The sequence below is a fragment of the Micromonospora zingiberis genome, assembly GCF_004331455.1.
Lineage (GTDB): Bacteria > Actinomycetota > Actinomycetes > Mycobacteriales > Micromonosporaceae > Micromonospora > Micromonospora zingiberis.
This window is the reverse complement of the sequence record NZ_SJJR01000020.1, coordinates 57,672-111,196: the sequence shown is the minus strand read 5'-3', so window position 1 is coordinate 111,196 and position 53,525 is coordinate 57,672. Positions and strand designations below refer to the sequence as shown.

General features: G+C 71.0%; 50 protein-coding genes and 1 riboswitch (1 of these 51 only partly in view). Of the genes, 38 read left to right on the top strand and 12 right to left on the bottom strand.

Annotated features, from left to right (window positions below; translation table 11 throughout):
* Positions 1–1,146 (bottom strand): terpene synthase family protein (locus tag E0H26_RS23710; protein ID WP_240742332.1); only part of this gene is annotated, 1,146 nt, incomplete at its 3' end.
* Positions 1,147–1,320: 174 nt separating this feature from the next.
* Between E0H26_RS23710 and E0H26_RS23705 the strand changes: the two genes are divergently transcribed.
* Positions 1,321–1,950: a UbiX family flavin prenyltransferase gene (locus E0H26_RS23705; RefSeq protein ID WP_131307371.1), complete on the top strand. Its 630-nt coding sequence runs from the start codon at positions 1,321–1,323 to the stop codon at positions 1,948–1,950.
* A 29-nt stretch (positions 1,951–1,979) separates the two neighbouring features.
* Here the strand turns inward: E0H26_RS23705 and E0H26_RS23700 are convergent, their stop codons facing one another.
* A complete protein-coding gene (locus E0H26_RS23700) occupies positions 1,980–2,246 on the bottom strand; it encodes a BldC family transcriptional regulator (RefSeq protein WP_119578754.1) in 267 nt (88 codons plus the stop codon).
* 269 nt (positions 2,247–2,515) lie between these two features.
* On the opposite strand from E0H26_RS23700, the gene E0H26_RS23695 reads away from it, so the two are divergent.
* Positions 2,516–2,974 (top strand): Lrp/AsnC family transcriptional regulator, encoded by a 459-nt coding sequence (locus E0H26_RS23695; protein ID WP_131307369.1) that lies wholly within the window; start codon positions 2,516–2,518, stop codon positions 2,972–2,974.
* 34 nt (positions 2,975–3,008) lie between these two features.
* Positions 3,009–4,100, top strand: coding sequence for an L-cysteine desulfhydrase Cds1 (gene cds1, locus E0H26_RS23690; protein WP_131307367.1), 1,092 nt, complete (start codon positions 3,009–3,011; stop codon positions 4,098–4,100).
* A gap of 79 nt (positions 4,101–4,179) precedes the next feature.
* Here the strand turns inward: cds1 and E0H26_RS23685 are convergent, their stop codons facing one another.
* From E0H26_RS23685 to E0H26_RS23670, 4 genes are all read right to left on the bottom strand, one after another.
* Positions 4,180–4,809 (bottom strand): putative glycolipid-binding domain-containing protein, encoded by a 630-nt coding sequence (locus E0H26_RS23685; protein ID WP_206025328.1) that lies wholly within the window; start codon positions 4,807–4,809, stop codon positions 4,180–4,182.
* Between the two features lie 184 nt (positions 4,810–4,993).
* A complete protein-coding gene (locus E0H26_RS23680; RefSeq protein WP_420812867.1) occupies positions 4,994–6,682 on the bottom strand; it encodes a DEAD/DEAH box helicase in 1,689 nt (562 codons plus the stop codon).
* Between the two features lie 223 nt (positions 6,683–6,905).
* The gene (locus E0H26_RS30120) at positions 6,906–7,487 is read right to left on the bottom strand and encodes a hypothetical protein (protein ID WP_131307363.1); all 582 of its coding nucleotides are present in this window, start codon (positions 7,485–7,487) and stop codon (positions 6,906–6,908) included.
* 934 nt (positions 7,488–8,421) lie between these two features.
* The gene (locus E0H26_RS23670; RefSeq protein WP_131307361.1) at positions 8,422–9,975 is read right to left on the bottom strand and encodes a C40 family peptidase; all 1,554 of its coding nucleotides are present in this window, start codon (positions 9,973–9,975) and stop codon (positions 8,422–8,424) included.
* 255 nt (positions 9,976–10,230) lie between these two features.
* Here E0H26_RS23670 and mqnE point away from each other — a divergent pair, with 255 nt between their 5' ends.
* From mqnE to E0H26_RS23630, 8 genes are all read left to right on the top strand, one after another.
* Positions 10,231–11,400 (top strand): aminofutalosine synthase MqnE, encoded by a 1,170-nt coding sequence (mqnE, locus tag E0H26_RS23665; RefSeq protein ID WP_131307359.1) that lies wholly within the window; start codon positions 10,231–10,233, stop codon positions 11,398–11,400.
* A gap of 286 nt (positions 11,401–11,686) precedes the next feature.
* Positions 11,687–12,076: a hypothetical protein gene (locus tag E0H26_RS23660; RefSeq protein WP_131307357.1), complete on the top strand. Its 390-nt coding sequence runs from the start codon at positions 11,687–11,689 to the stop codon at positions 12,074–12,076.
* A 76-nt stretch (positions 12,077–12,152) separates the two neighbouring features.
* Positions 12,153–12,575 (top strand): hypothetical protein, encoded by a 423-nt coding sequence (locus E0H26_RS23655; RefSeq protein WP_131307355.1) that lies wholly within the window; start codon positions 12,153–12,155, stop codon positions 12,573–12,575.
* An 80-nt stretch (positions 12,576–12,655) separates the two neighbouring features.
* Positions 12,656–12,982: a DUF4229 domain-containing protein gene (locus E0H26_RS23650; RefSeq protein ID WP_131307395.1), complete on the top strand. Its 327-nt coding sequence runs from the start codon at positions 12,656–12,658 to the stop codon at positions 12,980–12,982.
* A gap of 164 nt (positions 12,983–13,146) precedes the next feature.
* Positions 13,147–15,033: a M14 family metallopeptidase gene (locus E0H26_RS23645; protein ID WP_131307353.1), complete on the top strand. Its 1,887-nt coding sequence runs from the start codon at positions 13,147–13,149 to the stop codon at positions 15,031–15,033.
* A gap of 193 nt (positions 15,034–15,226) precedes the next feature.
* Positions 15,227–15,287: riboswitch (cobalamin riboswitch) on the top strand.
* A gap of 110 nt (positions 15,288–15,397) precedes the next feature.
* Positions 15,398–16,324 carry an ABC transporter substrate-binding protein gene (locus tag E0H26_RS23640; RefSeq protein WP_131307351.1) on the top strand — a complete coding sequence of 309 codons (927 nt, stop codon included), beginning with the start codon at positions 15,398–15,400 and terminating at the stop codon, positions 16,322–16,324.
* 32 nt (positions 16,325–16,356) lie between these two features.
* Positions 16,357–17,463, top strand: a complete 1,107-nt coding sequence (locus tag E0H26_RS23635) for a FecCD family ABC transporter permease (protein ID WP_131307349.1) — start codon at positions 16,357–16,359, stop codon at positions 17,461–17,463.
* 92 nt (positions 17,464–17,555) lie between these two features.
* Positions 17,556–18,329, top strand: coding sequence for an ABC transporter ATP-binding protein (locus tag E0H26_RS23630; RefSeq protein WP_206025334.1), 774 nt, complete (start codon positions 17,556–17,558; stop codon positions 18,327–18,329).
* Between the two features lie 85 nt (positions 18,330–18,414).
* Here E0H26_RS23630 and E0H26_RS23625 read toward each other — a convergent pair whose 3' ends face one another.
* From E0H26_RS23625 to E0H26_RS23610, 4 genes are all read right to left on the bottom strand, one after another.
* The gene (locus E0H26_RS23625) at positions 18,415–19,179 is read right to left on the bottom strand and encodes a VOC family protein (RefSeq protein ID WP_131307347.1); all 765 of its coding nucleotides are present in this window, start codon (positions 19,177–19,179) and stop codon (positions 18,415–18,417) included.
* Between the two features lie 99 nt (positions 19,180–19,278).
* Positions 19,279–20,016: an ABC transporter permease gene (locus E0H26_RS23620; RefSeq protein WP_131307345.1), complete on the bottom strand. Its 738-nt coding sequence runs from the start codon at positions 20,014–20,016 to the stop codon at positions 19,279–19,281.
* Between the two features lie 12 nt (positions 20,017–20,028).
* A complete protein-coding gene (locus E0H26_RS23615; protein ID WP_131307343.1) occupies positions 20,029–20,913 on the bottom strand; it encodes an ABC transporter ATP-binding protein in 885 nt (294 codons plus the stop codon).
* A gap of 66 nt (positions 20,914–20,979) precedes the next feature.
* On the bottom strand, positions 20,980–23,073 hold the full coding sequence (locus E0H26_RS23610; RefSeq protein WP_131307341.1) for a HelD family protein: 2,094 nt from the start codon (positions 23,071–23,073) through the stop codon (positions 20,980–20,982).
* A 174-nt stretch (positions 23,074–23,247) separates the two neighbouring features.
* Between E0H26_RS23610 and E0H26_RS23605 the strand changes: the two genes are divergently transcribed.
* From E0H26_RS23605 to E0H26_RS23595, 3 genes are read left to right on the top strand one after another with little or no spacing between them, the layout of a single operon-like run.
* Positions 23,248–23,829 (top strand): ArsR/SmtB family transcription factor, encoded by a 582-nt coding sequence (locus E0H26_RS23605; RefSeq protein ID WP_131307339.1) that lies wholly within the window; start codon positions 23,248–23,250, stop codon positions 23,827–23,829.
* A gap of 43 nt (positions 23,830–23,872) precedes the next feature.
* Positions 23,873–25,198: an MFS transporter gene (locus E0H26_RS23600; RefSeq protein ID WP_131307337.1), complete on the top strand. Its 1,326-nt coding sequence runs from the start codon at positions 23,873–23,875 to the stop codon at positions 25,196–25,198.
* 33 nt (positions 25,199–25,231) lie between these two features.
* A complete protein-coding gene (locus tag E0H26_RS23595; RefSeq protein WP_131307335.1) occupies positions 25,232–26,083 on the top strand; it encodes a menaquinone biosynthetic enzyme MqnA/MqnD family protein in 852 nt (283 codons plus the stop codon).
* Positions 26,084–26,394: 311 nt separating this feature from the next.
* Here the strand turns inward: E0H26_RS23595 and E0H26_RS23590 are convergent, their stop codons facing one another.
* Both E0H26_RS23590 and E0H26_RS23585 read right to left on the bottom strand, forming a co-directional pair.
* Positions 26,395–27,339, bottom strand: a complete 945-nt coding sequence (locus tag E0H26_RS23590; RefSeq protein WP_131307333.1) for a serine hydrolase — start codon at positions 27,337–27,339, stop codon at positions 26,395–26,397.
* Positions 27,339–28,316: a serine hydrolase gene (locus tag E0H26_RS23585; protein WP_131307331.1), complete on the bottom strand. Its 978-nt coding sequence runs from the start codon at positions 28,314–28,316 to the stop codon at positions 27,339–27,341. Before E0H26_RS23585 ends, E0H26_RS23590 begins: the two co-directional genes overlap by 1 nt.
* Before the next feature lie 364 nt (positions 28,317–28,680).
* On the opposite strand from E0H26_RS23585, the gene paaA reads away from it, so the two are divergent.
* The 24 genes from paaA to nuoL form a co-directional block, all read left to right on the top strand.
* On the top strand, positions 28,681–29,736 hold the full coding sequence (gene paaA, locus E0H26_RS23580; protein ID WP_131307329.1) for a 1,2-phenylacetyl-CoA epoxidase subunit PaaA: 1,056 nt from the start codon (positions 28,681–28,683) through the stop codon (positions 29,734–29,736).
* The gene (gene paaB, locus E0H26_RS23575) at positions 29,733–30,044 is read left to right on the top strand and encodes a 1,2-phenylacetyl-CoA epoxidase subunit PaaB (protein WP_206025326.1); all 312 of its coding nucleotides are present in this window, start codon (positions 29,733–29,735) and stop codon (positions 30,042–30,044) included. Before paaA ends, paaB begins: the two co-directional genes overlap by 4 nt.
* An 80-nt stretch (positions 30,045–30,124) precedes the next feature.
* Positions 30,125–30,886, top strand: coding sequence for a 1,2-phenylacetyl-CoA epoxidase subunit PaaC (gene paaC / locus E0H26_RS23570; RefSeq protein ID WP_131307327.1), 762 nt, complete (start codon positions 30,125–30,127; stop codon positions 30,884–30,886).
* Positions 30,887–30,917: 31 nt separating this feature from the next.
* Complete coding sequence (gene paaD / locus E0H26_RS23565) at positions 30,918–31,394, top strand: 1,2-phenylacetyl-CoA epoxidase subunit PaaD (RefSeq protein ID WP_131307390.1); 477 nt, start codon at positions 30,918–30,920, stop codon at positions 31,392–31,394.
* Positions 31,391–32,533, top strand: a complete 1,143-nt coding sequence (gene paaE, locus E0H26_RS23560; protein WP_131307325.1) for a 1,2-phenylacetyl-CoA epoxidase subunit PaaE — start codon at positions 31,391–31,393, stop codon at positions 32,531–32,533. The genes paaD and paaE overlap by 4 nt, the downstream gene beginning before the upstream one ends.
* 219 nt (positions 32,534–32,752) lie before the next feature.
* Positions 32,753–34,579: an FG-GAP-like repeat-containing protein gene (locus tag E0H26_RS23555; protein ID WP_131307323.1), complete on the top strand. Its 1,827-nt coding sequence runs from the start codon at positions 32,753–32,755 to the stop codon at positions 34,577–34,579.
* Positions 34,580–34,833: 254 nt separating this feature from the next.
* Positions 34,834–35,634 (top strand): SGNH/GDSL hydrolase family protein, encoded by an 801-nt coding sequence (locus E0H26_RS23550; RefSeq protein WP_131307321.1) that lies wholly within the window; start codon positions 34,834–34,836, stop codon positions 35,632–35,634.
* A 115-nt stretch (positions 35,635–35,749) separates the two neighbouring features.
* Entirely contained in the window at positions 35,750–36,940 is a 1,191-nt protein-coding gene (gene mqnC / locus E0H26_RS23545) for a cyclic dehypoxanthinyl futalosine synthase (RefSeq protein WP_131307319.1), read from the top strand.
* A 290-nt stretch (positions 36,941–37,230) separates the two neighbouring features.
* Complete coding sequence (locus tag E0H26_RS23540) at positions 37,231–38,415, top strand: COG1361 family protein (RefSeq protein WP_131307317.1); 1,185 nt, start codon at positions 37,231–37,233, stop codon at positions 38,413–38,415.
* Between the two features lie 174 nt (positions 38,416–38,589).
* The gene (locus E0H26_RS23535; protein ID WP_131307315.1) at positions 38,590–39,300 is read left to right on the top strand and encodes a demethylmenaquinone methyltransferase; all 711 of its coding nucleotides are present in this window, start codon (positions 38,590–38,592) and stop codon (positions 39,298–39,300) included.
* An 88-nt stretch (positions 39,301–39,388) separates the two neighbouring features.
* Positions 39,389–39,604 carry a hypothetical protein gene (locus E0H26_RS23530; protein WP_131307313.1) on the top strand — a complete coding sequence of 72 codons (216 nt, stop codon included), beginning with the start codon at positions 39,389–39,391 and terminating at the stop codon, positions 39,602–39,604.
* A gap of 199 nt (positions 39,605–39,803) precedes the next feature.
* Positions 39,804–41,078: a geranylgeranyl reductase family protein gene (locus E0H26_RS23525; protein WP_131307311.1), complete on the top strand. Its 1,275-nt coding sequence runs from the start codon at positions 39,804–39,806 to the stop codon at positions 41,076–41,078.
* A gap of 98 nt (positions 41,079–41,176) precedes the next feature.
* Positions 41,177–41,542 carry an NADH-quinone oxidoreductase subunit A gene (locus E0H26_RS23520; protein WP_131307309.1) on the top strand — a complete coding sequence of 122 codons (366 nt, stop codon included), beginning with the start codon at positions 41,177–41,179 and terminating at the stop codon, positions 41,540–41,542.
* Between the two features lie 13 nt (positions 41,543–41,555).
* Positions 41,556–42,233: a NuoB/complex I 20 kDa subunit family protein gene (locus E0H26_RS23515; RefSeq protein WP_131307307.1), complete on the top strand. Its 678-nt coding sequence runs from the start codon at positions 41,556–41,558 to the stop codon at positions 42,231–42,233.
* Complete coding sequence (locus tag E0H26_RS23510; protein ID WP_131307305.1) at positions 42,230–42,961, top strand: NADH-quinone oxidoreductase subunit C; 732 nt, start codon at positions 42,230–42,232, stop codon at positions 42,959–42,961. The genes E0H26_RS23515 and E0H26_RS23510 overlap by 4 nt, the downstream gene beginning before the upstream one ends.
* Complete coding sequence (locus E0H26_RS23505) at positions 42,958–44,283, top strand: NADH-quinone oxidoreductase subunit D (protein WP_131307303.1); 1,326 nt, start codon at positions 42,958–42,960, stop codon at positions 44,281–44,283. Before E0H26_RS23510 ends, E0H26_RS23505 begins: the two co-directional genes overlap by 4 nt.
* Positions 44,280–45,314, top strand: coding sequence for an NADH-quinone oxidoreductase subunit NuoE (gene nuoE / locus E0H26_RS23500; protein ID WP_131307301.1), 1,035 nt, complete (start codon positions 44,280–44,282; stop codon positions 45,312–45,314). Before E0H26_RS23505 ends, nuoE begins: the two co-directional genes overlap by 4 nt.
* Positions 45,311–46,627 (top strand): NADH-quinone oxidoreductase subunit NuoF, encoded by a 1,317-nt coding sequence (nuoF, locus tag E0H26_RS23495; RefSeq protein ID WP_131307299.1) that lies wholly within the window; start codon positions 45,311–45,313, stop codon positions 46,625–46,627. The genes nuoE and nuoF overlap by 4 nt, the downstream gene beginning before the upstream one ends.
* Positions 46,627–49,122, top strand: a complete 2,496-nt coding sequence (locus E0H26_RS23490) for an NADH-quinone oxidoreductase subunit G (protein WP_131307297.1) — start codon at positions 46,627–46,629, stop codon at positions 49,120–49,122. The genes nuoF and E0H26_RS23490 overlap by 1 nt, the downstream gene beginning before the upstream one ends.
* Positions 49,119–50,465, top strand: a complete 1,347-nt coding sequence (gene nuoH / locus E0H26_RS23485; protein ID WP_131307294.1) for an NADH-quinone oxidoreductase subunit NuoH — start codon at positions 49,119–49,121, stop codon at positions 50,463–50,465. The genes E0H26_RS23490 and nuoH overlap by 4 nt, the downstream gene beginning before the upstream one ends.
* A 1-nt stretch (position 50,466) precedes the next feature.
* On the top strand, positions 50,467–51,108 hold the full coding sequence (gene nuoI / locus E0H26_RS23480) for an NADH-quinone oxidoreductase subunit NuoI (protein WP_131307292.1): 642 nt from the start codon (positions 50,467–50,469) through the stop codon (positions 51,106–51,108).
* Positions 51,105–51,872 carry an NADH-quinone oxidoreductase subunit J gene (locus E0H26_RS23475; protein WP_131307290.1) on the top strand — a complete coding sequence of 256 codons (768 nt, stop codon included), beginning with the start codon at positions 51,105–51,107 and terminating at the stop codon, positions 51,870–51,872. The genes nuoI and E0H26_RS23475 overlap by 4 nt, the downstream gene beginning before the upstream one ends.
* Positions 51,869–52,186 (top strand): NADH-quinone oxidoreductase subunit NuoK, encoded by a 318-nt coding sequence (gene nuoK, locus E0H26_RS23470; RefSeq protein ID WP_131307288.1) that lies wholly within the window; start codon positions 51,869–51,871, stop codon positions 52,184–52,186. The genes E0H26_RS23475 and nuoK overlap by 4 nt, the downstream gene beginning before the upstream one ends.
* Positions 52,187–52,198: 12 nt before the next feature.
* A protein-coding gene (gene nuoL, locus E0H26_RS23465) for an NADH-quinone oxidoreductase subunit L (RefSeq protein WP_131307286.1) crosses the window boundary here: on the top strand, positions 52,199–53,525 show its 5' portion. 629 nt of this gene lie beyond the right edge of the window; the window shows 1,327 of its 1,956 coding nt (coding positions 1–1,327); the start codon lies at positions 52,199–52,201; its stop codon lies beyond the right edge, outside the window.

Here is a 53,525-nt window from a genome sequence, read left to right as displayed (position 1 = left end):
CAGCAGCCGCCGCGCATCTACGCCGCCGCCAAAACCAGCCCGAGGTCGTGAAAGCGTTGTTCGGCAAGCCAGAGGTCCGCTACGCCGCTGGCTGACCATCACATGTTTGGCCTTCGGGTCAATAACAAGGGCACCCTCCTTACCCGCGTAGCGGGCGCTCTCCAACGTCCAGTCGATGGTGCCGCGCACGGCGCGAGCTATCCCGTCGAGATGAGCGACGACGGCGGCGTCCAGTGCCGGGCCGAACGACGGCACCGCCGCGTGCAGGGTGACGAACCGGCGCATCGACTCGTGCCAGCGGCGGGTCACCAACTCGACCGCGTCGTCCACCGGCACCCGGCGTTCGGCGGCAACCGCCAGGACGAGGTTGTGCCCGCCGGAGCTGGCCGCGTCCCGGTCCAGCGAGGCGAGGTCGTTGTACCAGGAGAGCAGGTCGTTGCCGAGGTCGCGCAGTTCGCGCAGCAGCGGGTGGTGGTAGACCGCGTCGGGCAACGGCCGGCCGGTGACGAACTCCACCAGCGGATAGCAGACGTCCGCCGCCGAGGTGGCCCGGCGCAGCGCGACGTACTCGGCGACGCCGGGTGCGTGACCGCTCGACTTGTTCGCCGCCTCCTGCCACGTCCCGTCGAGATGCCGGGCGACCGCGTCGGCGAAGCGCAGCCGCCACCGGGCCGGCATCCGGCGACGGGGCTCCCGCCAGGCACTCACCAGGAGACGCCGCAGCGGGCCGCGCAGCCCGGCATGGCGCTGCCGGTGATCACCCTGCAACAGCATCACCGCGCCGTTGCGCAGCCCGCGGATGTCGGCCAGGTCGAGCCGGCCCGGCCGGTCGCAGGCGTCGTCGACCAGGAAGAACCAGGTGAACAGCGCGGACAGTACGCGCAGGTCGGCCTCGGTGGCGTCCGGGTGGAGCCGTCCCGCGTAACGGGCGAAGCCGGCGTCGGTCAGCCGGGGGCGTGCCGGCCCGTCGAGCGGCAACCCGGCCTGCGGCAGCCAGCCGACCAGCCACCGCGCAGTGGCGTCGGCGTACGGCGACTGCCGGGACGGAACCGGACAGGCATCGCGCAGCGCCGGCAGGATTCGATCAGCACGCAACGCCGGCGGGCGCCGGTCAGCGGGCAGGGCCGGCAGGGTCTGGTCGGTCATCCCGGATCCTCTCCCGCATGCCCACCGCGTTCGGCCTCGGGCAGCATGACAGGTGGTGGAGGCCGCCGCGTTCCGACCGGACATCGGTGTCGTAACGACAGTTGTGCGGAAGATCGGATGACGGGGTCCCGGGGTGCCTGACCGGTGGCGCTGGCGACCAGGCAGGCTTGGGGGATGCGTGAACCATGGGTGGTCGGGGTGTCCGGGGCGTCCGGTACGCCGTACGCGGCTGCCGTCGTACGTGGGCTGCTCGACGCCGGAGAGTCGGTCGACCTGATCGTCTCCCGGGCCGCCCGGCTGACCGTGCTCGACGAGACCGGACGCCCGTTCCGGGACGCACACTGGGCCGAGGACCTGTCCGCCTGGCTCGGCCGCGACCTTGACGGCACGGACGTGCGGCACTGGCCCGCCGGTGACCTGGCGGCTGGGCCCAGCAGCGGTTCCTACCCGGTGCGTGGCATGGTCGTGGTGCCCGCGAGCACGGCGGCCTGCGCCGGCATCGCGATCGGGCTGTCGAAGGACCTGTTGCAGCGGGCCGCCGAGGTGAACCTCAAGGAGCGCCGCCCGGTGGTCGTGGTGCCGCGCGAGACGCCGGTGACCCGCAGCCACCTGGAACACCTCATCGCGTTGCACGATGCCGGCGCCGTGGTGCTGCCGGCGAGTCCCGGCTTCTACGGCGCGGGAGCAGCCGCGTCTGCGGCGCAGTTGGTGGATTTCGTGGCGGGCAAGGTGCTCGACGCGCTCGGCGTGCCGCACACCCTGTTCCACCGGTGGGTCGGGAAGTTGAACGCGGACCGGACCTGACGAGCCGGTCCGCGTTCGATCCGCACCATTCAGTACATGCCGGCGTTGGCCGGGCCCGGTCCGGTCGAGGCGGTCGGGCCCGCATTACGCGGTCTGCCCATCTCGTCTGCCTCTTCCAGCATGCCCTCCCCTTCAAGCAGGGCCCGCACCTCGGATTCCCGAAACCGGCGATGCCCGCCTGGAGTCCGGATGCTGCCGATCCGGCCCGCCGCCGCCCAGCGCGTCACGGTCTTCGGGTCAACCCGAAACAGCGCGGCGACCTCACCCGGTGTCAGCAGGCGATCTCCAGTGTCCACAGCCCCCTCCTCGCGTCGACGAAGCCCCCGGCTGAACACACTGCCCCCGGCCGGTGCGAGCCCAGAGCCGTCATGAGGGACGTATGGCAATTACAGCACCGGCGACCTGGCGTGTCCGCCAAACGCGAAAAATGCACTGAGTGGGAAGTTAGTAAATGGTACCGGCCAACCACCCCTCGGACCCTTGGTATGGGAACTGTCGCGCTCGGTAATGTCCTACGGGTGCCGGCGTCCGAGTGTCACTCGGCGCCGACTAGGGTCTACAGTCCGTGGACGCCATCGACCTCGCCCTCGTGGACCTGCTGCGCGGCAACGCCCGCCTGTCGTACGCCGAACTCGCCCGTCAGGTCGGCCTCTCCGCTCCGGCGGTGCACGAACGCGTCGGCAAGCTGGAATCCGGCGGCGTGATCCGGGCCTACCGGGCCGAGGTCGAGCCGGAAACGGTCGGCTTGGGCGTCACCGCCCTGATCAGCATCGTGGAGGACTCCGGCGCGGACACCGACGACGTGCTGGAGGCGTTTCGCGCCATGCCCGAGATCGAGTCCTGCTACTTCATGGCCGGCGTCGAGTCCTTCCTACTCAAGGCTCGGGTGGGCACCATCGCCGAACTGGAGCAGTTGATCGTGCGGCTGAACCGTACGCCCGGCGTGGCCTCCACCCGTACCAGCATCGCCCTGTCGACCAAGTGGGAGAACCGCCCGCAGCCGGTCGGGCCGTCGTCCTCCTGACCGCCGCCCGGTCCCGCTTGCTAGGTTTCCGAACGTGACTCATCTCGACCGGTGTGACGAGGCGAGCCGGCGGTGGGTGACCGAGGCGATCGCCGCCGTCGAGGCGGACGCGAACCGGTCCGCCGACACCCACCTGCTGCCGTTTCCGCTGCCCCGGCCGTGGGGCATCGACCTCTACCTCAAGGACGAGTCGGTCCACCCGACCGGGTCGCTCAAGCATCGCCTGGCCCGCTCGCTGTTCCTCTACGGCCTCTGCAACGGTTGGATCGGGCCGGACACCACCATCGTGGAGGCGTCGTCCGGCTCCACGGCCGTCTCCGAGGCGTACTTCGCCCGGATGCTGGGCCTGCCCTTCATCGCGGTGATGCCCGCCTCCACCTCGCCCGAGAAGATCGCCCAGATCGAGTTCCAGGACGGCCGGTGCCACCTGGTCGAGGATCCGGCCCAGGTGGTCATCGAGGCACGCTGGCTCGCCGAGGATTCCGGCGGGCACTTCATGGACCAGTTCACCTACGCCGAGCGGGCCACCGACTGGCGGGGCAACAACAACATCGCCGAGTCGATCTACGCGCAACTCGCCCTGGAACGCCATCCCGTGCCCGCCTGGGTGGTGGTCGGTGCCGGCACCGGCGGCACCAGCGCGACCATCGGCCGGTACGCCCGCTATCGGCGGCTGCCCACCAAGCTCTGCGTGGTCGACCCGGAGAACTCCGCGTTCTATCCCGCCTGGCAGGCGGCAGACTGGTCGGTACGCACCCGGCGAGGCTCCCGAATCGAAGGGATCGGCCGCCCCACCGTCGAGGCGTCCTTCCTGCCCTCGGTGGTGGACCGGATGGTGCAGGTGCCCGACGCCGCCTCGCTGGCCGCCATGCGATCCGGCTCGGCGGTGCTGGGCCGGCGGGTGGGCGGCTCGACCGGCACCAACCTGTGGGGCGCCTTCGGGCTGATCGCCGAGCTGCTGGCCGCCGGCCGGACGGGCTCGGTGGTCACCCTGATCTGCGACGCGGGCGACCGGTACGCCGACACGTACTACGCCGACGAGTGGGTGGCGGCGCAGGGTCTCGACCTGGCCCCCCACCTGGCCACGATCGAACGCTTCCTGGCCGACGGCTGCTGGCCCGCCTGAACGCGGCGGCGGGCAGACGCCGGAGGGCTCGGGTCGGCAGCACGGCTCGCGATCCAGCGGGTCGGCCCGTCGGTCGGGTTCAGCGGGCTGTGGCGCGGTCCGCGAGACCGGGATAGTGCCGGACGAAGCCCTCCGGGTCCACGTCGATCTCGGCGCTGAAGCTGCCGCTGGCGTACCGGAACCGGTTCGGGCCCAACGCCGTGTAGACCTGCTCGGCGGGCAGCACCGTCAGGCTCGGCACCAGCACCCACGCCACGCTGATCGGGAAGCTGGTGTCGGCGGGCTGGTCGGCCAGCCGGAGCCGGCGCACCGGCAGCGTGTTGAACAGCGGCGAACCGCCCAGGTCCACGTCGAGGGCGTCGGCCAGGCGGTCCGGATCCTCGACGCCGGGCAGCCCGGCAGGGGCACGTCCGGCGGCGGCCAGAGCGCCGTCCAGGTCACCCTGCTCGGCGGCGGTCACCCGCCACCGGGCAGCGGCCCGTTCCAGGCGTACGCTGCGCCGCCATCCCGCTCCCTCGACCTCGACCTCAAGCCGGGCGCTCACCCACTGCGGATCCGTCAGCAACTGGTAGCGGCAGGTGTAGGGAATCGGGTCGGCGGCCACTTGGGTGCCGTGCGCCGCCAGGCCGTGGCTGTCGTCGGCGAGGGCGTGTTCGGCGCCGGCGGTGTCGATCCGGGTCCACAGCAGCGACTTCGGCAAGGCGGGCATGGACCGGACGTTACGCCACCCGCTGCCGCCCGGCAGTCCCTTGCGCTCGAACGCCAGGGCACCCCGCGCGCGGCCGGCCGCCCCATCTGGCGATTGCGTTCGATCCTGGATCGAGTGGCCTCAGGATCACGACGAGACCACTCGATCCGGGTTCGAGCATGTTGGTGACCGACGGAGGCGTCGGTCAGTGGGTACGCGCCCGGGGGCGCCCGCCCGGTCCGCGCCAGTCCTCTCGCGGCCGGTCCTGCGGGCCCCGACCGTCCGAACGGGGCCGGTCGCCGTTGCGGCGTTCGCCGCGCGCCGGCTCGCCGTAGCGCCGCTCGCCGCGGCCGTGACCGCCGTAGCTACGCTCGCCTCGGGCCGGCTCGCCGTAGCGGCCATCATCGTGAGCCTCGCCGCCATGCCGGCGTTCCCCACGGGAACCCTCGCCATAGCGGGCCCCGCCCCCGCCATCGCCGCCGTGCCGGGCTTCGCCACGGGATCCCTCGCCATAGCGGGCCCCGCCCCGGCCATCGCCGCCGTAGCGGCGCTCCCGGGACTCGTCGCCGTAGCGGCGTTCGGTGGTGGGCCGGTCGCCGAAGCGGCGTGGGCCGCCGGGCCGGCTGGCGCGGCGCGGTTCCGCCGGCTCGTCGCGGACCGGCACGCCACTCGGCTCCCGCGCCCCGGTCAGCTCGGTCAGCGTGGGGTCGCCGACGCGTACCCGCGTCTCCGCCGGCTGCACGCCGGCCTTCTCCAGCATCGCCAGCGTGGTGCGTCGCTGCTTGGGCAGCACCAGGGTCGCCACCGCACCGGTCTCGCCAGCGCGGGCGGTGCGGCCGGCGCGGTGCAGGTAGTCCTTCGGGTCCTTCGGCGGGTCGACGTGCAGCACCAGGGAAACCCCGTCGACGTGGATGCCCCGGGCCGCCACGTCGGTGGCGACCAGGACGTTCGTCCGTCCCTCGCGGAACTCGGCCAGGGTGCGGGTACGCATCCGCTGGGTCTTGCCGCCGTGCAGCCCACCGGCTCGGACGCCGACCGCCGCGAGTTGGGCGACGAGCCGGTCCACTCCGAGCTGGGTGCGGGCGAAGACGATGGTCCGGCCGGCTCGCGCCGCGATCGCCGCGGTCACCGGGAACTTGTCACGCGGCGGGATGAGCAGCAGGTGGTGGTCCATGGTGGACACCGCTGCAGTCGGCGGCGCGGTGGAGTGGGTGACCGGGTCGGTCATGAACCGCCGCACCAGCGCGTCCACGTCGCCGTCCAGAGTGGCCGAGAAGAGCAGGCGCTGTGCGTCCGCTGGCGTCTTCGACAGCAGTTCGGTGACCTCGGGCAGGAAGCCCATGTCGGCCATCTGGTCCGCCTCGTCGAGCACGGTGATCTCGACGTCGTCGAGCCGGCAGACGCCGCGTTCGATCAGGTCGGCGAGCCGGCCGGGCGTCGCCACCATGACCTCCACGCCGCGCCGCAGGGCGTCGATCTGCCGGTCGTAGGGCACCCCGCCCACGGCGGTCTTCAGGAACACGCCGACCGCTCGGCCCAACGGCAGTAGCGCGTCGTTGACCTGCATGGCCAACTCGCGGGTGGGTACCAGGATGAGGGCCCGCGGGCGCGACGGCCGGGCCCGCTCGCCGGCGGCCATCCGGGCCAGCAGCGGCAGCCCGAAGGCGAGGGTCTTGCCGGAGCCGGTCTGCCCACGGCCGAGCACGTCCCGTCCGGCGAGGGCGTCGGGCACGGTGGCGCGCTGGATCTCGAACGGGGCGGTGATGCCCTGCCGGGCGAGCGCCCGAACCAGCGGCTCGGGTAGGCCCAGCGTCTCGAAGCTGATCGAATCGTCGGAGCTGGCGGTGCCGGCCGGCTGCGAGGCCGGGTGGACGTCGGGGGCGGACAGGGGCATGCCGAGGTCAGCGGAGGTGGTCAACAAAAGCCTTTCGAGCGGGGCGCACATTTGCGATGTCCCGCTGCGGCACGACGCCGCCGGATCTTCGGCAAGAACGCCCAGAGGCGCGCGGTAGCACGCCGGGTCAGTAATTACCGACAAGTGTACGGCGGCCGGCGTACCACCACCGGTGTCGGCGGGGGGTAGTGGGCGGACTCACCCACCGGTCCACTGGCCGCGGTCACTCCAGCAGGCCGCCGGTCAGGCCGCTCAGCGCATTGTTCGCCACCAGTACGACCAGCACACTGACCGCCACGAGCAGGCCCAGGGCGACCGCCATCACGATCACTACCCGGGCGGTGCTGGAGCGTTCGGGGGTGGTGTCCGTCCAGCCCTGAGCCAGGATGTGCCCGGTCAACGACCCCGAGTTCTCCGGCTCTCCGGTGGGGAAGGCAACCGTGGCAGAACCGGCACCGCCGGCGTAGTACGCGCTCAGGTCGGATCCGCCGGGACGCTGCGCGGCCTGGGCGTCGGCGGTGCCTCGCCAGTGGCCCGGCTGCGCCGGTGGCTCGGCCGTTGCCGGGGGTGCCGCCGGCGGGTTCGTGCCGGTTTCGGCCGAGGCCGGGAGCAGACCTGGGCGCGTGGACTGCCGGGGCGCGGCTCCGGGCGTGGCGGGGGCGCTCTCGTCCCGGCGTCCGGTGGGACTGGTCGGTGGTGGCCAGACCGGCAGCGCCGGAGCCGGTACGACCGGCTCGGCGCCCGGGGTCCGGGCGTCCAGGCCTGACGTCCCCGGTGCCGCTGCGGCGGCGCGCCCGGCCGCCACCGGACCCGATCTTGACGGGGCGGCTGTCGAGATAGCGGGAGGGGGCGGGAACGGCGGCGCGGGCATCGGTCCCGGCGGGGGCGGGGGTGCCGGGATCGGCGGGCCCGGCGGAGGCGTCGGCGGACCCGGCAGCGGCGGCGAGGGCCGAGGGGTGGGCGGCGGCGCGGGCACCGGTCCCGGTGGGGTCGGCGTCGGCACGGGTGGAGTCGGCGTCGGCGCAGGTGGGGTCGGTGTCGGCCCCGGTGGGGTCGGTGTCGGCACGGGTGGGGTGGGTGCCGGCACGGGTGGGGTGGGTGCCGGGACGGGTGGAGTCGGTGCCGGGGGCACCGGAGGTGCCGGCGTCGGCGTCGGTGGGACCGGCGGCACTGGCGCGGGCGGCGGTGGCGCGGGTTCCGGCTCGGGCGTCGGTGGCGTTGGCGGCTGCGCCGGCTCGGGCGGCTGGGCAGGCTCGGACGGCTCCGGGTTGACCGGGGTCGACCGGTAGACCCCGGCGGCCTTACCGCCGGTGCCGGCGGCCTGCGCCTCGTCGGCGCTCACCGGGCTCATTCCCGGCACCCGGACGCTGGCCCGCGCCGGTCCTGGCACTCGGGGGACGCCCGCCCGACCCACCGCCGGGTGGCTGGCCGTGCTCGCGCGTACCGCCGAGGCCGGGTCGGTCGGGTGGCGAGGCCCGGCGGCGACGTCGCCGTCCGGTGCCGGCTCGGTGGCGGAGGCGGCGGGAGCCGATCCAGGGTCGGCCAACGCCGGAACCACGTGCTCGCTCATCCTCGCCTCCGCGCCACGCTCGCACCCGGATCATCACCACGCCCGGGAGTGCCTGAATGACACCGTGCCACATTCCGGCGGTGTGGCACAGCCGGAGTGCCCACAGTGTCCGGAGTGCAGCCGTACGGTGCCGGCCGGGCGTCGATCGGTGGGGCGCAACTCAGCCGGTTCAGATGCCGCCGACGGCGGACGGCGTGGCCGAGACGCTTTCTTCTTCCGGAGCGAGGCTGCTTGCCGCCGTGGTCGGGCTGATGTCGCTGTCGTCGGTGCCCGGCGAGGTCGCCTCGGTCGGGCTCGGCGTCGGTGTGGTGCTGCCCGGTGGCGTGGCCGAGGGCGAGGAGGTGCGCGACGGCGTGGGTGACGGGGTCGGTGACGTCGAGGGCGTGGTCGTCGGGGTCGGCCTCGGTGTGGTCGGCGCCGGGGTCGGCCGGGGCGTCGTCGGCGTCGGCTTCGGAGTGGGCGTCGGCTTCGGGGTGGGCGTCGGCTTCGGCGTCGGGGTGGGCGTGACCGCCGGAGCCGGCACCGCGCCGACCACCCGCGTCGCGGCGTAGAGCCGGGACCAGCGGACCGTCGAGATCTTCACCACGTCACCGCTGGTCGGCGCATGGATCATCTTGCCGTCGCCGACGTACATCCCCATGTGGTGGATGGTCCGCCAACTGCTGCCGGAGGCAAAGAAGACCAGGTCGCCCGGGAGTAGGGCGGACCGCGACACGGTGCGCGACCGGGTCGCGTAGTACTGGTCGCGGGCCACCCGGGGCAGCTTGTAGTAGCCCGCCGACCGGTACGCCGACCAGACCAGACCCGAGCAGTCGAACGAGTTCGGACCGGTGGCCCCCCAGACGTACGGGTCGCCCAGTTGGCGGCGGGCGTACGCGAGCGCGGCCAGCGCGGTCGGATGCGCGACCAGCCCGGCCGCCGACTGGTCGGCGTAGTCGGCGCCCAACTGCTGCTCGGCGCGTTCCTGCTGACGGGCCAGTTCGACCAGTTGGGTGGCGTTCTCCTCGCGCAGCCGGAGCAGCTTGGCCTCTTCGTCGCGCAGTGCCTTCTGCGTGGCGGTGTACTGCTCCTGGGCGCCGCGCAGCCGGGACTCGGCCGCCGTGTGCGCCTGCGTGGCCACCTGCTCGTCGGACTGGGCACGGGTCAGTTCGCCGGCCGCCGGTGCGGTGGCGTGCTCGGCCCGCTCACCCCGGTTGGCTCGCCGGAGCAGGTCCAGGTCACGCAGGTCGGAAGCGAAGTCGATGGGCGGCAGCGCCGCGTCCACCTTGATCGCCTGGGCGGCGGCCTCGTCGGCGCGCTGCTGCGCCTGCTGGAGCGCGGCCCGGGCGAACTCCAGATCGCGCTCGGCGCTCAGGAGCTGGGTCTCGGCCTCGGTGCGCTGCTGCTCAAGTTCGAGGAGTTGGGTGCCCAGTTCCCCGATCCGTGCCTCGGTGGCGTTGATTTGCAGCTCAAGGGCGCTGGCACCGGGCGAGGTCGGCGGGGGAATCACCCCGGGCGTGGGGTTGGCCGGAGCGCCGCCGGGCAGTTGCAGCGGACCGGTGACCACCGGGCGGGAACCGGTGTCGGGCACCGTGACCGGCACGCCCGGCTCGGCGTACGCCGGGGCGGCGAGGACCGTACTGGCGACGGCGCTGAGCAGTGCGGACCAGAGCATCGGCCGTAGCACCGGCGAGACCACCGGGTTCCGTCGTCGCTGCCGTCGCCCGTGCCCGCTGTCGACCATTGCGCTCCTCGTCCGGGGGTGCTGCTGCACCGCGCCGTGGTGGGGACGCGGCGGATCGGGACGCTACCAGGGTGTGTCGTGCCCCACCCTGTCTTACCTCACCGGGCCCAGTGGTGTCGATGTCTGGGCGGGTAACAGGAGGCTGAGAGTCGTCGGCCGGCAGACCACGGTGTGAGCTGCCACGGCGCCCGACGTAGGCTCTGGAGTGCGACCGGGCTCAGGTCGCGACCGCAGTGGGAGGGGACGGGGCTTTCGATGGACGCCGGACTCAAGCGTGAGCTCGAAGCGAAGGTGTACGCGGGGGAGCGACTGACCCGGGAGGACGGGATCGCCCTCTACGCCAGCGACGACCTGACCTGGCTGGGCCGGCTCGCCCATCACAAGCGCACCGAACTCAACGGTGAGCGGGTCATGTTCAACGTCAACCGGCACCTCAACCTGACCAACGTGTGCAGCGCGAGCTGCGCGTACTGCTCGTTCCAGCGCAAGCCGGGTGAGAAGGACGCGTACACGATGCGCATCGACGAGGCGGTCCGCAAGGCCAAGGAGATGGAGGACGAGCAGCTCACCGAGCTGCACATCGTCAACGGCCTGCACCCGACCCTGCCCTGGCGCTACTACCCGAAGGTGCTGCGGGAGCTGAAGGCGGCGCTGCCGAAGGTCAACCTCAAGGCGTTCACCGCCACCGAGGTGCAGTGGTTCGAGAAGATCAGCGGGCTGAGCGCCGACCAGATCCTGGACGAGCTGATGGACGCCGGCCTGGAGTCGCTGACCGGCGGCGGCGCGGAGATCTTCGACTGGGAGATCCGGCAGCACATCGTCGACCACGCCTGTCACTGGGAGGACTGGTCGCGCATCCACCGACTGGCCCACAGCAAGGGCATGAAGACGCCGTCGACCATGCTCTACGGGCACATCGAGGAGCCCCGGCACCGGGTCGACCACGTGCTGCGGCTGCGCGAGTTGCAGGACGAGACCGGCGGCTTCCAGGTCTTCATCCCACTGCGCTACCAGCACGACTTCGTGGACTCGGCGGACGGCAAGATCCGTAACCGAATCCAGGCGCAGACCACGATGGCCTCACCGGCCGAGTCGCTCAAGACCTTTGCCGTCTCCCGGCTGCTGTTCGACAACGTCCCGCACGTCAAGTGCTTCTGGGTGATGCACGGGCTCTCGGTGGCCCAGCTCTCGCTCAACTTCGGCGTCGACGACCTGGACGGCTCCGTCGTGGAATACAAGATCACCCACGACGCCGACTCGTACGGCACGCCGAACACCATGCACCGGGACGACCTGCTGCACCTGATCTGGGACGCCGGCTTCCGCCCGGTCGAGCGCAACACCCGCTACGAGGTGGTCCGCGAGTACGACGCCGCGCCGACGCTGGCCGAGCGCCGCGCCGAGCCGCAGCAGGTCTGGGCCTGACCTGACGCCGCCGATCCGGCCGGGGCGACGCCTGCCCCGGCCGCATCGTCCAGGTGCGGTCAGGTCCGCCTGATCGGCCGTTCAGCGCCCTCGCCCGGCCGTTGATCGAGGGTGGCTACGCCCGGACCGCCCGGACCGACCGGCCGAACCGTTGGTTAGTCATGACCTGCGTGGCACCCGTGTCCGCGAGGGCTTGACCGGCCACGTGGGCCCGTTCACGCTGGTCACCGACCCGATCCCCAACATCGACGGGGGCTGGTGACGGTCCGTACGGTGGAGGGGGCGGGTGTTGGTCGAGGACGTTCGCCGACGGGCGGCCGGAGGCGTGCTGGTCGCGTTGCTGGTGCTGGCCGTTGCCGCGACGCCGTCGGCCTCGGCGGCGCAGCCGGCCAGCGCGGTGGCCGCGACGCCTGCGCCGACCGCCGGGTGGGGCACCATCTCGATCCGGGTGTCGATCGCCCCGCGTCCCGACGTCACCCCGACCTCGACCCCGACCTCGACCCCGACCCCGCGCCCGAGCGGAACGGGTGTGCCGCCGAGCCCGTCGGCGTCCCCGCCCGCTGGTGGATTGCCGCGCACCGGAGTCGCGCTCACGGCCCTGCTGCTCGTCGGCGTGGCCCTGGTCGTCGGCGGCATCCTGCTGCGGCTGGTCGCCCGCCGACGGGAGATCGGCTGAGCCCCGTCCTGGCGCTGGCCGGCGCTGCCGGCCAGCGTGAGCGGGTCGGCCGGGCTCGCGTACCCTCGTCAGGGAGATGAGTGAGCAGCAGAGCACCTTTCCTCGACGGGACGCCGACGGACGCATCCAGACCCTCGGCGACCTGCTCGGCGTCGCGCTGGCCGGCGCGGTCCTCGGGCTGCTGGTGCTGGTGCTCTTCGACGGGGCCTTCGCCTGGCTGGGTGCCGGTGACTTCGGGCAGGCCAACGGTTGGCTGGCGGTGATCCTGCCCGCCTGGCTGTTCTGGGAGGACTTCCGGGCCTGGGAGTTCGGTGCCCCCCGGGTGGTGGCCGGGCTGGTGGCCGTCGCGGTCGCGGTGGTGTCCGGACTGCTGGTGGCGGGAGTCGCGACCGGTCTGCCGCCGCTGGTGTCCGGCGGGCTGGCCGCAGCGACGTTCACCGTGGTGTACGCGCTGGTCTGGTTCCCCGGCGTCCGCTGGCTGGTCAGCCGGACGAGTTGACCCGGGGCGGGCAGGTCAGGGGCCGGACCGAGGGCCGGCCGGAACGCAAATGGCGACGTGAGCGATCGGAGTGGATGAACGTGAGTGCGGCGGTCAAGTACACGCTTGGCCGGATCGGCCTGTTCGTGGTCGTGGTGGCGGCCCTGTGGCCGGTCGACCTGGACATCTTCCTGAAGCTGATCCTGGCGCTGCTTTTCTCCGCTGCCCTGTCCTTCTTCCTGCTCAAGGGCTGGCGTGACGAGATGGCCGAGGAGATGGCTGCCAGCGCCGAGCGGCGCCGTACCGAGAAGGATCGGCTGCGCTCCGCCCTGGCCGGTGACGACCAGGACGCCGAGGCCGGCGGGGGCGCCGCGTCCTCCACGGACCAGCCGGGATCAGCCGACCCGGGGCGCGGTCCGTCGGCCTGATCTGGCGCCCGGCTTCGTCGGGTACCGGCCGGCGGAAACATGTTGCCGGCGTGAGGATCAGGCTGGGATGAGCAAAACAACGATCGATATTGATATGACCATGTGACCGGTGGTGGGCTGGCCGCTACCGAGCGGGAAACCCCCGCGCCTCCAGGAGGTTGTCCATGGCCTTCCGTACCATCCCTGTCCGCCGGGCACTGGCACTCATCGTCGCCGCCGGGCTCGGCCTCGCCCTCTCGGCACCACCGGTATCCGCGCGGCCCGCACCCGACCGGGACGAGCAGCCGGCTGCCGCCCCCTACCGGGTGCTCGGGCCGAAGACACTGGCCGACCGCACCGCGGTTGCCGGTACCGGTGCCTCGCTCGACTACTCCGAACACGGGGTGCTGCACGTCTCGGCCACGCGCGCCGAGGCCGCCGCCATCACCCGGCTCGGGTTCAAGTTGGAACCCGTCGCCGCCGCACCGACCGACCGTGGCCACGGGGTGGCCCACACCGATCCGGACGTCGGCACCCTCGCCTTCCCACCGGCCGACGCGAACTACCACGACTACGCCGAGATGATCGCCGTGGTCAACCAGGTCGTCGCGGACCACCCGTCGATCGCCAGAAAGATCAGCATCGGGACCTCGTACGAGGGCCGGGACCTGGTGGCGGTGAAGATCTCCGACAACGTCGGCGTCGACGAGAACGAGCCGGAGATCCTGTTCAACGCCCAACAGCACGCCCGTGAGCACCTGACCGTCGAGATGGCGATCTACCTGCTCAACCTCTTCACCGACAGCTACGGCGCGGATTCCAGGATCACCAACCTGGTCAACAACCGGGAGATCTGGATCGTGCCGTCGGTCAACCCGGACGGCAGCGAGTACGACATCGCCACGGGCTCCTACCGGTCGTGGCGCAAGAACCGCCAACCCAACAGCGGATCGTCGTACGTCGGCACCGACCTGAACCGCAACTGGAGCTTCAACTTCGGCTGCTGCGGCGGCTCGTCCGGCTCGACCTCCTCGGACACCTACCGGGGTCCGTCGGCCTTCTCCGCACCGGAGACGCAGGCGCTGCGCAACTTCGTCAACAGCCGGGTGGTCGGCGGGGTCCAGCAGATCAAGGCCAACATCGACTTCCACACCTACTCCGAGCTGGTGCTCTGGCCGTTCGGCTACACCTACAACGACACCGCGCCCGGCATGACGGCCGACCAGTACAACACCTTCGCCACACTCGGCCGGCAGATGGCCGCGACCAACGGCTTCACCCCACAGCAGTCCAGTGACCTGTACATCACCGACGGCAGCAGCATCGACTGGATGTGGGCGACGCACGGCATCTGGGCGTACACCTTCGAGCTGTATCCGGGCTCGGCCTCCGGCGGCGGCTTCTACCCGCCCGACGAGGTGATCCCGGCGCAGACCTCGCGCAACCGCGAGGCGGTGCTCATCCTCACCGAGTACGCCGACTGCCCGTACCGGGCGATCGGCAAGCAGGCGCAGTACTGCGGCGGTGGCAGCGGGACCACGGTCTGGTCGGACACCTTCGAGACCGCGACCGGCTGGACGACCAACCCCAACGGCACCGACGCCGCGACGTCGGGCCAGTGGGAGCGGGGTGCCGCCCAGGCCACCAACTCCAGTGGGGCCAAGCAACTCGTCCCGTACGCCGGCAGCAACGACCTGGTGACCGGCCGGCTCGCCGGTACCGCGGCGGGTGACTACGACGTCGACGGCGGCGTGACCAGCGCTCGCTCCCCGGCGATCACCCTGCCGTCCAGCGGCACGTTGACGCTGTCGCTGGCCTGGTATCTGGCCCACGGCTCGAACTCGTCCTCGGCGGACTACTTCCGGGTCAGCGTGGTGCACAACGGCGGCACCACGGCACTGCTCACCCAGGCCGGGGCGGCAAGCAACCGCAACGGCGCCTGGACGTTCTCGAACCTCAACCTCACCCCGTACGCCGGACAGTCGATCCGGATCCTGGTGGAGGCCGCGGATCTCTCGACCGCGAGCCTGGTCGAAGCGGCTGTGGACAACGTCACCATCACCGCCTCCTGAACCGACGGGGCCCCGCCACACCCCCTCGCGCGGGGCCCCGTCTCAGGAACGAACGGGGACAAACCAGTTGAGCGGCCGCCGCCCGACCCGCCTCGTGGCGGCCGGCAGCCAGTCGCCCGATGCGGTCCATCCCCCGGCTCGCCAGGCGCAACGCAGGGCGTGCGCTACCGTCTTAGCGACCCGCCGCAGCGAAGCCGGTGTGAAACCGGCGCTGTCCCGCAACTGTGATGCCCCCACTTGGGGGACGAGCCAGGTCGCCTGTGCGCGGGTCGCGATCCGCGCTCTCGAGGAAGGGCGCCTCGCGGACGGGTGCCCAGGCTCCCTGTCGGCGAAGCACCGCACTCCTCGACCGACAGGAGGACCGATGTCCAGACGTACCCCCCGGTTGCTCGCCGCCACCCTCGCGCTGGCCGCGCTCACCCTCGGCGCCTGCGCCGAGAAGACCAGCGAGACACCCGCCCCCAGCGGCAGCCCGACCACCGCCGCCTTCCCCGTCACCGTCGGCTCGCTGACGTTGGAACAGCGTCCCGAGAAGATCGTCTCGCTCTCCGCCTCGGCCACCGAGATGCTCTACGCGGTCGGCGCCGGCCCGCAGGTCACCGCCGTCGACGACCAGTCCAACTACCCGGCTGACGCGCCCAAGACGGACCTCTCCGGCTACCAGCCCAACGCCGAGGCGATCGCCGCGAAGAACCCCGACCTGGTGGTGCTCAGCGACGACCGCAACAAGATCGTCGACCAGCTCGCCGCGCTGAAGATCCCGGTCTACCTGACCCCGGCGGCGCAGACGCTCGACGACTCGTACCGGCAGATCACCGAGCTTGGCCTGCTCACCGGCAACGCCACGGCGGGGGCGGACGTGGTGCAGCGGATGAAGGACGACATCGCGAAGATCTCCGCCGAGGTGCCGCAGCGGGTCCAGGCGCCCACCTACTTCCACGAGCTTGGCCCGGAGCTGTACACCGCCACCAGCAAGACCTTCATCGGCTCGATCTACGCCCTCGCCGGGCTGGAGAACATCGCCGACGCGGCCGACGCCGACGGTAAGAGCGGTGGTTACCCGCAGCTCTCCCAGGAGGTCATCGTCCAGGCCAACCCGGACTTCGTCTTCCTCTCCGACGTCAAGTGCTGCCAGCAGAGTGCCGCGACGGTCAAGGCGCGCAGCGGCTGGTCGGGCATCAACGCGGTCCGCAACGACCAGATCGTGGAACTCGACGACGACGTCGCGTCCCGCTGGGGTCCGCGAGTGGTGGACCTGCTCCGCGCCATCGTGGACGCCACCAACAAGTGACGGGTGGCAGTCGTTAACAGGGGACCCTTCATATGCACCAGGCGTTAAGAAGGGGCCCTTCCTTCGCGTCGGCCGGGGTGGATGCCGCACCCCGGCCGGCCGGACTGCGCAAGCGCTGGCTCGCTGCCGGCGTGTTCGCCGTGCTGGTCGCGGTCGTGGCCGGCGTCTCGCTCGGTCCGGTCAGTCTGCCGCCGGGCAGCGTCGCGATCGAACTGCTCAACCTGCTCCCCGGAGTACGGCTGGACAGTGGACTGGCCGAGCGGGAAGTCGCCATCGTCACCGAACTCCGACTGCCCCGGGTGGTGCTGGGTCTGCTGGTCGGCGGGCTGCTCGCCCTGGCCGGCGGCGCCTACCAGGGGGTGTTCCGCAACCCGCTGGCCGACCCGTACCTGCTCGGTGTCGCCGCCGGGGCCGGACTGGCGGTCACCGTCGTACTCACCGTCGGCGGGGTCGGGGCGGGCGGCGCGTTGACCGGGCTGCCGGCCACCATCCCGCTGGCCGCCTTCGTCGGCTCGCTCGGCGCGGTGATCATGACGTACCTGCTCGGTGCCGCCGGTGGGCGCAGCCGCTCCCCGGCCACCCTGATCCTGGCCGGGGTCGCCGTCTCCGCCTTCCTTGCCGCCGGGCAGACGTACCTGCTGCAACGGCACGCGGAGAGCATCCAGGCCGTCTACTCCTGGCTGCTCGGGCGACTCGCCACCGCCGGCTGGCAGGACGTCCGGCTGGTCCTGCCGTACTTCCTGATCACCAGCCTGGTCGTGCTGCTGCACCGGCGGGAACTCGACGTGCTCTCGGTGGGTGACGACGAGGCAGCCAGCCTCGGCCTGCACCCGCAACGGTCGCGGTACCTGCTGATCGCCGCCGCCTCACTGGGCACCGCCGCCGCAGTCTCCGCCTCCGGCCTGATCGGCTTCGTCGGCATCATCGTGCCGCACACCGTACGGATGCTCGCCGGGTCGAGCTATCGGGTCATCCTTCCACTGTCGTTGCTGTTCGGCGGCGCCTTCCTGGCCCTGACCGACGTGGTGGCACGGACCGCCGCCGCCCCACAGGAGATCCCGATCGGGGTGGTCACCGCGCTGCTCGGCGGCCCGTTCTTCGTCCTGGTGCTGCGCACCGCCCGGCGGGTGCTGACATGACCCGCCCCGACCTGCCCGCCGCCGACCTGCCCGCCGCCGACCTGCCCGCCGTCGGGGTGCCGGCTGCGTCGCCCGCTGACGAGGTGCCGGCGGTGGAGGTGCGTGACCTTCAGGTCAGGCTGGACGGGGTGCCCATTCTCACCGGCATCGACCTCACGGTGCGCTCCGGTGAGTGGGTCACCGTGATCGGTCCGAACGGTGCCGGCAAGTCCACCCTGCTACGCGCCGTCGGTGGCCTGCTGCCGGCGGCACCGGACGCGGTCCGTCTCTTCGGTACGCCACTGGGCACCCTGCGCCGCCGGGACCGGGCTCGGGTGGTCGCCACGGTGGCCCAGTCCCCGGTCGTACCGCCGGGCATGACGGTGCTCGACTACGTGCTGCTCGGCCGGAACCCGTACATCCCGCCGTTGGGCCGGGAGTCTGCGGCCGACCTCGCCGTCGTGCAGGAGGTGCTGGATCGGCTGGACCTCGCCGGCTTCCGGGGCCGCGAGTTGTCCACCCTCTCCGGTGGGGAACGCCAGCGGGTCTTCCTGGCACGGGCGTTGGCCCAGGGCGCGACCCTGTTGCTGCTCGACGAGCCCACCAGCGCGCTGGACATCGGTCACCAGCAGGAGGTGCTGGAACTCGTCGACCAGTTGCGTCGTACCGAAGGGCTGACCGTGCTGGCCACCATGCACGACCTCTCGATCGCCGGTGAGTACGCCGACCGCATGGTGCTGCTCGCCGAGGGCCGCGTCGCCGCCACCGGCACCCCCCACGAGGTCCTGACCGAGGATCTCCTGTCCCACCACTACCGCGCTCACGTAAAGGTCATCCCCGGCCCACACGGCCCCTTCGTCCTCCCCACCCGCCCCCACCACCCCTGACCACCCCCGCGATCTTGCACTTGCTGTCGCCGCTAAAGGTGTGATATGGGGCATAAAGGCGACCAGGAGTGCAAGATCGGCGAGGTCAGGGGGTGAGGGCGATGAGGGAGAAGAGGGCGCCGTCGGGGTCGCGGAGGGCGGTGATGCGGCCGGCGGGAATGTCGCGGGGCGGGACGAGGATGGTGCCGCCCAGTTCGGCGGCGCGGGCAGCGGTGGCGTCCGCGTCCGCCACCGAGAAGTAGAGGGTCCAGTAGGCGGGGGAGTCGGCGGGGAACTCCTCGCCGAGCGGAGGCATCATGCCGGCCACCATCCGGTCGCCGAGCCGCCATCCGGTGTAGGCGGCCTGCCCCATCGGCTCCTCCTCGGGCTGCCAGCCGAAGACCAGCTCGTAGAAGACCCGCGCGCCGTCAGGGTCGGGCGTGACCAACTCCGTCCAGCTCATCGCGCCAGGTACGTCGAAGACCTCGGCGCCGGCGAACGTCATCGGCTGCCAGACGCTGAACGCCGCACCGGCCGGGTCGCTGAAGACCGCCATCCGACCCCGGTCGAAGACCTCGAACGGCGGTACGATCACCTGCCCGCCCGCGCGTTCCACCCGCCCGGTGACCAGGTCGGCGTCGTCGGTGGCGACGTACGTCGACCAGATCGGCACCTGGTCCGGTACGGCCGGCGGCCCCACGCCGGCGACGGCCCGGCCGTCGAGCTGGAAGATCGTGTAACCGCCCGCCTCGGGCTCGGGATCCACCCGGCCGGTCCAACCGAACAACTCCGGGTAGAAGCGCCGCGCCCGGTCGAGCCCTGGCGTGGCCAGGTCGGCCCAGCACGGCGTGCCCGACGGGACGCTTGCCACCGCTACCCCTCTCGACCCCGGCAGTGGCCGCCACCCGGCCACTCTCACCGGCATCGTGGCACCGCCGGACCGCGATCCGGGCCGAAAACCGGAGGAACGTCAGCTGAACCGGCGACCCTCGTCACGGCGGTACGCCCACCCGGCCAGCGTGGCCAGCACCACCACCCAGACACCGAGCATGACCAGCGAGAGCGGGCTCACCGAGTAGTCGCCGACCGCCGCCCACATCAGCTCCACCGCGCCCCGGGTGGGCAGGTACGGCGCGATCGCCTCGATGAAACCGGGCGCCTGGCCGGGGGCGGAGAGCAGGCCACCACCGAAGGCGAGCGGGAAGAAGACGAGTTGCGCCACCACGATCGCCGCCTTGCTCGGCAGCGCGTACCCGATGGCCAACCCCATCAGCGTGAACGGCACCGAGATGACGGCCACCGTGGCCAGTGCCAGCAGGAACGCCGCCGGTTCGATCCGGGCCCTGGTCAGGGTCGCCGCGATCACCACGACCGGGATCAGCGAGAGGTAGGTGATGGCCAGCCCGGCCAGGATCCGGCCGGCGAAGCGTGGCGCCGGCCCGGCCGGCAACGTCCGGGTGTACGGGTTCCAGGGCTGGTCACGATCCTCGGCGACGCCCACGCCGTACTGGAAGATGTTGGCGCTCATCACCGAGAAGGTGACCATGGCGCCAGTGGCGAAGGTGGCCCCCACCGGGTCCCTGCCGGCGAACGGCACCACGAAGAAGAGCATCGCGGCGGCCGGGAAGAACGCACTACCGAAGATCGCGACCGGAACGCGGGCCGTCTCCAACAGCTGGTAACGCGCGTGTACCAGGGCAAGTTGCACTTCGAGATCCCCTCAGGCGGCGACTGGCGCGGCGTCGGTGGCGGTGATGGCCAGGAACGCCTCCTCCAGCGAGGTCGGGCGTACCTCCAGGTCGCGGAACCCGACTCCGCTGGCGACCAGGTCCCGTACCAACTGGTCGGCGTCGGCGGTGAGCAGGTGGATGCGACCGTCGACCCGCTCGGTGCGGACCACCCCGGGCAGCGAGGGAAGTTCGTCGGCGGTCAGGCTCACCCGACGTACGCCGACGACGGCCCGGATCGCCTCGACGCTGTCGTCGGCGAGCACCCGCCCCTGGCCGATCACCACCACCCGCTGCGCCAGCGCCTCCACCTCCTCCAGGTAGTGGCTGCTCAGCAGCACCGTGCCGCCGTCGGCGTGGAACGCCCGGATGGCCTCCCACAGGGTGTGTCGGGCCTCCACGTCCAGCCCGGTCGTCGGTTCGTCCAGCACCACCAGTCGGGGACGACCGACGAAGGCCAGCGCCACCGCGAGCCGGCGCTTCTGCCCACCGGAGAGCCCACCGCACTGCCGGCGGGCCAGCTCACCGAGGCCGAACCGGTCGAGCAACTCGCCGCGCGGAACCGGATCCGGGTAGTGGGCCGAGACGAAATCCACCACCTCGCCGACCCGCAGCGTGCCGGGCAACCCGGTCTCCTGCGGGGTCACCCCGATCTGCCGCCGGCTCGCCGGATCACGCGGATCGCCGCCGCCGAGTTCCACCCGGCCGGAGGTGGGCCGGCGTAGCCCGACCAGCAGGCTGATCAGGGTGCTCTTGCCGGCACCGTTGGGCCCCAGCAGGCCGACCAGCTCGCCGGCCCGCACCTCGACGTCGACCTGGTCGAGGGCGAGGACGTCGCCGTACCGGCGGCTGACCCGTTCGGCGCGGGCAAGGGTCACGAGGCGTCTCCTTCCACGTGCTTGTCGGCCTACTGGTCTACCAAACGGTGGCAAGCCGGACGCGGGTCAGTCGAGGGGTGCCGGCAACGGCGCACTGTGCAGCACCGACAGCCGGGAGACGGCTCGGGTGAGCACCACGTACAGCCGGTGTAGTCCGCGTGGCTCGGCCGCCACGATGTCGGCCGGTTCGACGACGATGACGTGGTCGTACTCCAGGCCCTTGACGGCGGTGGCGGGCACCACCGTGACGCGCGGGCCGGATCCCGGCTCGTCGGCGGTCGCGGTCTCGATCCCGGCCGCCGTCAGCGCCGCGCGCAGCCGCTGCACCGCGTCGTCGGCGGCGATCACCGCGACCGACCCCTCGTGGGCGAGCGCCGCGCCCACCTCGGCCACCGTCGCCCCGGAAAGATCGGTCACGGTACGCACCTCCAGCACGCCGTCGCGGCGCAGCGACTCTGCCGGCGGTACGTCCACGGCGAGCGCCGGCAGCAGCCGGTTGGCGAAGGCGAGCACGTCCGCGGGCACCCGGAAGCCGACCGTCAACGGCACCACCGTCGCGTCCGGTTTACCGAGGTGACGCAGCGTCACCCGCCAGTCGGTGGCGGCCCACGGCGCGGTCGCCTGGGCCAGGTCGCCGAGGAGGGTGAGCGAGCCGTGTTCGCTGCGCCGGGCGATCACCCGGCACTGCATCGCGGAGAGATCCTGCGCCTCGTCCACCACCACGTGCCCGTAGCCGCCCGGCCGCTCGATCAGCCCGGCCGCCTCGTCGATCAGGACGGCGTCGGCGGCGCTCCACCGGGTCGCCTTCGGCGTACGCCCCAGCTTCGTGCCGGATCCGGCCCCCGGGGCGCTGTCCCGGCCGGTCAGCAGGGCCTGCTCGGCGGGGGTGAGCAGGCCGTCGGCCGCGGCGGCGAGCCGGTCGGGATCGGCGAGCAGCGCGTGCACCAGCCCGTCCGGGGTCAACGCCGGCCAGACCGTGTCCAGGAAGGCCGCCACCGGCTGCACCCGGCCCATCCGGCGCAGCCACGCCTCGCTCGGCGACTCCGCCCGCCGGGCCTCGGCCTGCCGTTGCAGCAACCCGACCACCCGGGCGCGGACCCGTTCCCGGCCGAGGGCGTACGGCAGCTGCTCGGCCCGGGTCTCGTGGACCAGCCGATGCAGCGGCTCCAACCCGATCCGCCAGCGGAACGAGCCGTCGGAGACGACGATCGGCTCGGTCGGCTCGCCGACGTACGCCTCGATCGCCCGACGCAGTACCTCGGCCATCCGCGCGTCGTGCTTGATCACGGCCACCGCCGGCGGATCCACCGCCCGCACCGCCACCCGGTCGACCAGGTCCTCGACGACCGCCTGCTCGACCTCCACCTCGCCGAGGGCGGGCAACACCGCCGCGATGTACGCCAGGAAGGCCCGGTTCGGGCCCACGACCAGCACCTTCGACCGGCGCAGCCGTTCCCGGTGCAGATAGAGCAGGTACGCGGCCCGGTGCAGCCCGACCGCGGTCTTCCCGGTGCCCGGAGCGCCCTGCACGCAGATCGAGTCGGCCAGGTCGGCGCGGACCAACTCGTCCTGTTCGGGCTGGATGGTGGCGACGATGTCGCGCATCGGCCCCACTCGGGGGCGCTCGATCTCGGCGGTCAGGATCCGGCTGGCCGTGCCGAGTTCCTCACCCCGGTCGAGGTGCTCGTCCTCGAAACTGGTCAGCCCCCCGTTGTCGAAGCCGAACCGGCGTCGTACGGCCAGCCCCTGCGGGTCGCGGGCGCTGGCCCGGTAGAACGACCGGGACACCGGGGCCCGCCAGTCCAGCACCAGCGGTTCGCCCTGCTCGTCGGTGACGTGCCGGCGGCCGACGTGGTACCGCCGTCCGGCGTGGTCGGCGTCGGCGTGGCCGAAGTCGAGTCGGCCGAAGAAGAGCGGGGTGCGCGGGTCGTCGGCGAGTTCGGCCACCCGCCGGGCGAGGTGTCGCCCGAGCTGTTCGGCGGTGTACGCGTCCCCAGCGACCTTGTCGCCGGTGGCGAAGAGTGCCTCGGCGCGCTCTCGCATCCGGGCCAACGCCGCTCGGGAGTCGGACAGGTGTGCCCGCTCGGCGGCCAGTTCGTCGTCGAGGCTCGACCGGCGGTGCTGTGGGGAATGCGGGAGGTGTTGGGCGTGCAGGCTCATCCACGTACTCCTTGACACGGGAAGAAGGCTGCCGCTCGCGTTTCCGACTGGTTGGCCGGCGCGGGGACGTCCGCTCCGGTGCTACCCACCGCGGCCGTCAGGCGGAACGGAAAGCCTACTCCCCGCTGGATCGGCAGCAACCGGTTTTGGCCGCCAGCGGGAATCATGGGGGGCATGACGGAGGCGCAACCCGAGCCGCCCCGGGTGACGATCAGCGATCCGCAGACGCTGCGGGCGCTCGCCCACCCGGCCCGGCTCGCGATCATGGAACATCTCGCGTCGACCGAGGGGGCGGTCACCGCGACCGAGTGCGCCGAAGTGGTGCACCTGTCCCCGAGCGCGACCAGCTACCACCTGCGGGCGCTGGCCCGGTTCGGCCTGGTGGAGCAGGCGCCGAGTCGGGGGGACGCCCGGGAGCGGCTGTGGCGCAGCACGGTGCAGTCCTGGACGATCGACGCCGGCCGAAGCGCCGACCCGTCCGTCCGGGAGGCGGAGCAGACCCTGCTGGAGGTGTTCCTCGCCCGGGAGGTGGAGCAGAGCCGCGACTGGTTGCGCCGGGCGCCGGACGAGCCGGAAGCGTGGTACCAGAACGCGTTGATGAACGAGTCCCTGCTGCTGCTCAGTGCCGACGAGTTGGCGGAGCTGAACCAGGCGGTACTGGCGTTGCTGCGGCCGTACCGCAGGCGTACCCGGACCAATCCGCCGCCGGGCGCACGCCGGGTTGCCATCCAGTACAAGGCGTTGCCACTGGACTGATTCGGACTTGTGATCATCAGATGTGAAGCATTATTTTCGAAGTATGTCCTTCACATCTGACCGATCGCGCTGGTCGGACGTAACCCTCGCCACCGCCGCCCGGGGCATCGCCACCTGCGGTGACTTCCTCGCGGCCACCACGCTGACCCTGACGTTCCAGTCGACCGGGGCCGGTGGCACCGCCGTCGCCGGCGTACTGCTGGCGGCCAGCGTCCCGCTGGTGGTGCTCGCCCCACTGACCGGGCGGCTCGCCGATCGGGTGGACAGTCGCAAGCTGCTGATCGCGGCCGGCCTGGCGCAGTCGGCGGTCTGCCTCGCGCTCGCGTACGCCGGACACACGCTGCTGGTGATCGGCCTGATGGCACTGCTGGCCACCGGCCTGGCGGTCACCCAGCCGGTGCTGGCCGCCCTGGTGCCCGCGATGGTGCGCCCCACCGACCTGCCCCGGGCCACGGCACTCAACCAGACCGCCGGCCTGCTCGGCGTGCTCGCCGGACCGGCGCTGGCCGGTCTGCTGGTGGGCGGCTTCGGCACCCGGGTACCACTGCTCATCGGTGCCGGGAGCTACCTCGCGCTGGTGCTCGCCGGGCTGCTGATCCGTACCCGCCGAGGTGGGCAGCGGCCGGCGACGACCGCGACCGGTCAGACCCCGACCGCGAGTTGGCGGCTTCGGCAGGACCCGCTGCTGGTCGCGATGGTGGCCACCCTCGCCGGCGTGATCGCGGCCGTCGGGGCGATCAACGTCGTGGAGGTCTTCTACGTACGCGAAACACTCGGTGCGTCCGCCACCGTCTACGGCCTGGTGACCGGGGCATGGACCCTCGGTGTGCTCTGCGGCGCCTGGATCTTCGCCCGGCTGGTACGGCGCTTCACCGACGACGCCGCCCTGGTCCAGTGCGGGCTGTTCCTGCTGGCCGGCTGCTGCCTGATGGTGCTGCTCTCGGTGACCGTGCCGTCAGCGCTGCTGCTGGTGCCGATCTGGCTGCTCGGCGGCGTTTTCAACGGCGGCGACAACGTGTTCAACAACGTGGTGCTGGCCCGGCGGGTGCCCGAGGCCGCCCGTGGACGGGCCTTCGCCGCCATGGGCGCCGCCGTACAGGGCGCGTCGATGGTCGGCTACCTCCTCGGCGGCCTCCTGCTGGAGGTGACCGAGCCGCGTCCACTGATCGTCGGCTGCGGGGTGGCCGGACTCCTGGCGGTGGCCGTCTTCATCGCGCCGGTACGCCGAGCCGTCCGCTCCGAACGCAGCCGACCCGCCGACCCGCCCTCTGGTCCCACCCCGGCGTCTGCGGGTCAGCCGGCCGGTGCTGCGCCAGCGGGTGCCGGGGTGCCGGATGCGGGGTTGGCCACTTCGGGGCCGACCCGGTGAGCCGGTCGGCCCCGGCGGCGATACGGTCGGGGCATGGTCGAGCGCGTCGCCCGCCCCCGGGTCGGGCACATCCAGTTCCTCAACTGCCTACCGATCTACTGGGGCCTGATGCGCTCCGGTGCGCTGCTCGACGTCGACCTGCACAAGGACACCCCCGATCGGCTCAACGCCGCACTCGTCGCCGGTGACCTGGACATCGGGCCGATCTCCCTGGTCGAGTACCTGCGCCACGCCGACGAACTGCTGCTGCTGCCGGATCTCGCGGTCGGCAGCGACGGCCCGGTGCTGTCGGTCAACCTGGTCAGCACCCGGCCGCTGACCGAACTGGACGGGGCCCGGGTGGCCCTCGGCTCCACCTCGCGGACCGGAGTGCTGCTCGCGCAACTGCTGCTGCGGGAGCGGTACGGAGTGCAGCCCGAGTACTTCCGGTGCCCGCCGGACCTGACTCAGATGCTGCTGGAGGCGGACGCAGCGGTGCTGATCGGCGACGTGGCCCTGCGCGCCCTGTACGAGGCGCCGGGCCGTGGGCTGACGGTGACCGACCTGGGGCAGGCCTGGCGGGAGTGGACCGGCCTGCCGATGGTCTTCGCCGTCTGGGCGGCCCGCCGCGATTTCGCCGCCGCACACCCCGGCCTGGTCAAAGAGGTGCACGAGGCGTTTCTGCGCTCCCGTGACCTGTGTCTGGCCGAACTCGACCAGGTCGCCGAGTCGGCAGCCCGCTGGGAACCCTTCGACGCCGCCACCCTGGCCTCCTACTACCAGGCCCTCGACTTCTCACTGGGCGACCGCCAGGTAGCCGGCCTACGCGAGTTCGCCCGCCACGCCGCCGCCCTGGGCGAAACCCCCGCCCTCCCCACCCCCGGCCCCACCTTCTTCCCCCACTAGGTTCTGTCTCGCGGACCTTGGGTCGGGGACGGCGGGTTCGAAGCTCGACGAGTCGAGCAAGTCGTGGCAGTGGGTACCGGACATGTCGTACCTGGCCGCCCAGTGCCCACTCCGTCGAAGCCGCGTACGACCTGCCTGCGTTACCCGTCCACACCGCGCACGCTGGTCGCCCTCTCCTAGCCGCGAGAACCCCCCGCACCCCCCTTTGCCCCGCGATCTTGCACTTTTGGTCGCTGATTCGCGGCTTATGCCGGAAATGCGGCGACTGAAAGTGCAAGATCGGCGCGAAATGGGGTGGGGGAGGGTGGGGGTTAGGGGGTGGGGGTTAGGAGGGATTCGGTGATTTTTTCGCAGTTGGCCATGCCGTAGTCGTAGCCCTTGTTGATGGGGTAGCGGAGCATGACGCCCATCGTCCAGGTGTCGCCGATGGCCAGGCAGTTGACGTGGATCTCCTGCTCTCGCGTGCGGTCGACCCAACCGTTCTTGATGGCGATCTTCTTGGCCTCGGCGGCCGGGAACGCCTTGCGGATGCCGAAGTCGCCGGCACCGCGTACCAGCCGCATCTCGTTGAGCAGCCACTTGGTCCACTTGGGCCCGGCGGCCCGACCGTCGGCGATGCAGTTGCCCAGCCGGGCGGTGTCCCGGGGCGACAGCTCCGTGCGGCTCCACCCGAGGTCGCTGGAGACGTTGCTGTCGGTCAGGTCACAGGTCGACAGCAGTCGCTTGATCGAGGCCGAGCGGCCGATCTGGGTGTAGAGGGCCTCGGTGCGCTCGTTGTCGCTGTCCCTGATGATCCTCGTCAGATCGTCCAGCTTCGCGTCGCTCGGAGTCTGCCCGGCGTCGGCGGTACGGCGCAGGTAGTCGGCGACGATCCAGGATTTGATCAGGGACGCCGTGGTGTTGGTCTCGTCCATGTTGTCCGAGCCGATGATCTCGCCTGATCGCCGGTCGAGCACGCTCCAGCCGTACCAGCCGTCGATGTCCAGGTCGAGCTTCTTCGCCTCGAACGGCAGCGGCTCGGGCTCCGGCGACGGGCTGGGGGAGGGGGACGGCCGGTTGCTGCGGTCGGTCAGGGCGCCGCTGCGGGCCGCCGGTGCTTCCGCCCGCCCCCACTCGGCGGCGGCGGTGGACTCGAAGGGCGAACCGGGCAGCAGGCGTAGCGACACCAGGACCAGCCCGACCAGGACGGAGGCGATGGCGACGAGGCGTAACGGCGATGTCTCGCCGCTGCGGCGGCGGCGCTTGCGGGCGGCCATCAGAGCTTGCCGATCGGCTGCTGCGGCACCTTGAGGGCGCCGCCGGGCTGCGGGGTCACCAACTGCGCCGTCACACTCGCGCAGACGTCGGAGCCGTAGGCGAGCCCCCGACCGTCTGGATAACGAAGCATCACCGCGAGACTCCACTTCTCGGTCACGGCGAGGCAGTTGACGTGCCAGTTGCCGTCGTAACGCAGGGAGGTCCAGCCGTTCTTCATGCTGACCGGCCCTTGGCTGAGGATCGACTCGGGCAGTCCGTCGATGATGCCCCACCGGCCGCCGCCCAGTCGGGGCTTCTGGTCCTTGTCGGCGGTGCTACCCCGGACCTTGCTCATCTCGGCGAGCAGCCACTTGGTCCACTTGGGGCCGGCGGCCTTGCCGTCGGCGATGCAGTCGCCCAGCCGGACCGCGTCTCGCGGCGACATCCGGGTGAAGCTCCAGTACCCCTTGTACGGGTCCACGTTGCCCCGCTTGGTGTCGGTGAGGCCGCAGATCTTGATCGCCCGCTTGATCACTGGGTCTGGTTGCCCGTTCGCCGGCACCGTGTACGAGCCGCCGGCGAGCCGAAAAACGACGTTGGTCGCGTCGTCGTCGCTGTCCCGGATGGCCACGCTGGCGGCCTTCTTGATGCCGGCGCTCGGCTCCTCGTCGCCCAGTTGGCGCAGGTAGTCGGCGACGATCCAGGCCTTGAGCATCGACTCGGTGGAACTGGTCGAGGCCATGTTCTTCGAGCCGGAGATCTTGCCCGACTCGCGCTCCATCAGCGCCCAGGAAAAGAACTCGCCCTTGAAGTTCACCGAGACCTTGGCGGGCGCGAGCGTTGGTGGTGGCGGAGGTTCCGGACTGGGCGCGGCGACGGTCTCCGGGACGCCCGCGCCCGGCCCGGCGGACAGCCGGGCGTACGCGGCGGGCACCAGCATGACGCCGCCGAGCAGCACCGCCGTGACGGCGAGCACCATGGTCACGCGAGATCGCATGAGCGGGTGAGCTCCAGATGTCAGGCCGGGGGGACCGGCTTGTTGCCAGGGCTGATCGCTGCGGATCGCCGCGGGGCCGGGGGACGTTGGCCCTGTCTCAGTCGGCGATCGTCGCCAGCCGATCGGTGTGACGTGCGAAGTCTACGTGCGGATTCGTGTCGTGCCAGGGTCCGACACTGGGCAACTCGCCGTGATGACGGGATAACCAACCGTTCTGCGGCCGTTGCGAGGATTTGTCCGGCGATTGTGAGCCAGGTCATGTCTGCCGCCCGTCACGAACGGCGCTCGCCTGGTGACGAACGGCTGTTTCGTATTTCTGTGACACCCTCTGGTTTCTTGAGCGGCCAGCTGTAACACTTAGTGCATGTATGGCAATGACTTCTCGGGCGAGGACGCGCCCGGCGGCCTGCTCGGCGAGGTCGAGGCGGCGGAGGCGGCGCTGCGCGCCGCCGCGGAACGGGACCGGGGTGCCCCCGGTCAGGACGTCGACCTGGCGGCCTACTTCGCGGAGGTCATCGACGCGGACCAGAAGATCGAGCCGCGCGACTGGATGCCCGAGGCGTACCGGCGGACGCTGATCCGGCAGATCGCTCAGCACGCCCACTCCGAGATCATCGGGATGCAGCCCGAGGGGAACTGGATCAGCCGGGCCCCCTCGCTCAAGCGCAAGGCGATCCTGCTGGCCAAGGTCCAGGACGAGGCCGGTCACGGCCTGTACCTCTACGCCGCGGCGGAGACCCTCGGCATCAGTCGGGACGAACTGGTCGAGCTGCTGCTCGAAGGCCGGCAGAAGTACAGCTCGATCTTCAACTACCCCACCCTCACCTGGGCCGACGTGGGCGCGATCGGTTGGCTGGTGGACGGTGCGGCGATCGTCAACCAGGTCCCGCTCTGCCGCTGCTCCTACGGCCCGTACGCCCGAGCGATGATCCGGGTCTGCAAGGAGGAGTCGTTCCACCAGCGGCAGGGGTACGAGATCCTGCACATGCTGGCGCACGGCACCCCGGCGCAGAAGGCGATGGCCCAGGACGCCCTGGACCGCTGGTGGTACCCGTCGCTGGCCATGTTCGGCCCGCCGGACGGCGACTCCACGCACTCCGCCCAGTCGATGGCATGGAAGATCAAGCGTTTCTCCAACGACGAGCTGCGGCAGCGGTTCGTGGACATGTGCGTCGGCCAGGCCGAGGTGCTCGGGCTGACCATCCCCGACCCCGACCTGCGCTGGAACGACGAGCGTCAGGCGTACGACTTCACCCAGCCGGACTACGCCGAGCTGATGCGGGTGATCTCCGGCGACGGGCCGTGCAACCGGCTGCGGATGGAGCACCGTCGTCGCGCCCACACCGAGGGCGCCTGGGTACGCGAGGCCGCCGCGGCGTACGCGGCAAAGCAGGCAAGCAAGGAGAAGGTGGCGGCGTGAGCGAGCGAAGCGAGCGACTCAGCGTGAGCGATCATTCGCCTCTGTGGGAGGTCTTCGTGCGAGCCCGGCGTGGGCTGGCGCACACCCACGTGGGCAGCCTGCACGCGCCCGACGCCGAGCTGGCCCTGCGTAACGCCCGCGATCTCTACACCCGCCGCCAGGAGGGGGTGTCGATCTGGGTGGTGCCGGCGAGTTCGATCACCGCGTCCAGCCCGGACGAGAAGGACGCCTTCTTCGACCCGGCCGCCGACAAGGTCTACCGCCACCCCACCTTCTACGACGTGCCAGAAGGCGTGGCCCACCTGTGAGCGCGAGGAGTGAGCCGGTCTTGCGAGCCCCGCAGTCGCGAACGGAGACGGGCCCTGTGAGCGCGAGGAGTGAGCCGGTCTTGCGAGCCCCGCAGTCGCGAACGGAGACGGCGGACGTGAGCGGTCCGTTCGACTTCACCCTTGCCCTTGGCGACGACGCGCTGATCGCGGCGCAGCGGCTCGCCGAGTGGACCACCCGGGCGCCGGAGATGGAGGAGGACATCGCGCTGGCCAACATCGCCCTGGACCAGCTCGGTGCGGCCCGGCTGCTGCTGTCGTACGCGGGCGAGCTGGAGGGCGCGGGCCGGGACGAGGACGCGCTGGCGTACCTGCGTGACGACCGGGAGTTCCGCAACTGCCTGCTGGTCGAGCTGCCCAACGGCGACTTCGCGGTGACCATGGCGAAACTGCTCGTCCTGTCGGCCTACCAGCTGCCGCTCTACACCGCGCTGGCCGGCTGCGCCGACGAGCGGCTGGCCGCGATCGGGGCCAAGACGCGCAAGGAGTCCGCGTACCACCTGGATCACGCGGCGCTCTGGGTGCGGCGGTTGGGCGACGGCACCGAGGAGTCGCACCGGCGGATGCAGGCCGGCATCGACCAGGTCTGGCCGTACGCCCAGGAGTTGTTCGCCGCGCAGCCGCAGGCGCCGGTCGACCCGGCGAGCCTGCGGGCCGACTTCGACGCGACCGTCTCGGCGGTGCTCGCCGAGGCGACGCTGACCGTGCCGGATTCCGCCTGGGCGCCGGCCGGTGGGCGCGACGGCCTGCACACCGAACACCTGTCGTACCTGCTCGCGGAGATGCAGGTGCTGCATCGTGCCCATCCGGGTGCCCGCTGGTGAGCCGCCCGGACACACCGTGCCGGTGGCGGCGGTGAATTCGGCCCGCGAGGCGGCGGCGGCGGTGGTGGATCCCGAGATCCGGGTGATCACCATCGAGGATCTCGGCATCCTGCGCTCGGTCGAGGTGGACCCGGGTACCGGCCGGGTGGTGGTGACCATCACTCCCACGTACACCGGTTGCCCCGCGATGGACGTCATCCGCGCCGACATCCGCCGGGCGCTGGCCGTGGCCGGTCACCCGGACGCCGAGGTACGCACGGTGCACAGTCCCGCCTGGAGCACCGACTGGATCACCGACGCCGGGCGGGCCAAGCTGGCCTCGGCCGGCATCGCCCCACCGGCCCCGGTCCGGCGCGACGGGGTCGTGCCACTGACCCTGGCCGTCCGCTGCCCACGCTGCGGATCGCCGGACACCGAGCAGCTCAGCCGTTTCGGCTCCACCGCGTGCAAGGCACTCTGGCGCTGCCGCGCCTGCTCCGAACCGTTCGACCATGTGAAGGCACTGTGACTGTCACCATCACCCGCCCGGTCCGCCGCCGGCCGGTGTTCCATCCGCTGCCTGTCGTCGCCGTGGATCGGCTCACCGCCGACGCCGTCGCGGTCACCTTCGCGGTGCCCGAGGAACTGCGCGCGACCTTCGCGTTCCACGCCGGCCAGCACCTCACGGTACGCCGCCCAACCGACACCACCGGTGCTGCCACTGATGCCCCGGGCACGGACGGTGCGGACGTGCGCCGCTCGTACTCCATCTGCTCCACGCCGGAGGAGTTGGCGCGGCACGGTCGGTTGCGCATCGGCGTGCGGGAGGTCCCCGGTGGGGCCTTCTCGTCGTACGCCTGTGGGGCGTTGCGGCGGGGCGACACCGTCGAGGTACTGCCCCCGCTGGGCCATTTCACCACGGCGTTCGCGCCGGACCGGGTGCGCCGCTACGGCGCGGTGGTCGCCGGCTCCGGCATCACCCCCGTGCTGGCGCTGGTCGCCACCGCCCTGGCCGTCGAGCCGGCCAGCACCTTCACCCTGGTGTACGGCAACCGTACGGCCAACAGCGTGATGTTCGCCGAGGAGTTGGCCGACCTGAAGGACCGCTACCCGACGCGGCTGCACCTGGTGCACGTGCTCTCCCGTGAGCAGGGCGAGTCGCCGTTGCTGTCCGGGCGGATCGACGCCGAGCGGCTGGGCCGGCTGCTGGACACCATCGTGCCCGGTGAGGCCATCGAGGAGTGGTTCCTCTGTGGCCCGTACGGGCTGGTGGTGGACGCCAAGACGGTGCTCACCGGGCGGGGCGTGCCGGAGTCGGCGGTGCACACCGAGTTGTTCTTCGTCGACGCCCCACCGGAGCCGGTCCGTCGGCCGGCCGAGGAGTCCGGTGCCGGCACCGAGGTCACCATCCTGCTGGACGGTCGTTCGTCGAGCTTCACCATGCGCCGCGACGAGCGGGTGCTGGACGCCGCGTTGAAGGTTCGCGGCGAGTTGCCGTACGCCTGCAAGGGCGGGGTCTGCTCGACCTGCCGGGCGAAGGTGGTCTCCGGCGAGGTCGAGATGGCCCGCAACTACGCGCTGGAGCCCGACGAGGTGGCCGCCGGCTACGTGTTGACCTGCCAGTCCAGCCCGCGCACCGACACCCTCACCGTCGACTACGACGCCTGAGGCGCCGGGGTGCCGGAGGTGCTGGTCGTTCGGCTGCCGTACGGGGCAGCATCGCCGTACATCCTCAACTAGATTGCCCCTCATCGTTGTCCGGTGCCGCCGGATGGTCGTTCCACAGTCATCTCGGTGCACCCGGGAACGGGTGACCGTGCGCCCGCGACGGCGCTCACGATCGACGGGGGACGTGAATTGAGCCGACAGGTACGACGACGGCGTTGGGTGGCACTGGCGGGGACGGTGGCGATCGCCGGCGCCGGTCTGACCGGCGCGGCGCCGGCCGCAGCGGTCGGTGGCGGTGACCCGGTTACCGACCCGGCCTTCGCCTTCGCGGCCAAGGTGGCGGTCAGCGACGTGAATGCCTGCTCGGGGGCTCTGGTCGCGCCGCAGTGGGTGATCACCGCCAAGTCCTGCCTCGGTGACGCCGCAACCGCGCCGGTCACCGGCGTGCCGGCCCGGCCGACCACGGTGACCGTGGGCCGGCTCGACCTGACCAGCGCCGCCGGCCAGGTGCGCCGGGTCGCGTGGGTGGTGCCGCATCCGGACCGCAACGTCGCGCTGCTGCGTCTCGTCGCGCCGGCGGTCGGGGTGGCTCCGGTGGCCCTCGGCACCGCCGCGCCCGCGCAGGGCGAGACGTTGCAGGCGTTGGGCTTCGGCCGGACGGCGACGACCTGGGTGCCGACCACGTTGCACCAGGTGGCCGTGACGGCGGCTGCGGTGACCGCGACGACCGTCTACATCACCAGCTCCGCCGGCGGCGGACCGACCACCTGCAAGGGCGACGCCGGTGGCCCCACCGTCCGGCTGGTCGGCGGCCGTCCCGAACTCGTCGCCCTGCACCACACCTCCTGGCAGGGCGGTTGTCTGGGCGAGACCGAGACCCGTCGGGACGCGGTCGAGACCCGCACCGACGACCTGGTGGCCTGGATCCGTCAGCACAGCGTCTCCGCCTGCAACGCCGGCGGTGGGACGGTGGTGCCGGGTGACCAGCCCAGCATCGCCAGGCTCGGCGACTTCACCGGTGACTGCCGGGCGGACGTGCTCACCCAACGCACCGACGGTCGGTTGCGCGTGTACCCGTCCAGCGGTCAGCTCTCCGGGACCACGCCGCTCTTTCCGGGGCCGTACCGGGACGTCAACGGCAACACGAACTGGGCGAGCGCCAACCGTCCGCATGTGCTGATCGGCGACTTCGACGGTGACGGGCGGTCGGACCTGATCGGCGGCACCTCCGACGGCAGGCTCACCGGACAGGCGTCGACGGGCGATCTCTCTGCCGACAACCGGCTCTTCGGTCCCGAGGTCCTGGTCGGCACCGGCTTCCGGGTGAGTAGCGTCCCGCGCCTCTACGTCGGGGACTTCGACGGTGACGGGCGGACCGATCTGCTCGGTCAGCTGGCCAACGGGACGCTGCGGGTGTGGCGCTCCACCGGCGACCTCTCGGCCGACGCCCGACTCTTCTCCAGCCCGCCGCGCGACGTGAACACCGGGTTCACCACCGAGGCGGTGCCACGGATCCTGACCGGAGACTTCAACGGCGACGGTCGTACGGATCTGATCGCCCAGTTCGCGGACGGCTCGATGAAGGCGTACCCGTCCAGCGGTGATCTCTCCGCCGACGGTCGGCTCTTCCCGACCACCGAGGCGGCGAAGGTGGTCGGCACGGGGTGGCGGAGCACGTCGATTCCGCGCGTCATGCCCGCCGACGTGGATGGCGACGGGATCACCGACCTGGTGGCCCAGTTGGCCGACGGGCGGCTGCGGGCGTACCGGTCGACCGGTGACCTGACCAGCACCGCCTCGACCTTCCCCGGTCCGTACCCGTACGTGGGCACGGACTCGAACTGGGCCTCGGCGAACCGGCCGCGACTCATGGTGGGCGACCTCTCCGGAGACGCCCGGACCGACCTCGTCGGGCAGAACGCGGACGGTACCCTGCTCGCCTTCGAGTCGACCGGTGACCTGTCGGCCGACAACAAGCTCTTCGTCAGGAGCCAGGGAGCGGTCGGGACCGGCTGGGTCAGCACCAGCATCCCGCGTCTCTTCTGACCTGCTCGGCTTTGCTGCGGGCCCGGCCCACCCTCATGCCCAGGGTGGGCCGGGCCCCTTTTGCGCGCAGGGCCCTTTGGTGACCGTGGGCCTGCTGCCGGTAGTTGAGCGGAATTGTCGGGTGGTGACTGAACGGAAGCCGCTCCGGCAACGTCACGTAGGCGACGGATCGGTACCTCCCCTGAGTCCACTTTGGACTGTGACTGGTACGGTCATCTCGCATCAATTCCGGCTTCACGGTCAGAAAGGAAGCCATGCGCAAATTGACTTCGGTGGTGGTCGCCGCAGCGATGGCGCTCGTCGCCATGGAGGCGGTGGTGGGCGCTCCCGCGCGCGCAGCAGCCACCCAGGAGTACGTCGCACTCGGCGACTCGTACGCCTCCGGCGTCGGGGCATACCCGTACGACTCCGCCAGCGGCGCCTGTCTGCGCAGCCCGAAGAGCTACCCCCGGATGCTGGTCTCCAGCCTCGGCGGTTACACGCTGAAGGACGTGACCTGCAGCGGCGCCACCATGGCCGACGTACGGAGCAAGCAGCTCTCCGCGCTGAGCAGCAAAACCGCGCTGGTCAGCATCACGGTGGGCGGCAACGACGCACAGTTCTCGGCGGTGGCGACGGGCTGCCTCACCGAGAGTGAGTGGTCCTGCGAGGTGGCGACGATGTACTCCTCGTACTACGCCCGCAATCAGATGGTGGGTGAGCTCGCCGGCCTTTACACCGAGATCAAGCGCCGCGCTCCCAAGGCGAAGGTGGTCGTGCTCGGCTACCCGAGGCTGGTCGCCCCGACCGGCTCCTGCGGCGCGATCAGCCCCAGCGCCGCCAAGCGCACCTTCATGAACGGCAACGCCGACGCGGTTGCCGAGGGCACCCGCGCGGCGGCGAGCCGGGCCGGCGTCACCTTCGTCGACATGCGTCCGGTCCTCGCTGGTTACGAGGCGTGCAGCCCCAGGCCCTTCATCCACGGAGTCAACCTGACCCGCCTCACCGAGACCTTCCACCCCACGCTGGAAGGCCACGCCGCCTACACCTTCCTCCTGAGCGCCCACCGCTCCTAACCCGCCTAGCCGAGCGATCTTGGTGCGGTAGCGCCCCTCGGAGGGCTGCTCCATACCAAGATCGCTTGGACAGGTGGTGGCGGTGGTGGAGGAATGGCCGCGTAGGCTCGGGGGCGTGACGGTGAGCCGGGAGATCGACGACATTCTGCAGCGTGGCGCGGGCGGCGGGCGGATCACGCCCGAGGAGGCCCTGCTGCTCTACACCGACGCGCCCCTGCACGCCCTCGGCGAGGCGGCGGACGCGGTACGTCGGCGGCGCTACCCGGACAACGTCGTCACGTACCTGATCGACCGCAACATCAACTACACCAACGTCTGCGTGACGGCGTGCAAGTTCTGCGCCTTCTACCGGGCGCCCAAGCACAAGGAAGGGTGGACCCACCCGACCGAGGAGATCCTGCGCCGCTGCGGCGAGGCGGTCGAGTTGGGCGCCACCCAGGTCATGCTCCAGGGCGGCCACCACCCGGACTACGGCGTGGAGTACTACGAGGAGCTGTTCTCCTCGGTCAAGAAGGCGTATCCGCAGCTCGCCATCCACTCCATCGGGCCGAGCGAGATCCTGCACATGGCGAAGGTGTCCGGGGTGAGCCTGGACGAGGCGATCGCCCGGATCAAGGCCGCCGGGCTGGACTCGATCGCCGGCGCCGGCGCCGAGATGCTGCCGCAGCGGCCGCGCAAGGCGATCGCGCCGCTCAAGGAGTCGGGCGAGCGCTGGCTGGAGGTCATGGAGCTGGCACACCGGCAGGGCGTCGAGTCGACCGCGACGATGATGATGGGCACCGGGGAGACCGCCGCCGAGCGGATCGAGCACCTGCGGATGATCCGCGACGTGCAGGACCGTACGCAGGGCTTCCGGGCCTTCATCCCGTGGACGTACCAGCCGGAGAACAACCACCTCAAGGGCCGGACCCAGGCGACCACCCTGGAATATCTGCGCCTGGTGGCGGTGTCCCGACTGTTCTTCGAGACCGTGCCGCACCTCCAGGCGTCCTGGCTGACCACCGGCAAGGACGTCGGCCAGCTCGCGCTGCACATGGGGGTCGACGACCTCGGTTCGATCATGCTGGAGGAGAACGTCATCTCCTCGGCCGGCGCGCGGCACCGGTCGAACCTGCACGAGCTGATCGGGATGATCCGTTCCGCCGACCGGATCCCGGCGCAGCGGGACACGCTCTACAACCGGCTGGCCGTGCACCGTACGCCCGCTGACGACCCGACCGACGAGCGGGTGGTGTCGCACTTCTCGTCGATCGCGTTGCCGGGTGGTGGCGCCGGTCGCTCGCTGCCGTTGGTCGAAGCGAACTGATCCGGTCCGCAATCACGGACGGTCATGGGGGCGAAACGCTGCGTCGGCTCGGCCCCGTCCGGTTGATCAGCCGAATGGCCCACCGGAGTCGCCCGCCCGGTCAGAAGCGTGTTGGCGTGACGGCTTGGATGCGGATGCCGCGGGGCAGTAATAGCCATCAATCCGGACAATCCTTAAGTGAACATTAGCTGACCAGCTCGTCCCGGGGCGTTGCGGGGTGGCGCGGGTGATCGATGACAGATAACGTCCCCGCCCGTACCTTTCCATCACCCCACGGGGGAGACCATTTCATGATCTTCCGTACCCGCCGCGCCGCGAGCCTTGCCGCAGCCGCGCTGCTTGCCTCGGGCGCGGTAGCCGCCCTGGGCGCGCCGGCTCACGCGGCCGGCACCGAGACGGACCTGGCGGTCACCGCCGCCGGCACCCGGATGACCGACGGCGTCGAAGGCAAGCTCGCCTGGATCAAGGTCGCGAACCAGGGCGAGGGCACCCCGAGCAAGGTGCTCGTCAAGATCGACGTGTCCAAGGTGGACGACTCCAAGCTGCTGGTGGGCGCGTACACCTTTGGCGGGTGTGACGTCACCGGCGATTCCAAGCCCGAGCTGTTCACCTGTGAGCTCGACAAGGACGAGATCCCCGGCCCGGGCGAGACCACCGAGGTGCTGGTCGCCCTCCTCAAGGCCGACGAGACCGTCACCGGGCCGTACACCGCGCCGGTGACCATCAGCATCGAGTCGGCAGACGACACCGACGACAGCAACAACAGCGTCGAGGTAAACGTCGAGCTGACCCCGGAGAGCGGCGTCGACCTGGGCGTGGTGGTGCCGGACGTGAAGGCCCGCTTCGACCTCGACACCCTTCAGGAGAAGGGCCCGCTGCGTCCGGGCGACACCACCATCGTCTACAGCGAGGTCATCAACCAGGGCGACCGGACCGCCAAGGGCATCAAGCTGACCTACCAGCTGCCCAAGGGCGTGGCGTTCCTGCCGATCGGGGGCTGCGACCTCAGCGCCGACGAGCGCACCCTGGTCTGCGAAGACCAGGACTTCCCGTTCGAGCCGGACATGTTGATGTTCCTGGAACTGCCGGTCGTCGTGGACGAGGGCCTCGACGTGCCGGCCACCCTGAAGGGCGGCTCGCTGGAGGCCACCGCGTTCGGTGTGCTGTCGGACGACGCCCAGGTGAGCGCGCAGGCCAAGAAGTTGTCGTTCGCGAAGGCCAAGGTGCGTGCGGCCGAGGAGTCGGACTTCGTCGACCTCGACCCGTCCGACAACTCCGACGACTTCGCGGTGATCCTGGCCGCCCCGACCGGTGGTGGCGGCGGTGGCGGCGGCCTGCCGGTCACCGGTGTGCAGGCCGGTCTGATCGGTGGCGTCGGCGCGGCGGTCGTGGTCGCCGGTGCCGTGATGTTCCTGGTCGCTCGCCGTCGCCGGGTGGTCCTGGTGACCCCGGGTGACGAGAAGACGAACGGCTGAGGTTCGTCCTCTATCGGCCCGAGCGGGCCGTTCACATAACGCAAGGCAGCGCGGGCGAGATGGGCGACCATCTCGCCCGCGCTGTGTGTGCCGGGCGCCGGCTGTGGGTTGTACCGCTGGCGGCGGGTGACCCTGGCCGCAGTCCGGCTGGGGCCGGGCTGGCAGAGTGGAGGGGTGAGCCGTACCCCGCAGGGCCAGCGCGCCAGCCTGGACAAGCAGCCGCACGAGGTCGCCGCGATGTTCGACGGCGTGGCGGCCCGCTACGACCTGACCAACACCGTCCTCTCCTTCGGGCAGGACCGGTTCTGGCGGCGGGCCACCCGGTCCGCGCTCGAACTGCGTCCCGGTGACCGGGTGCTCGACGTGGGCGCGGGTACGGGGGTGTCCACCGAGGAACTGGCCCACTCCGGGGCGTACGCGGTCGGCGCCGACCTGTCGCTCGGCATGCTCTACGCCGGTAAGCGCACCCGGCCGCAGGTGCCGCTGCTGGCCGGGGACGCGCTGCGGTTGCCCTTCGCCGACGCCAGCTTCGACGCGGTGACCATCTCCTTCGCGTTGCGCAACGTCAACGACACCGACGCCGCGCTGCGCGAACTGGCCCGGGTGACCCGGCCCGGTGGCCGGCTGGTGGTCTGTGAGTTCAGTACGCCGGTCAACCCGGCCTTCCGCACGGTCTATTTGTCGTACCTGATGCGGTCCCTGCCGGCGGTGGCGCGCACCGTCTCCAGCAACCCCGACGCGTACGTCTACCTTGCCGAGTCGATCCGGGCCTGGCCCGATCAGGAGGCGCTGGCGGCCCGGGTGGGTGCGGCCGGCTGGGGTCGGGTGGCCTGGCGCAACCTGACCGGCGGGGTGGTGGCCCTGCACCGCGCGACGCGGGAATGAGCGCCGATATTTAGGGCAAAGTGGTACCAGCTGCGACGTTTGTGGCAATGTCCTGATTTGGTGATGTTTGCTGCGTAGGCTGGCCGGCATGACGGATCCGAAGGACGCGGCCACCGACGATGCCGCGGAGTTGGTCGACCAGCTCCGCGAGTTGGCCGGCGCGGATCCCGCCGACGTGCGTCAGGTGGTGTCCGAGGTGCTCGCGGCCTTGGATCGGGCCGCCGGCGGCACCCTGCGCGAGCACCTCCCGGAAACCATCCGCGCCGGCCTAGACGCCCTAACCCCCACCCACACCCCCACCTAACCCACAACCCCCGCCCGCGTTGATCAAGAGGTTTGCGTCAGGAGTGGAGCGAATCCTGACGCAAACCTCTTGATCAACGCGGGCTCGCGCGGGTTCGGCAGGTTAGGTAGCCCTAACAACGCGAGCGTACGGCCTCGGTCATAGACTCGTCCCGGCTGGCTTGTGAAGCATTTCACGAGCACGCGGGGAGGAGGCGCGAATGACTGCGGTGGAGAACGACGCCGACGTGATCGTCGTGGGCGCCGGTCCCGGTGGTTCGGCGACCGCATACCACCTGGCTCGGCACGGCGTACGCGTGCTGTTGCTGGAGAAGACCGAATTTCCCCGGGAGAAGGTCTGCGGTGACGGGCTGACCCCGCGCGCGGTGCGGCAGCTGATCCGGATGGGCGTGGACACCTCGCCCGAGGCCGGCTGGCTGCACAACCGGGGCCTACGGGTGATCGGCGGCGGCGTCCGGCTGGAACTGGACTGGCCGGATCTGGCCAGCTTCCCGAACTACGGCCTGGTGCGTACCCGCCTCGACTTCGACGACCTGCTCGTGCGGCAGGCGGTGTCCGCCGGTGCCAAGCTGCGTACCAACGTCAACGTCACCGGTCCGGTGCTCGACGGCGACGGCCGGGTGATCGGGGTGCAGGCCGAGGACGGCCCGGACAAGGCGCCCGCCACCTTCCACGCGCCACTGGTGGTCGCCGCCGACGGTGTCTCGGGTCGGTTCCCGCTCGCGCTGGGACTGGCCAAGCGCGAGGACCGGCCGATCGGGGTGGCGGTACGCCGCTACTACCGCTCCGAGGTCCGACACGACGACGACTACCTTGAGTCCTGGCTGGAGCTGCGGGCCAAGGGGACCGGCGCGTTGCTGCCCGGGTACGGCTGGATCTTCGGCCTGGGTGACGGCCGGGTCAACGTCGGCCTGGGCATCCTGAACTCGTCCTCGGCCTTCGGCAAGACCAACTACCGGCGGCTGCTCACCGACTGGCTGGCCAACACCCCGCCGGAGTGGGGGATGACCGACGAGACGAACGCCGAGGGGCCGATCCTCGGTGCGGCGCTGCCGATGGGCTTCAACCGGGTGCCGCACTACACCCGTGGGGTGATGCTGGTCGGCGACTCCGGCGGCATGGTCAACCCGTTCAACGGCGAGGGCATCGCGTACGCGATGGAGTCCGGCGAGCTGGCCGCCGAGGTCGCGGTGCAGGCGCTGGCCCGGCCGGCCGGCATCGAGCGGGAGCGGGCGCTGATGGCGTACCCGCAGGAACTCAAGACCCGGTTCGGCGGCTACTACCGGCTGGGCGGGATCTTCGTGAAGCTGATCGGCCGGCCGGAGATCATGCGCGTGGCGACGAAGCACGGCATGCCCCATCCGACGCTGATGCGTTTCGTGCTCAAGCTGCTGGCCAACCTCACCGACCCCCGTGGCGGTGACGCGATGGACCGGGTGATCAATGCGATGACCCGGGTCGCGCCAGCGGTCTAGGACGCAAGGTCCACCCCGCCGAAGGTCGTCGGGTGGGATGTGAATAGTGTGAATTTCGCCAACGAACGAGGGCAGGGAAGGACGAGCAGGAGAAGAAGATGTCGCTCTCGCCTTACGTACCCATCATCGGGCTTCTCGCCCTCGCCGCGGCCTTCGCGCTGTTCTCGATAGCCGCCGCCCGGTTCACCGGCCCTCGCCGCTACAACAAGGCCAAGCTCGAAGCCTACGAGTGTGGAATCGAGCCTAGCCCGCAGCCGATCGGGGGAAGCCGGTTCCCGGTCAAGTTCTATCTGACGGCGATGCTGTTCATCGTCTTCGACGTGGAAATGATCTTCCTTTACCCGTGGGCGGTCTCTTTCGACGCCCTGCCGGTGTTCGGGCTCGTGGCCATGTTCGTGTTCATCGGTGCGGTCTTCGTCGCGTACGCCTATGAGTGGCGTCGCGGCGGCCTGGACTGGGACTGAGGGAGGAACCCAGATGGGTATCGAGGAGAAACTTCCCGCCGGTGTCCTGCTCACCTCGGTGGAGAAGCTGGTCAACTGGTCGCGCAAGTCCTCGGTCTGGGGCGCCACGTTCGGCCTGGCCTGCTGCGCGATCGAGATGATGGCCGCCGGTGGGCCGCACTACGACATGGGCCGCTGGGGCATGGAGGTCTTCCGGGCCTCGCCCCGGCAGGCCGACCTGATGATCGTCGCGGGCCGGGTGAGTCAGAAGATGGCCCCGGTGCTGCGCCAGATCTACGACCAGATGGCCGAGCCCCGCTGGGTGCTCTCGATGGGCGTCTGCGCCAGCAGCGGCGGCATGTTCAACAACTACGCCATCGTGCAGGGCGTCGACCACGTCGTGCCGGTCGACATGTACCTGCCGGGCTGCCCGCCCCGGCCGGAGATGCTCATCGACGCGATCCTCAAGCTGCGCGAGAAGATCGGCCACGAGCCGCTCGGCGCGAACGGTCGCAAGATGCTGGCCGCCCGCGAGGCGCGCGGTGACGTGCCGGTGGTGCCGTACGGCTCGATGCCCTCGTCGTACCGCAACGACAAGGCCCGGCGGGCCGAGTGGACGAAGGCTGTCCGCGAGGGTCGCGAGGAGCAGCTGCGGATCGAGAACTGGATGAAGGCCCAGAACCACCTCCAGCCGTACCGGGGGATCAAGTGACTGACTCCAAGCCGAGCACCGGCGGCGTACCTGTTCCGGTGACGCCGGCCGGGGCCACCAGCGGTGCTCCCGCCGAGTTCCCGCCGGCCGCGCCGGCCGGTCGGGGCATGTTCGGCAACCAGGGCACCGGTGACGTCTCCGGCTTCGGTGGTCTGGTCCGGCCGCAGCACGCGATCGAGGACTCGCCCCGACCGTACGGTGGCTACTTCGACGAGGTGCGCGACGCGCTGGAGGAGGCGTACCCGGCCTTCGGCGAGGCGATCGAGCACGTGGTGGTCGACCGGGGCGAGCTGACCCTGCACATCCGGCCGGAGCGCATCGCCGAGGTCTGCCAGGTGATGCGGGACGACCCGGCGCTGCGCTTCGAGCTGTGCTCCTCGGTCTCCGGGGTGGACTACCTGGGCACCGACGAGCGCCGGCTGCACGTGGTCTACCAGCTCACCTCGATGACCTACCGGCGGCGGGTCCGGCTGGAGGCCGCCGTCTCCGCCGAGGAGCCACACCTGCCGAGTGTCACCGCCGTCTACCCGACGGCCGACTGGCAGGAGCGCGAGGCGTACGACATGTTCGGCGTCGTCTTCGACGGTCACCCGGCGCTGACCCGGATCCTCATGCCGGACGACTGGGAGGGTCACCCGCAGCGTAAGGACTACCCCCTCGGCGGCGTGCCCGTGGAGTACAAGGGCGCCGAGATCCCGCCGCCCGACAAGCGGAGGTCGTACCAATGAGCGCGTCGAATTACGCCACCGAGCGTGAGACCACCGAGGGCCGGGTCTTCACCGTCACCGGTGGGGACTGGGACGACGTGGTGTCGGGTGTCGACCCGATCAACGAGGGTCGGATCGTCGTCAACATGGGTCCGCAGCACCCGTCCACGCACGGCGTGCTCCGGTTGGTCCTGGAGCTGGAGGGCGAGACGGTCCGCGAGGCCCGCTCGGTCATCGGCTACCTGCACACCGGCATCGAGAAGAACCTGGAGTACCGCAACTGGGTCCAGGGTTCGACCTTCGTGACCCGGATGGACTACCTCGCGCCGATCTTCAACGAGACGGCGTACTCGCTCGCGGTGGAGAAGCTGCTCGGGATCACCGACGAGGTGACCGAGCGGGCCAACACCATCCGGGTGCTCATGATGGAGCTGAACCGGATCTCCTCGCACCTGGTCTGGGTGGCCACCACCGGCATGGAGCTGGGCGCCATCTCGATCATGCTCTACGGCTTCCGCGAGCGTGAGTACATCCTGGAGATCTTCGAGCTGATCACCGGCCTGCGGATGAACCACGCGTACGTCCGGCCGGGCGGCGTCGCCCAGGACGTACCGGACGAGGCGATCGTCAAGATCCGCGAGTTCCTCAAGATGATGCCGAAGCGGCTCAAGGAGTACGAGGACCTGCTCTCCGGCCAACCGATCTGGCTGGAGCGGACGCAGAACGTCGCGGTGCTCGACGTGACCGGCTGCGTGGCGCTCGGCGTCACCGGGCCGGTGCTGCGCTCGGCCGGGCTGGCCTGGGACCTGCGCAAGACGATGCCGTACTGCGGCTACGAGGACTACGAGTTCGACGTGCCGACCCACCCCGACGGCGACGTCTGGGGCCGCTACCTGGTCCGGATGGCCGAGATGCGGGAGTCGCTCAAGCTCGTTGAGCAGGCTCTCGACAAGCTCAAGCCCGGCCCGGTGATGGTGGCCGACAAGAAGATCGCCTGGCCGGCACAGCTGGCCATCGGCGTCGACGGCATGGGCAACTCGCTGGAGCACGTCGCCAAGATCATGGGGCAGTCGATGGAGTCCCTGATCCACCACTTCAAGCTGGTGACGGAGGGCTTCCGGGTGCCGCCGGGCCAGGTGTACGTGGCCATCGAGGCGCCCCGCGGCGAGCTGGGCGTGCACGCGGTCTCCGACGGTGGCACCCGGCCGTACCGGGTGCACTACCGGGAGCCCAGCTTCGTCAACCTCCAGGCCCTGCCGGCGATGGCCGAGGGTGGCCTGATCGCCGACGTGATCGCCGGCGGCGCCTCGCTGGACCCCGTCATGGGAGGTTGTGACCGGTGACTGTTTTCACTGACGAGACCCGGACCAGGGCGCGGGAGATCATCGCCCGCTACCCGGCCGACCGGTCGCGCTCGGCCCTGTTGCCGCTGCTGCACCTGGTGCAGTCCGAGGAGGGTTACGTCTCCCCGGCCGGCGTGGCGTTCTGCGCCGAGGTGCTCGGCCTGAACAAGGCCCAGGTCGGCGCGGTCGCCAGCTTCTACACCATGTACAAGCGCCGGCCCACCGGTGACTGGCTGGTGAGCGTCTGCACGAACACCATGTGCAACGTGCTCGGTGGCCAGGAGGTCTACGACACCCTCGCCGAGCACCTGGGCGTCGGGCACGACGAGACCACCACCGACGGCAAGGTCACCCTGGAGCACGCCGAGTGCCTGGCGGCCTGCGACTACGGCCCGGTGATGACCGTCAACTACGACTTCTTCGACGGTGTCGACCCGCAGACCGCGGTGGGTCTGGTCGACGAGCTGCGTGCCGGTGGCCGACCCACGCCGAGCCGGGGCGCCCGGCTCTGCACGCTCAAGGAGATGTCGGTCCAGCTCGCCGGGTTCGCCGACGAGCGCGAGGGCGCGGTCGCCGACGGCGTGCCGGGCGAGCCCTCGCTGCGCGGCCTGCGGCTTGCCCAGGAGCACGGCATCTCGGCACCGGGCTTCGACCCGAACGCCCCGATCCGCAGCGCCCAGGCCGGCGACAAGCCGGCTCCGGCGACCCCGCCGAAGGCGGCGCCGACCGGGAGCACCGCGCCCGACGTACCCGCCCCCGACCGCAAGTCGCCGCAGGTGCGTACCGCCGAGACCCGCCAGCCGGACGCCAAGACCGCGGTGCCGGACGCTCCCGGCACCAAGGTTCCGACCGACGGTACGGCGCCCGGGCCGCGCGACGCCCAGGCGGCGCAGGCCGCCGGCGCGGCGGCCAACAAGCCGGCCAGTGACGCCAAGCCGGCCGGCGACGACGCCGAGGCGCAGGAGCGCAACCTCAGCGAAGCGGAGTCCACCGGCCGTGGCTCCGCGAACGACAAGGGGGCTCAGAAGTGACCACGCCTCGGCCGGAGACCCTGGCCAAGCTGACGCCGGTGCTGACCAAGCGCTGGCTGTCGCCCGACGCCTGGCGGCTCGGCACCTACGAGAAGCTGGACGGGTACGCGGCGCTGCGCAAGGCGCTCAAGGCCCACCCGGACGACCTGATCCAACTGATCAAGGACTCCGGGCTGCGCGGTCGCGGTGGCGCCGGCTTCCCCACCGGTCTCAAGTGGGGCTTCATCCCGCAGGGCGACGGCAAGCCGCACTACCTCGTGGTGAACGCCGACGAGGGCGAGCCGGGCACCTGCAAGGACCTGCCGCTGATGACGCACGACCCGCACTCGCTGGTCGAAGGCGTGATCATCGCGTCCTACGCGATCCGGGCCAACCGGGCCTACATCTACATCCGGGGCGAGGCGGTGCACGCCGCCCGCCGGCTGCGCAACGCCGTGCAGGAGGCGAAGGCCAAGGGCTACCTCGGCAAGAACATCCTGGGCAGCGGCTTCGACCTGGAACTGGTGGTGCACTCCGGCGCCGGGGCGTACATCTGCGGCGAGGAAACCGCGCTGCTCGACTCGCTGGAGGGCTTCCGTGGGCAGCCCCGGTTGCGCCCGCCGTTCCCGGCCACCCACGGCCTGTACGCCAGCCCCACCGTGGTCAACAACGTCGGCACCATCGCCAGCGTGCCGTACATCGTGCTCGCTGGCGCCAACTGGTGGAAGTCCATGGGCACGGAGAAGTCCGCCGGCCCGATGATCTACTCGCTCTCCGGTCGGATCGCCAACCCCGGCCAGTACGAGTGCGGCCTCGGCATCACGCTGCGCGAGCTGATCGAGCTGGCCGGCGGGATGCAGCCGGGGCACAACCTGAAGTTCTGGACCCCGGGCGGCTCGTCGACCCCGCTGCTCACCGCCGAGCACCTGGACGTGCCCCTGGACTTCGAGGGTGTGGCCGCAGCCGGGTCGATCCTCGGCACCACGGCCACCCAGATCTTCTCCGACCAGGACTGCCCGGTCTACGCGACCTACCGGTGGCTGGAGTTCTACCACCACGAGTCGTGCGGCAAGTGCACCCCGTGCCGGGAGGGCAACTACTGGATGGTCCGGGTCTACCGGCGCATCCTCGCCGGCCAGGGCACCCAGGCCGACCTGGACACCCTCCTGGACACCTGCGACAACATCCTCGGCCGTTCGTTCTGCGGCCTGGGTGACGGTGCCACCAGCCCGGTGACCTCGTCGCTGAAGTACTTCAAGCAGGACTACCTCGACTACATCGAGGGACGGACCGCGCCGAAGTTGTCCGACAAGCAGTTGGTGGGAGCCCACTAATGACGGACGTTGCCAAGTCCACCGAGACGGTCACTCTCACCATCGACGGTGTCGAGGTCACCGCCCCCAAGGGGGCGCTGCTGATCCGGGTGGCCGAGCAGATCGGCACCGAGATCCCCCGGTTCTGCGACCACCCGTTGCTGGCCCCGGCCGGCGCCTGCCGGCAGTGCCTGGTGGAGGTGGAGGGGCAGCGCAAGCCCGTCGCCTCCTGCACCCAGACGGTGGCCGAGGGCATGGTGGTCCGTACCCAGCTCACCTCTCCGGTCGCCCAGAAGGCGCAGGAGGGCATCATGGAGCTGCTGCTGGTGAACCATCCGCTCGACTGCCCGATGTGCGACAAGGGCGGCGAGTGCCCGTTGCAGAACCAGGCCATGTCGACCGGTCGCAGCGACTCCCGGTTCCACGAGCACAAGCGGGAGTACCCGAAGCCGCTGCCGATCAGCACCCAGGTGTTGCTCGACCGCGAGCGGTGCGTGCTCTGCCAGCGCTGCACCCGGTTCTCCGAGGAGATCGCCGGCGACAAGTTCATCGACCTGATGAACCGCTCCTCCGCCGAAGAGATCAACATCTATCGGGACGAGGCGTACGGCGAGGAGGGCGACGAGGGGGACGTCCCGTTCAACTCGTACTTCTCCGGCAACACCGTGCAGATCTGCCCGGTCGGCGCGCTGACCGGCAGCCAGTACCGGTTCCGCGCCCGCCCGTTCGACCTGGTCTCCAGCCCGAGCGTCTGCGAGCACTGCTCGGCCGGCTGCGCCCAGCGCACCGACTGGCGCCGGGGCAAGGTGCTGCGCCGGCTGGCCGGCGACGACCCGCAGGTCAACGAGGAGTGGAACTGCGACAAGGGCCGCTGGGGCTTCCAGTACGCCCGGGCCGCCGACCGGCTCACCACCCCGCTGGTACGCGACCAGGAGACCGGTGAGCTGCGCGAGGCGTCCTGGAGCGAGGCGCTGCGGGTCGCCGCCGAGGGGCTGCGCGCCGCGCGCGACGGTGGTCAGGGTTCGGCGGTGCTCACCGGCGGCCGGCTGACCGTCGAGGACGCCTACGCGTACGCCAAGTTCGCCCGGGTCGCGCTGCACACCAACGACATCGACTTCCGGGCCCGGCCGCTCTCCCGCGAGGAGGCCGACTTCCTGGCCAGCACCGTCGCCGGCAGCACCGACGTCACCTACACCGACGTCGAGAACGCCCCGGCCGTGGTGCTGGTCGGCCTGGAGCCGGAGGAGGAGTGCCCGATCCTCTTCCTGCGGCTGCGCAAGGCGTACCTGAAGAACAAGCTGAAGGTGTACGCGATCGCCCCGTTCGCCACCCGTGGCCTGGAGAAGCTCGGGGCCAAGCTGGCCCGGGTGGTGCCGGGCGAGGAGGCGGGCGTGCTCGCCGAGCACGCGACGGTCACCGAGGCGCTCAGCGCCGAGGGCGCGATCCTGATCGTGGGCGAGCGACTGGCCACCGTGCCGGGTGGTCTCGCCGCCGCCGCCGAGGTGGCCGCGCGTACCGGCGCGAAGCTGGCCTGGGTGCCCCGGCGCGCCGGTGACCGTGGCGCTGTCGACGCCGGCTGCCTGCCCAACCTGCTGCCCGGCGGGCGTCTGGTCACCGAGCCGACCGCCCGCGCCGAACTGGGCGAGGCGTGGGACATCCCGGCCGGGGTGATTCCGAGCCAGGCCGGCCGGGACACCGACGGCATCCTCGCCGCCGCCGCCGCGGGCCAGCTCGGCGCGCTGGTGGTGGCCGGCGTCGACCCGGCCGACCTGGCCGACCCGCGCCTGGCCGAGCAGGCCCTGGACGCGGTGCCGTTCCTGGTCAGCCTGGAGCTGCGGGCCAGCGCGGTGACCCGCCGGGCGGACGTCGTCCTGCCGGTCGCGCCGGTGGTCGAGAAGGCCGGCAGCTTCCTGGACTGGGAGGGCCGGCTGCGTCCGTTCGACGCGGTGTTGAACACCGCCGCGATGACCGACGGTCGGGTGCTCGACGCGATCGCCGCCCAGTTGGACGTGCGGTTGGGCACCGGGGACGTGCTGAGCGTGCGACGCGAGCTGGGCGGGCTGCCGCCGACCAGGATGACGCGGCCGGCGGCCCCGTCGGTCGCGCCGGGTCCGGTGCCGCAGCCGGCTGCCGGCGAGGCGGTCCTGGCGACCTGGCACCAGCTGATCGACCTGGGCAGTCTCACCGACGGTGACGAGTACCTGGGCGGCACCGCCCGTCCGCCGGTGGTGCGGCTGGGCAAGGGCACCGCCGAGGCGCTCGGTGTCGCCGACGGCGACCCGGTGACGGTGGGCACCGACCGGGGGGCGTTGACCCTGCCGGCGGCGATCACCGAGATGCCGGACGGGGTGGTCTGGCTGCCCACCAACTCGCCCGGCTCGACCGTGCGGCGCAGCCTGGGCGCGACCTCCGGCGCGGTGGTGCGGATCTCCGCTCCGGGCGCGACCGAGCCGGTCGCCGCCGACGCGGCCGGCCGTCCGGGCCCGCTCCTCAACTCCTCCGGGGGTGTCGCATGAACCCAATGGCTCAGGCCCCGTCGCTGACCGACTTCGGCCACGACCCGTGGTGGCTGATCCTCGGCAAGATCGTCTTCGCCTTCGTCGTCGCCCTGCTCGGCACGCTGCTCGGCGTCTGGTTCGAGCGGCGGGTCGTCGGCTTCATGCAGGTGCGGCCCGGTCCGAACCAGCTCGGCCCGTTCGGTCTGCTGCAGACCCTCGCCGACGGCCTGAAGATGGCCTTCAAGGAGGACATCCTCCCGAAGTCGGCGGACAAGGTCATCTACTTCTTCGCCCCGGCCATCTCGGTGATCTGTGCGGTCACCGCGCTGTCGGTGATCCCGTTCGGCCCGATGGTGAGCGTCTTCGGTCACCAGACGCCGTTGCAGGTCACCGACGTGCCGGTGGCGGTGCTGGTGGTGCTCGCGCTCTCGTCGATGGCGGTGTACGGCATCGTGCTCGCCGGCTGGGCCTCCGGCTCGACCTACCCGCTGCTCGGCGGGCTGCGCTCCAGCGCCCAGCTGATCTCGTACGAGGTGGCGCTGGGGCTGTCGATCGTGGCGGTCTTCATGCTCGCCGGCACGATGTCCACCAGCGAGATCGTGGCCGCACAGGGCCAGGGCATCACGTTCAACCTGTTCGGCGCCGACATCCAGGGCCCGGGCTGGTACGCGGTGCTGCTCTTCCCGAGCTTCGTGGTCTTCTTCATCTCCATCGTCGGCGAGACCAACCGGCCGCCCTTCGACCTGCCCGAGGCGGAGTCGGAGCTGGTGGCCGGCTTCATGACCGAGTACAGCTCGCTGAAGTTCGCGCTGATCATGCTCAGCGAGTACGTCGCGATGGTGACCATGTCGGCGTTCACCGTGACGCTCTTCCTCGGCGGCTGGTACGCGCCGTGGCCGATCAGCCTCTGGTCGGGCGCCAACTCCGGCTGGTGGCCGCTGCTCTGGTTCTTCGGCAAGGTCATCCTGCTGGTCTTCGTCTTCGTCTGGCTGCGCGGAACGCTGCCCCGGCTGCGCTACGACCAGCTCATGCGCCTCGGCTGGAAGGTGCTCATCCCGGTCAGCCTGGTCTGGATCGTCGTTCTCGCCACCTGGCTGAAGGCGCAGGACTGGGAGCGCAACGACCGGCTGGTGGTACTCGGGATCGTCGGCGGTATCGGACTCATCGCCGCACTGTTCTGGCCGAGCCGCAAGCCGCAGCCGAAGCCGACCCTCGTCGAGCAGGTCGAGAACCGGCCGCAGGGCAGCTTCCCGCTGCCACCGCTGGACCTTCAGGTACCACCGAGCCCGCGCACCCGGCGCATGGTCGCCGAGCGGGAGCCGGCCAACGCTCCCGCCGGCCAGGACTCTCAGGAGGTGTGACGTGGGCGCGATTACCGGAACGTTCAAGGGCTTCGGGGTCACCTTCTCGCACATGTTCAGGAAGGTCGTCACCACCGACTACCCGTTCAAGCCGCCGACGCCGGCCCCCCGTTACCACGGCCGGCACATCCTGAACCGGCACCCGGACGGGCTGGAGAAGTGCATCGGCTGTGAGCTGTGCGCCTGGGCCTGCCCGGCGGACGCGATCTACGTCGAGGGTGGCGACAACACCGACGAGCAGCGCTTCTCGCCGGGCGAGCGGTACGCCAGCACGTACCAGATCAACTACGCCCGGTGCATCTTCTGCGGACTGTGCATCGAGGCCTGCCCGACCCGCTCGCTGACCATGAGCAACGAGTACGAGCTGGCCCGGGACAACCGGCAGGACCTGATCTTCACCAAGGAGCAGCTGCTGGCGCCGCTGCTGCCGGGGATGGAGCAGCCGCCGCACCCGATGCGCCTGGGTGACAGCGAGAAGGACTACTACGTCGGCAGCCTGACCAACCCGGGTACCTCGGCCGGGGCCGAGCGCTCGCCGATGGGTCCGGGCCGCTACCAGGTGGACGAGCACCCGGGCGTGACCTTCCCCGGCGCCGAGCAGGCCGCCCAGCGGGCTGCGGCCGAAAAGGGAGAGACGGCATGATCACGTCGACGGTGCTCGCTTCGGGCGCGGTCTCCGGCGGCGAGGCGGTGACCTTCTGGATCCTCGCCCCGCTCGCGCTGGCCGGCGCGATCGGCATGGTCGCGGCGCGCAACGCGGTGCACTCGGCGCTCTGGCTGGTGCTCACCATGCTCAGCCTGGGCGTGTTCTACGTGCTCCAGGCCGGGCCGTTCATCGGCATGGTGCAGATCATCGTCTACACCGGCGCGATCATGATGCTCTTCCTGTTCGTGCTGATGCTGGTAGGCCGCGACGCCGCCGACTCGCTGATCGAGGTGCTGCGCGGCCAGCGGATCGCCGCGATCGGGCTGGGCGTCGGTTTCGCCGTGCTGCTCGGCAGCGGGGTGTACCGGGCCACGCAGGACAGCACCCCGGTCGGGCTGGAGCAGGCCAACGCGGGCGGCAACGTCCAGGGCATCGCCCAGCTGCTCTTCACCGACTACGTCTTCGCGTTCGAGCTCACCGCGGCGCTGCTGATCACCGCCACCATCGGCGGCATGATCCTGGCGCACGTCGAGCGGCGCAAGGAGGACAAGCGCGACCAGGTCGCCACGATGAAGGCCCGCTTCGCGCCCGGCAACTACCCCGGCCCGAAGCCCGGCCCGGGCGTCTTCGCCACCTCCTCGTCGGTCGCCACCCCGGCCCGCCTGCCGGACGGTCGGCTGAGCGACCGGAGCACGCCGGACATCCTCCCGGTCCGTGAACTGACCGCCGAGGAGACCACGCTGAAGGGCACTGAGAAATGAGTGACTTCTTCTCGGTCGAGCCGAACTACTACCTCGTCCTCGCCGCGGTGCTGTTCACCATCGGCGCGGCCGGGGTGCTGATCCGGCGCAACGCGATCGTGCTGTTCATGTGTGTCGAGCTGATGCTCAACGCGGCCAACCTGGCGCTGGTCACCTTCAGCCGGATGAACGGTGACCTCAACGGCCAGATCATGGCGTTCTTCGTGATGGTGGTGGCGGCGGCCGAGGTCGTGGTCGGGTTGGCCATCATCATGGCGATCTTCCGCACCCGGCGCTCCGCCAGCGTCGACGACGCCAACCTGTTGAAGTACTAGAGGGGCCCACCGGTGGACGAAATCTTGACGTACGCCCAGGCTGCTCCGGCCGAGACGGTCTCGTACGCGACGGCCGACGGGCTGCTGAGCAGCGTCTGGCTGCTGGTGGCGATCCCGCTGCTCAGTGCGGCGGTGCTGCTGCTGCTCGGCCGGCGGGCCGACCGTTGGGGACACTGGCTCGGAGTCGCCGCCGTCGGCGCCGCGTTCGTGCTCGGTCTGACCTACTTCCTCGGCCTGCGTGGCCTGGAGAACAAGTCGGTCCAGCTGAGCCTCTGGGACTTCATCGCGGTCGGTGGCCTGCACGTCGACTTCGGCCTGCTGTTCGACCCGCTGGCCGGGGTCTTCGTCCTGCTGATCACCGGCGTGGGTTTCCTGATCCACCTGTACGCGGTCGAGTACATGGCGCACGACCCGGGTCGTCGGCGGTTCTTCGCCTACTTCAACCTGTTCGTCGCGGCCATGCTGCTGCTGGTCCTCGGCAACAACTACGTGATGCTCTACTTCGGCTGGGAGGGCGTCGGTCTGGCGTCGTACCTGCTGATCTCCTTCTGGAACACCCGGCCGGCCGCGGCCACCGCCGGCAAGAAGGCGTTCCTGATGAACCGGGTCGGCGACGCCGGCCTGGCCATCGCCATCTTCATCATGTTCGCCACCCTGGGCACCACCCAGTACGACGAGGTGTTCAACGGGGTGGGTGCGCTGGCCGGCGGCACCGTGCTGGTGCTCGGCCTGCTCCTGCTGCTCGGCGCGGCGGGCAAGTCCGGCCAGTTCCCGCTCCAGGCGTGGTTGCCGGACGCGATGGAGGGCCCGACCCCGGTGTCGGCGCTGATCCACGCCGCCACGATGGTCACCGCGGGCGTCTACCTGATCGCCCGGTCGAACATCATCTTCTCGGCCAACACCACGCTCCAGCTGGTGGTGGTGAGCGTCGGCGCGCTGACCCTGCTGATGGGCGCGATCATCGGCTGCGCCAAGGACGACATCAAGCGGGTACTGGCCTGGTCGACGGTGAGCCAGATCGGCTACATGTTCCTCGGTGTCGGCCTGGGTGGCGCGGCGTACGCGCTGGCCATCGTGCACCTGCTGGCGCACGGCTTCTTCAAGGCCAACATGTTCCTCGGCGCCGGCTCGGTCATGCACGGCATGAAGGACCAGGTGGACATCCGGCGCTTCGGCGGCCTCTCGAAGTACATGAAGATCACCTGGTTGACCTTCGCGGCCGGCTGGGTGGCGATCATCGGCATCATCCCGTTCTCCGGCTACTTCTCGAAGGAGCCGATCGTGGAGGCGGCGTTCGCCCGGGAGGGCTGGACGGCGTGGCTCTTCGGTGGCGCCGCCG

Excerpts from the sequence above, each read along its gene's own strand:
- E0H26_RS23540 (WP_131307317.1), top strand. The coding sequence starts at position 37,231 with ATGATCTTCCGTACCCGCCGCGCCGCGAGCCTTGCCGCAGCCGCGCTG.
- E0H26_RS23645 (WP_131307353.1), top strand. The coding sequence starts at position 13,147 with ATGGCCTTCCGTACCATCCCTGTCCGCCGGGCACTGGCACTCATCGTC.
- E0H26_RS23490 (WP_131307297.1), top strand. The coding sequence starts at position 46,627 with ATGACGGACGTTGCCAAGTCCACCGAGACGGTCACTCTCACCATCGAC.
- E0H26_RS23635 (WP_131307349.1), top strand. The coding sequence starts at position 16,357 with ATGCACCAGGCGTTAAGAAGGGGCCCTTCCTTCGCGTCGGCCGGGGTG.
- E0H26_RS23685 (WP_206025328.1), bottom strand. The coding sequence starts at position 4,809 with ATGCCCGCCTTGCCGAAGTCGCTGCTGTGGACCCGGATCGACACCGCC.
- E0H26_RS23550 (WP_131307321.1), top strand. The coding sequence starts at position 34,834 with ATGCGCAAATTGACTTCGGTGGTGGTCGCCGCAGCGATGGCGCTCGTC.
- E0H26_RS23585 (WP_131307331.1), bottom strand. The coding sequence starts at position 28,316 with ATGCGATCTCGCGTGACCATGGTGCTCGCCGTCACGGCGGTGCTGCTC.
- E0H26_RS23530 (WP_131307313.1), top strand. The coding sequence starts at position 39,389 with ATGACGGATCCGAAGGACGCGGCCACCGACGATGCCGCGGAGTTGGTC.
- E0H26_RS23640 (WP_131307351.1), top strand. The coding sequence starts at position 15,398 with ATGTCCAGACGTACCCCCCGGTTGCTCGCCGCCACCCTCGCGCTGGCC.
- E0H26_RS23610 (WP_131307341.1), bottom strand. The coding sequence starts at position 23,073 with ATGAGCCTGCACGCCCAACACCTCCCGCATTCCCCACAGCACCGCCGG.
- E0H26_RS23680 (WP_420812867.1), bottom strand. The coding sequence starts at position 6,682 with ATGCCCCTGTCCGCCCCCGACGTCCACCCGGCCTCGCAGCCGGCCGGC.
- E0H26_RS23505 (WP_131307303.1), top strand. The coding sequence starts at position 42,958 with ATGAGCGCGTCGAATTACGCCACCGAGCGTGAGACCACCGAGGGCCGG.
- paaA (WP_131307329.1), top strand. The coding sequence starts at position 28,681 with ATGTATGGCAATGACTTCTCGGGCGAGGACGCGCCCGGCGGCCTGCTC.
- E0H26_RS23595 (WP_131307335.1), top strand. The coding sequence starts at position 25,232 with ATGGTCGAGCGCGTCGCCCGCCCCCGGGTCGGGCACATCCAGTTCCTC.
- E0H26_RS23655 (WP_131307355.1), top strand. The coding sequence starts at position 12,153 with ATGAGTGAGCAGCAGAGCACCTTTCCTCGACGGGACGCCGACGGACGC.
- E0H26_RS23515 (WP_131307307.1), top strand. The coding sequence starts at position 41,556 with ATGGGTATCGAGGAGAAACTTCCCGCCGGTGTCCTGCTCACCTCGGTG.
- E0H26_RS23600 (WP_131307337.1), top strand. The coding sequence starts at position 23,873 with ATGTCCTTCACATCTGACCGATCGCGCTGGTCGGACGTAACCCTCGCC.
- E0H26_RS23475 (WP_131307290.1), top strand. The coding sequence starts at position 51,105 with ATGATCACGTCGACGGTGCTCGCTTCGGGCGCGGTCTCCGGCGGCGAG.
- E0H26_RS23605 (WP_131307339.1), top strand. The coding sequence starts at position 23,248 with ATGACGGAGGCGCAACCCGAGCCGCCCCGGGTGACGATCAGCGATCCG.
- nuoK (WP_131307288.1), top strand. The coding sequence starts at position 51,869 with ATGAGTGACTTCTTCTCGGTCGAGCCGAACTACTACCTCGTCCTCGCC.
- E0H26_RS23705 (WP_131307371.1), top strand. The coding sequence starts at position 1,321 with ATGCGTGAACCATGGGTGGTCGGGGTGTCCGGGGCGTCCGGTACGCCG.
- nuoH (WP_131307294.1), top strand. The coding sequence starts at position 49,119 with ATGAACCCAATGGCTCAGGCCCCGTCGCTGACCGACTTCGGCCACGAC.
- E0H26_RS23670 (WP_131307361.1), bottom strand. The coding sequence starts at position 9,975 with ATGGTCGACAGCGGGCACGGGCGACGGCAGCGACGACGGAACCCGGTG.
- E0H26_RS23590 (WP_131307333.1), bottom strand. The coding sequence starts at position 27,339 with ATGGCCGCCCGCAAGCGCCGCCGCCGCAGCGGCGAGACATCGCCGTTA.
- E0H26_RS23525 (WP_131307311.1), top strand. The coding sequence starts at position 39,804 with ATGACTGCGGTGGAGAACGACGCCGACGTGATCGTCGTGGGCGCCGGT.
- mqnE (WP_131307359.1), top strand. The coding sequence starts at position 10,231 with ATGGACGCCGGACTCAAGCGTGAGCTCGAAGCGAAGGTGTACGCGGGG.
- E0H26_RS23520 (WP_131307309.1), top strand. The coding sequence starts at position 41,177 with ATGTCGCTCTCGCCTTACGTACCCATCATCGGGCTTCTCGCCCTCGCC.